General features: G+C 58.9%; 54 protein-coding genes and 3 tRNA genes (1 of these 57 only partly in view). 44 read left to right on the top strand and 13 right to left on the bottom strand.

The window, feature by feature from the left end:
* From pgeF to G5229_RS10565, 3 genes are all read left to right on the top strand, one after another.
* A protein-coding gene (gene pgeF, locus G5229_RS10575; RefSeq protein ID WP_421209079.1) for a peptidoglycan editing factor PgeF crosses the window boundary here: on the top strand, positions 1–291 show its final stretch. 447 nt of this gene lie to the left of the window's left edge; 291 of the gene's 738 nt are visible here — the last part of the coding sequence; its start codon lies off the left edge, out of view; it ends in the stop codon at positions 289–291.
* A 202-nt stretch (positions 292–493) separates the two neighbouring features.
* Positions 494–3,067 (top strand): ATP-dependent chaperone ClpB, encoded by a 2,574-nt coding sequence (clpB, locus tag G5229_RS10570; RefSeq protein ID WP_421209078.1) that lies wholly within the window; start codon positions 494–496, stop codon positions 3,065–3,067.
* Positions 3,068–3,127: 60 nt separating this feature from the next.
* Entirely contained in the window at positions 3,128–3,952 is an 825-nt protein-coding gene (locus G5229_RS10565) for an MBL fold metallo-hydrolase (RefSeq protein WP_421209077.1), read from the top strand.
* Positions 3,953–4,160: 208 nt separating this feature from the next.
* On the opposite strand, the gene asnA is transcribed toward G5229_RS10565, so the two are convergent.
* Positions 4,161–5,153 carry an aspartate--ammonia ligase gene (gene asnA / locus G5229_RS10560; protein WP_194494708.1) on the bottom strand — a complete coding sequence of 331 codons (993 nt, stop codon included), beginning with the start codon at positions 5,151–5,153 and terminating at the stop codon, positions 4,161–4,163.
* Positions 5,154–5,307: 154 nt separating this feature from the next.
* Between asnA and asnC the strand changes: the two genes are divergently transcribed.
* A complete protein-coding gene (asnC, locus tag G5229_RS10555; protein ID WP_005339783.1) occupies positions 5,308–5,769 on the top strand; it encodes a transcriptional regulator AsnC in 462 nt (153 codons plus the stop codon).
* A 63-nt stretch (positions 5,770–5,832) separates the two neighbouring features.
* Here asnC and G5229_RS10550 read toward each other — a convergent pair whose 3' ends face one another.
* Complete coding sequence (locus G5229_RS10550) at positions 5,833–6,597, bottom strand: substrate-binding periplasmic protein (RefSeq protein WP_421209076.1); 765 nt, start codon at positions 6,595–6,597, stop codon at positions 5,833–5,835.
* 87 nt (positions 6,598–6,684) lie between these two features.
* Here G5229_RS10550 and G5229_RS10545 point away from each other — a divergent pair, with 87 nt between their 5' ends.
* Entirely contained in the window at positions 6,685–7,221 is a 537-nt protein-coding gene (locus tag G5229_RS10545; RefSeq protein WP_064338940.1) for a DUF2301 domain-containing membrane protein, read from the top strand.
* Here the strand turns inward: G5229_RS10545 and G5229_RS10540 are convergent.
* Complete coding sequence (locus tag G5229_RS10540; RefSeq protein ID WP_216979929.1) at positions 7,218–7,622, bottom strand: CBS domain-containing protein; 405 nt, start codon at positions 7,620–7,622, stop codon at positions 7,218–7,220. The two genes, G5229_RS10545 and G5229_RS10540, sit on opposite strands and share 4 nt — an antisense overlap.
* A 162-nt stretch (positions 7,623–7,784) precedes the next feature.
* Here G5229_RS10540 and G5229_RS10535 point away from each other — a divergent pair, with 162 nt between their 5' ends.
* Entirely contained in the window at positions 7,785–8,489 is a 705-nt protein-coding gene (locus tag G5229_RS10535) for an SDR family oxidoreductase (RefSeq protein ID WP_216952245.1), read from the top strand.
* On the opposite strand, the gene G5229_RS10530 is transcribed toward G5229_RS10535, so the two are convergent.
* Positions 8,415–8,990, bottom strand: a complete 576-nt coding sequence (locus G5229_RS10530) for a 2-amino-4-hydroxy-6-hydroxymethyldihydropteridine diphosphokinase (RefSeq protein WP_216952244.1) — start codon at positions 8,988–8,990, stop codon at positions 8,415–8,417. The two genes, G5229_RS10535 and G5229_RS10530, sit on opposite strands and share 75 nt — an antisense overlap.
* Before the next feature lie 124 nt (positions 8,991–9,114).
* On the opposite strand from G5229_RS10530, the gene G5229_RS10525 reads away from it, so the two are divergent.
* The 4 genes from G5229_RS10525 to G5229_RS10510 all read left to right on the top strand — a co-directional run bounded on the left by G5229_RS10525 (position 9,115) and on the right by G5229_RS10510 (position 12,512).
* Positions 9,115–9,207, top strand: a complete 93-nt coding sequence (locus G5229_RS10525; RefSeq protein WP_216952243.1) for a YnhF family membrane protein — start codon at positions 9,115–9,117, stop codon at positions 9,205–9,207.
* Between the two features lie 103 nt (positions 9,208–9,310).
* A complete protein-coding gene (locus tag G5229_RS10520; protein ID WP_421209119.1) occupies positions 9,311–10,720 on the top strand; it encodes a sensor histidine kinase in 1,410 nt (469 codons plus the stop codon).
* Positions 10,717–11,235, top strand: a complete 519-nt coding sequence (locus tag G5229_RS10515; protein ID WP_337073300.1) for a hypothetical protein — start codon at positions 10,717–10,719, stop codon at positions 11,233–11,235. Before G5229_RS10520 ends, G5229_RS10515 begins: the two co-directional genes overlap by 4 nt.
* Positions 11,232–12,512 (top strand): sigma 54-interacting transcriptional regulator, encoded by a 1,281-nt coding sequence (locus G5229_RS10510; protein WP_421206366.1) that lies wholly within the window; start codon positions 11,232–11,234, stop codon positions 12,510–12,512. Before G5229_RS10515 ends, G5229_RS10510 begins: the two co-directional genes overlap by 4 nt.
* 1 nt (position 12,513) lies before the next feature.
* On the opposite strand, the gene G5229_RS10505 is transcribed toward G5229_RS10510, so the two are convergent.
* Positions 12,514–12,996, bottom strand: coding sequence for a DUF1097 domain-containing protein (locus tag G5229_RS10505; RefSeq protein ID WP_005339809.1), 483 nt, complete (start codon positions 12,994–12,996; stop codon positions 12,514–12,516).
* Between the two features lie 369 nt (positions 12,997–13,365).
* Between G5229_RS10505 and msrP the strand changes: the two genes are divergently transcribed.
* On the top strand, positions 13,366–14,367 hold the full coding sequence (gene msrP / locus G5229_RS10500) for a protein-methionine-sulfoxide reductase catalytic subunit MsrP (RefSeq protein ID WP_184236585.1): 1,002 nt from the start codon (positions 13,366–13,368) through the stop codon (positions 14,365–14,367).
* The gene (gene msrQ, locus G5229_RS10495; RefSeq protein WP_421209075.1) at positions 14,358–14,984 is read left to right on the top strand and encodes a protein-methionine-sulfoxide reductase heme-binding subunit MsrQ; all 627 of its coding nucleotides are present in this window, start codon (positions 14,358–14,360) and stop codon (positions 14,982–14,984) included. Before msrP ends, msrQ begins: the two co-directional genes overlap by 10 nt.
* On the opposite strand, the gene G5229_RS10490 is transcribed toward msrQ, so the two are convergent.
* On the bottom strand, positions 14,981–15,229 hold the full coding sequence (locus tag G5229_RS10490) for a PepSY domain-containing protein (RefSeq protein ID WP_013724184.1): 249 nt from the start codon (positions 15,227–15,229) through the stop codon (positions 14,981–14,983). The two genes, msrQ and G5229_RS10490, sit on opposite strands and share 4 nt — an antisense overlap.
* Before the next feature lie 63 nt (positions 15,230–15,292).
* Between G5229_RS10490 and G5229_RS10485 the strand changes: the two genes are divergently transcribed.
* The 4 genes from G5229_RS10485 to G5229_RS10470 are packed head-to-tail and all read left to right on the top strand — an operon-like array spanning position 15,293 to position 18,158.
* A complete protein-coding gene (locus G5229_RS10485; RefSeq protein ID WP_005339825.1) occupies positions 15,293–15,631 on the top strand; it encodes a PepSY domain-containing protein in 339 nt (112 codons plus the stop codon).
* A gap of 21 nt (positions 15,632–15,652) precedes the next feature.
* Positions 15,653–16,309 carry a response regulator transcription factor gene (locus G5229_RS10480; protein WP_005341873.1) on the top strand — a complete coding sequence of 219 codons (657 nt, stop codon included), beginning with the start codon at positions 15,653–15,655 and terminating at the stop codon, positions 16,307–16,309.
* Positions 16,306–17,655, top strand: a complete 1,350-nt coding sequence (locus G5229_RS10475) for a sensor histidine kinase (RefSeq protein ID WP_216952239.1) — start codon at positions 16,306–16,308, stop codon at positions 17,653–17,655. Before G5229_RS10480 ends, G5229_RS10475 begins: the two co-directional genes overlap by 4 nt.
* Positions 17,656–17,696: 41 nt before the next feature.
* Complete coding sequence (locus tag G5229_RS10470; protein WP_108542312.1) at positions 17,697–18,158, top strand: hypothetical protein; 462 nt, start codon at positions 17,697–17,699, stop codon at positions 18,156–18,158.
* Positions 18,159–18,243: 85 nt separating this feature from the next.
* Here the strand turns inward: G5229_RS10470 and torA are convergent, their stop codons facing one another.
* Both torA and G5229_RS10460 read right to left on the bottom strand, forming a co-directional pair.
* Positions 18,244–20,724, bottom strand: coding sequence for a trimethylamine-N-oxide reductase TorA (gene torA / locus G5229_RS10465; protein ID WP_421209074.1), 2,481 nt, complete (start codon positions 20,722–20,724; stop codon positions 18,244–18,246).
* A gap of 23 nt (positions 20,725–20,747) precedes the next feature.
* Positions 20,748–21,878, bottom strand: a complete 1,131-nt coding sequence (locus G5229_RS10460) for a NapC/NirT family cytochrome c (RefSeq protein ID WP_005339847.1) — start codon at positions 21,876–21,878, stop codon at positions 20,748–20,750.
* 276 nt (positions 21,879–22,154) lie between these two features.
* Between G5229_RS10460 and G5229_RS10455 the strand changes: the two genes are divergently transcribed.
* The 3 genes from G5229_RS10455 (at position 22,155) to G5229_RS10445 (ending at position 26,716) form a co-directional block, all read left to right on the top strand.
* Complete coding sequence (locus tag G5229_RS10455) at positions 22,155–24,122, top strand: ATP-binding protein (protein WP_421209073.1); 1,968 nt, start codon at positions 22,155–22,157, stop codon at positions 24,120–24,122.
* A gap of 55 nt (positions 24,123–24,177) precedes the next feature.
* Positions 24,178–24,675 carry a response regulator gene (locus G5229_RS10450; RefSeq protein ID WP_042054822.1) on the top strand — a complete coding sequence of 166 codons (498 nt, stop codon included), beginning with the start codon at positions 24,178–24,180 and terminating at the stop codon, positions 24,673–24,675.
* 67 nt (positions 24,676–24,742) lie between these two features.
* Positions 24,743–26,716 (top strand): DNA topoisomerase III, encoded by a 1,974-nt coding sequence (locus G5229_RS10445; protein ID WP_421209072.1) that lies wholly within the window; start codon positions 24,743–24,745, stop codon positions 26,714–26,716.
* A 40-nt stretch (positions 26,717–26,756) separates the two neighbouring features.
* Here the strand turns inward: G5229_RS10445 and G5229_RS10440 are convergent, their stop codons facing one another.
* Together G5229_RS10440 and G5229_RS10435 are read right to left on the bottom strand one after the other, a co-directional pair.
* The gene (locus G5229_RS10440; RefSeq protein ID WP_245132318.1) at positions 26,757–27,197 is read right to left on the bottom strand and encodes a DUF417 family protein; all 441 of its coding nucleotides are present in this window, start codon (positions 27,195–27,197) and stop codon (positions 26,757–26,759) included.
* A gap of 15 nt (positions 27,198–27,212) precedes the next feature.
* Positions 27,213–27,746 carry a carboxymuconolactone decarboxylase family protein gene (locus G5229_RS10435; protein ID WP_064338932.1) on the bottom strand — a complete coding sequence of 178 codons (534 nt, stop codon included), beginning with the start codon at positions 27,744–27,746 and terminating at the stop codon, positions 27,213–27,215.
* 101 nt (positions 27,747–27,847) lie between these two features.
* On the opposite strand from G5229_RS10435, the gene G5229_RS10430 reads away from it, so the two are divergent.
* Positions 27,848–28,678, top strand: coding sequence for a cupin domain-containing protein (locus tag G5229_RS10430; protein WP_421209071.1), 831 nt, complete (start codon positions 27,848–27,850; stop codon positions 28,676–28,678).
* 41 nt (positions 28,679–28,719) lie between these two features.
* On the opposite strand, the gene G5229_RS10425 is transcribed toward G5229_RS10430, so the two are convergent.
* Both G5229_RS10425 and G5229_RS10420 read right to left on the bottom strand, forming a co-directional pair.
* On the bottom strand, positions 28,720–30,075 hold the full coding sequence (locus G5229_RS10425) for a TrkH family potassium uptake protein (protein ID WP_042082855.1): 1,356 nt from the start codon (positions 30,073–30,075) through the stop codon (positions 28,720–28,722).
* A complete protein-coding gene (locus G5229_RS10420; protein ID WP_005339863.1) occupies positions 30,072–30,725 on the bottom strand; it encodes a potassium channel family protein in 654 nt (217 codons plus the stop codon). Before G5229_RS10420 ends, G5229_RS10425 begins: the two co-directional genes overlap by 4 nt.
* 127 nt (positions 30,726–30,852) lie before the next feature.
* On the opposite strand from G5229_RS10420, the gene murB reads away from it, so the two are divergent.
* Both murB and birA read left to right on the top strand, forming a co-directional pair.
* On the top strand, positions 30,853–31,890 hold the full coding sequence (murB, locus tag G5229_RS10415) for a UDP-N-acetylmuramate dehydrogenase (RefSeq protein WP_158110830.1): 1,038 nt from the start codon (positions 30,853–30,855) through the stop codon (positions 31,888–31,890).
* The gene (gene birA / locus G5229_RS10410) at positions 31,887–32,852 is read left to right on the top strand and encodes a bifunctional biotin--[acetyl-CoA-carboxylase] ligase/biotin operon repressor BirA (protein ID WP_421209070.1); all 966 of its coding nucleotides are present in this window, start codon (positions 31,887–31,889) and stop codon (positions 32,850–32,852) included. The genes murB and birA overlap by 4 nt, the downstream gene beginning before the upstream one ends.
* 81 nt (positions 32,853–32,933) lie before the next feature.
* Here birA and coaA read toward each other — a convergent pair whose 3' ends face one another.
* Complete coding sequence (gene coaA / locus G5229_RS10405; RefSeq protein WP_005339877.1) at positions 32,934–33,872, bottom strand: type I pantothenate kinase; 939 nt, start codon at positions 33,870–33,872, stop codon at positions 32,934–32,936.
* 263 nt (positions 33,873–34,135) lie between these two features.
* Here coaA and G5229_RS10400 point away from each other — a divergent pair.
* The 22 genes from G5229_RS10400 (at position 34,136) to gmhB (ending at position 55,540) form a co-directional block, all read left to right on the top strand.
* Positions 34,136–34,220, top strand: a tRNA-Tyr gene (locus tag G5229_RS10400).
* Between the two features lie 38 nt (positions 34,221–34,258).
* A tRNA-Gly gene (locus G5229_RS10395) sits at positions 34,259–34,333 on the top strand.
* A gap of 168 nt (positions 34,334–34,501) precedes the next feature.
* Positions 34,502–35,686, top strand: a complete 1,185-nt coding sequence (gene tuf / locus G5229_RS10390; protein ID WP_074042664.1) for an elongation factor Tu — start codon at positions 34,502–34,504, stop codon at positions 35,684–35,686.
* Between the two features lie 53 nt (positions 35,687–35,739).
* Positions 35,740–35,816: transfer RNA gene (locus G5229_RS10385), tRNA-Trp, on the top strand.
* Positions 35,817–35,876: 60 nt separating this feature from the next.
* Positions 35,877–36,248, top strand: coding sequence for a preprotein translocase subunit SecE (secE, locus tag G5229_RS10380; protein ID WP_005341843.1), 372 nt, complete (start codon positions 35,877–35,879; stop codon positions 36,246–36,248).
* Between the two features lie 33 nt (positions 36,249–36,281).
* Positions 36,282–36,809: a transcription termination/antitermination protein NusG gene (gene nusG, locus G5229_RS10375; RefSeq protein ID WP_019840195.1), complete on the top strand. Its 528-nt coding sequence runs from the start codon at positions 36,282–36,284 to the stop codon at positions 36,807–36,809.
* Positions 36,810–36,943: 134 nt separating this feature from the next.
* Positions 36,944–37,372 (top strand): 50S ribosomal protein L11, encoded by a 429-nt coding sequence (rplK, locus tag G5229_RS10370; protein ID WP_026456244.1) that lies wholly within the window; start codon positions 36,944–36,946, stop codon positions 37,370–37,372.
* A 4-nt stretch (positions 37,373–37,376) separates the two neighbouring features.
* Positions 37,377–38,078: a 50S ribosomal protein L1 gene (rplA, locus tag G5229_RS10365; RefSeq protein ID WP_005339888.1), complete on the top strand. Its 702-nt coding sequence runs from the start codon at positions 37,377–37,379 to the stop codon at positions 38,076–38,078.
* A 256-nt stretch (positions 38,079–38,334) separates the two neighbouring features.
* Positions 38,335–38,835, top strand: coding sequence for a 50S ribosomal protein L10 (gene rplJ / locus G5229_RS10360; RefSeq protein ID WP_216952230.1), 501 nt, complete (start codon positions 38,335–38,337; stop codon positions 38,833–38,835).
* Positions 38,836–38,886: 51 nt separating this feature from the next.
* Positions 38,887–39,249 carry a 50S ribosomal protein L7/L12 gene (gene rplL / locus G5229_RS10355; RefSeq protein WP_005341840.1) on the top strand — a complete coding sequence of 121 codons (363 nt, stop codon included), beginning with the start codon at positions 38,887–38,889 and terminating at the stop codon, positions 39,247–39,249.
* Between the two features lie 224 nt (positions 39,250–39,473).
* Positions 39,474–43,502: a DNA-directed RNA polymerase subunit beta gene (gene rpoB, locus G5229_RS10350; protein ID WP_421173225.1), complete on the top strand. Its 4,029-nt coding sequence runs from the start codon at positions 39,474–39,476 to the stop codon at positions 43,500–43,502.
* A 91-nt stretch (positions 43,503–43,593) separates the two neighbouring features.
* Positions 43,594–47,898 carry a DNA-directed RNA polymerase subunit beta' gene (rpoC, locus tag G5229_RS10345; RefSeq protein WP_005339899.1) on the top strand — a complete coding sequence of 1,435 codons (4,305 nt, stop codon included), beginning with the start codon at positions 43,594–43,596 and terminating at the stop codon, positions 47,896–47,898.
* Positions 47,899–48,092: 194 nt separating this feature from the next.
* Positions 48,093–48,809 carry a helix-turn-helix transcriptional regulator gene (locus tag G5229_RS10340; protein WP_005339902.1) on the top strand — a complete coding sequence of 239 codons (717 nt, stop codon included), beginning with the start codon at positions 48,093–48,095 and terminating at the stop codon, positions 48,807–48,809.
* Positions 48,810–48,833: 24 nt separating this feature from the next.
* Complete coding sequence (locus G5229_RS10335; RefSeq protein WP_421209069.1) at positions 48,834–49,214, top strand: RidA family protein; 381 nt, start codon at positions 48,834–48,836, stop codon at positions 49,212–49,214.
* A gap of 84 nt (positions 49,215–49,298) precedes the next feature.
* On the top strand, positions 49,299–49,691 hold the full coding sequence (gene tusD / locus G5229_RS10330; protein ID WP_159158030.1) for a sulfurtransferase complex subunit TusD: 393 nt from the start codon (positions 49,299–49,301) through the stop codon (positions 49,689–49,691).
* An 8-nt stretch (positions 49,692–49,699) separates the two neighbouring features.
* Positions 49,700–50,059, top strand: a complete 360-nt coding sequence (gene tusC, locus G5229_RS10325) for a sulfurtransferase complex subunit TusC (protein ID WP_421209068.1) — start codon at positions 49,700–49,702, stop codon at positions 50,057–50,059.
* Positions 50,060–50,066: 7 nt separating this feature from the next.
* Positions 50,067–50,345 (top strand): sulfurtransferase complex subunit TusB, encoded by a 279-nt coding sequence (gene tusB, locus G5229_RS10320; RefSeq protein WP_005339909.1) that lies wholly within the window; start codon positions 50,067–50,069, stop codon positions 50,343–50,345.
* Positions 50,346–50,527: 182 nt separating this feature from the next.
* A complete protein-coding gene (gene rpsL / locus G5229_RS10315) occupies positions 50,528–50,902 on the top strand; it encodes a 30S ribosomal protein S12 (RefSeq protein WP_005306278.1) in 375 nt (124 codons plus the stop codon).
* 93 nt (positions 50,903–50,995) lie between these two features.
* Positions 50,996–51,466, top strand: a complete 471-nt coding sequence (gene rpsG, locus G5229_RS10310) for a 30S ribosomal protein S7 (protein WP_005339911.1) — start codon at positions 50,996–50,998, stop codon at positions 51,464–51,466.
* Positions 51,467–51,541: 75 nt separating this feature from the next.
* Positions 51,542–53,647: an elongation factor G gene (fusA, locus tag G5229_RS10305; RefSeq protein WP_021229318.1), complete on the top strand. Its 2,106-nt coding sequence runs from the start codon at positions 51,542–51,544 to the stop codon at positions 53,645–53,647.
* Positions 53,648–53,701: 54 nt separating this feature from the next.
* The gene (tuf, locus tag G5229_RS10300) at positions 53,702–54,886 is read left to right on the top strand and encodes an elongation factor Tu (protein ID WP_074042664.1); all 1,185 of its coding nucleotides are present in this window, start codon (positions 53,702–53,704) and stop codon (positions 54,884–54,886) included.
* A gap of 111 nt (positions 54,887–54,997) precedes the next feature.
* On the top strand, positions 54,998–55,540 hold the full coding sequence (gmhB, locus tag G5229_RS10295) for a D-glycero-beta-D-manno-heptose 1,7-bisphosphate 7-phosphatase (protein ID WP_421209067.1): 543 nt from the start codon (positions 54,998–55,000) through the stop codon (positions 55,538–55,540).
* Positions 55,541–55,977 lie beyond the last annotated feature (437 nt).

Genomic DNA, 55,977 nt, shown 5'->3' with positions numbered 1-55,977 from the left:
GCCTGGATGGGCCCGGCCATTGGCCCCACTGCATTTGAAGTGGGGGGAGAGGTGCGCGAGGCTTTTATGGCGGAGCAGGTTGAAGCAGAAACAGCGTTCGTCCCTTCGTCCAATGAGGGGAAATGGCTGGCAGATATCTACCAGCTGGCTCGGCTGCGCCTCGCCCGCGCTGGCGTTACCGCCGTCTATGGCGGCGAGCACTGCACCTTCAGCGACAGCGAGCAGTTTTACTCCTATCGTCGCGACGGCCAGACCGGCCGCATGGCCTCCCTCATCTGGTTGGCCCGCTAAGCAATCACCCGCCAAGTAATAGCCCGTCTCTCTCAAGACCAGAGCCGTATGAGAGAGGCGGGGATCCTGTTCTTGTCCCGTCTTGCAGAAAAAATAACCAGTCACAGCCCTTGAAATAGCCCGTGCGGGCCTCATCTTTCATCTCAGAAAGTTATGTTGTTTGCCGCGCAAGCGGCGTCTGCCTGTTTGAAGGGGGAGTGCAATGCGCCTCGATCGCCTTACCAGCAAATTCCAGATTGCTATTTCCGATGCCCAGTCTCTTGCGCTGGGTCGTGACCACCAATTCATCGAACCCGTTCACCTGATGACCGCACTGGTCAATCAGGATGGCGGCTCTATCCGTCCGTTGCTCACCCTGACCGGGATGGATATCAACGCCCTGCGCTCCCGTCTCGGTGAGGAGCTGGATCGCCTGCCGCGCGTGAGCGGTGTGGAAGGGGACGTGCAGCTCTCCAACGGCCTCGGTCGCCTGCTCAACGTCTGCGACAAACTGGCCCAGCAGCGCAAGGATCAGTTCATCTCCTCCGAACTGTTCGTGCTGGCGGCCCTCGACGACAAGGGTACGCTGGGCGAGCTGCTGCGCGCTCAGGGTCTGACCAAAGAGAAACTCGAAGCGGCCATCGACAAGGTGCGTGGTGGCAAGAAGGTGGAGGATGCCAACGCCGAGGAGAACCGCCAGGCGCTGGAGAAGTACACCATCGATCTGACCGAGCGGGCCGAACTCGGCAAGCTCGACCCGGTGATCGGCCGGGATGACGAGATCCGCCGCACCATTCAGGTGCTGCAACGCCGTACCAAGAACAACCCCGTGCTGATCGGGGCACCCGGTGTCGGTAAAACCGCCATCGTCGAAGGTCTGGCCCAGCGCATCATCAACGGCGAGGTGCCGGAGGGGCTCAAGAACAAGCGGGTGCTGTCGCTGGACATGGGGGCGCTGGTGGCCGGTGCCAAATATCGCGGCGAGTTCGAGGAGCGGCTCAAGGCCGTGCTGAGCGATCTCGCCAAGGAGGAGGGCAACGTCATCCTCTTCATCGACGAGCTGCACACCATGGTCGGCGCCGGCAAGGGCGAAGGGGCCATGGATGCGGGCAACATGCTCAAGCCTGCGCTGGCACGGGGCGAGCTGCACTGCGTCGGTGCCACCACCCTGGACGAGTATCGCCAGTTTATCGAGAAGGATGCCGCGCTGGAGCGCCGTTTCCAGAAGGTGCTGGTGGAAGAGCCGACAGTCGAAGATACCATCGCCATCCTGCGCGGCCTGAAAGAGCGTTACGAGCTGCACCACCATGTGCAGATCACCGACCCCGCCATCGTGGCGGCGGCCCAGTTGTCGCACCGCTACATTGCGGATCGTCAGTTGCCGGACAAGGCCATCGACCTTATCGACGAGGCGGCAGCCAGCATCCGGTTGCAGATCGACTCCAAGCCGGAGGCGCTCGATCGCCTCGAGCGGCGCATCATCCAGCTCAAGCTGGAGCAGCAGGCGCTGATGAAGGAGGACGACGACGCCAGCCGCAAGCGTCTGGAGCTGATCAATCAGGAGATTGGCGAAAAAGATCGGGAATACAACGAGCTGGACGAAGTGTGGAAGGCCGAGAAAGCCGCCCTCGCCGGTACCCAGCATATCAAGGCTGCGCTGGAGCAGGCCCGTCAGGATCTCGACGTGGCGCGCCGCGCAGGCGACCTGGGCCGGATGTCCGAGCTGCAGTACGGCCGCATTCCGGAGCTGGAGAAACAGCTGGATCTCGCCACTCAGGCCGAGATGCAGGAGACCAGTTTGCTGCGCAACCGGGTCACCGATGTGGAGATCGCAGACGTCCTGGCCCGCTGGACCGGTATTCCGGTCGCCCGCATGCTGGAAGGGGAGCGCGACAAGCTGCTGCGGATGGAAGATCAGCTGCACAGCCGGGTGATTGGTCAGGAGGAGGCGGTCGATGCGGTCTCCAACGCCATTCGTCGCTCCCGTGCCGGTCTCTCCGACCCTAACCGCCCCATCGGCTCCTTCCTGTTCCTGGGGCCCACCGGGGTGGGCAAGACCGAGCTGTGCAAGGCGCTGGCCGAGTTCCTGTTCGATACCCAGGATGCCATGGTGCGGATCGACATGTCGGAGTTCATGGAGAAACACAGCGTGGCCCGTCTGGTGGGGGCGCCTCCCGGATACGTGGGTTATGAAGAGGGTGGTTATCTGACCGAGGCGGTGCGCCGTCGTCCCTACTCGGTGATCCTGCTGGACGAGGTGGAGAAGGCGCATCTGGATGTGTTCAACATCCTGTTGCAGGTGCTGGACGATGGCCGCCTGACCGATGGTCAGGGTCGGACCGTCGATTTCCGCAACTCGGTGGTGATCATGACCTCCAACCTCGGGTCGGATCTCATTCAGGAGCACCACTCCGAGAAGGATTACGACGAGATGAAGGCCATGCTGATGGATGTGCTGACCCGCAGTTTCCGGCCGGAGTTTATCAACCGGATCGACGAGACGGTGGTGTTCCATCCCCTCGGCGAGGAGCACATCAAGTCCATCGCTCGGATCCAGCTCAAGAGCCTGATGGGCCGTCTTGAGGCTCAGGGTTACGAGGTGGAGGTGAGCGAAGCGCTGCTCGAGAAGCTGGTGCATGCCGGGTTCGACCCCGTCTACGGGGCGCGTCCCCTCAAGCGGGCGATCCAGCAGAAGGTGGAGAACCCGCTGGCGCAGGCGCTGCTCTCCGGCCGCATCGTGCCGGGCAAAAAACTGGTGCTGGGGGCCGACAGCAACGGCCTCACCATGACCCAGTAATGGGATTGTCGATGAAAAACGCAGGCCTCGTGCCTGCGTTTTGTTTTCAGGGGGAGCGAGATGCTGAAGTTTTCCGTGCTGGTGGATGATGACGTTCATCTGCCTGGCTGTCTGCCCGAGCGAGGGTTGGCGTTGCTGCTGGAGTGTGACGGCCTCAGGGTGCTGTTTGACAGCGGCCGTGGCCGGGTGCTGCGCCACAACGCCGCCGTGATGGGGATCGATCTCGCCTCGCTCACCCATGTGGTGCTCTCCCACGGTCATTACGACCACGTGGGCGGGGTCGGCTCGCTGCCTGCCTATCCAAGACCCATCCCGCTCATCGCCTGTCCGGATGTGTTTTGCGAGCGGGGCTACTTCCTGTCGCTGCCCTTCTGGCGGCGCAACCTCTATCGCCTGTCGGGGGAGCTGGCTCGGGAGTCGCTGCCGGCCAAGGGCTTGCTTCCCCACTGCTCGGCCGAGCCGGTGTGGCTCTCGGATCATCTGGTGTTCCTCGGCAGCATTGTGCGGCGCGACCGGGCTGCGCCTTCGCTGCTCGGCTACATAGTGCGGGGTGGGCGGGTGGAGAAGGATCTTATCAGTGACGACTCGGCGCTGGCCTACAAGAGCGAGCAGGGGCTCATCGTCTTTATCGGCTGCGGTCACGCCGGGGTCGAGAACATCATCGCGCGGGCCAAGGAGGTGTGTGGCGACGAGCGGAACCACGCCGTCATCGGCGGCCTGCACCTGAAGTTTTCCAGCCCAGAGCGGGTGGTGGCGCTCGGCACCTATCTGCAGGAAGAGGCGGTGGATCAGTTGTTTGCCTGCCACTGCACCGGCAGCAGAAAGGCGAGGTTGCCGCGCCAGCGCCAGATCGGGGCCGGGTTCGATCACAGTTTTTCGGCCTAAAAAAACGGCAATCCGAAGATTGCCGGGAGGAATGTAGTGAAGCGACCTGACGTGGGTTGAGCGGGTCGCAGGGGCAAGCCCCGATTTCGAAACAAAACCGCTAACGGCCTTGCGTCTTACAGCCTGCCGGGGATGCGCTCGCTCAACCCCGACGGCCACCTGCCTGTTGCCATGCCGGCTGAGATGTCGCCGGCATGGCCTTCATTCGTTACAGCATGCCTTGCACGGCAGCTTTCATCTCGGCTGGCCAGACGCCAACCTGTACCTGACCGATATGCTCTTTTTGCAGCAACAGCATGGCCAGACGAGATTGGCCGATGCCGCCGCCGATGGTTTGCGGCATCCGTGCGGCCAGCAGATCCTGATGCCAGTCGTACTGCAGGCGATCTTCATCGCCGGTGATGGCCAGCTGGCGGCGCAACGCCTCGGCGTCGACCCGGATCCCCATGGAGGAGATCTCGAAGCTGTCTTGCAGCACCGGGTTCCACACCAGAATGTCGCCGTTCAGACCTGCCAGACCCAGCTCGTTGTGGCTGCTCCAGTCGTCATAGTCCGGGGCGCGCACATCGTGACGCTCACCGTGGGAGAGGGCACCGCCGATGCCGATCAGGAACACGGCCCCCAGCTCTTTGGCGATGGCACGCTCGCGCCCCTTGGCATCGAGGTCCGGGTAACGGGCCAGCAGCTCTTCGCTGTGCAGGAACTGGATCTCGGCTGGCAGGAAGGGGGTCAGCTCATGTTCGGCGCAGACTGCGCGCTCGGTGGCCTTGATGGCGGCCCAGATGCCGCGCACGGTTTCTTGCAGATAGGCGAGATCGCGGCGCTCGCTCGGCATCACCTTCTCCCAGTCCCACTGATCCACGTAGACGGAGTGGATGGGGGTGAGGCGATCCTCGTCCGGACGCAGCGCCTTCATGTGGGTGTAGATCCCTTCGCCCGGGCCGAAGCCGAAGCGACCCAGGGTCTGGCGCTTCCATTTGGCGAGTGAATGGACCACTTCGTAGCTGTGCTCCGGCAGGGTCTTCACTTTGACCTGCACTGCATTCTCGTGGCCAGAGAGGTTGTCCTGAGTGCCATCACCGACTCGGCTCAGAATGGGGGCTTGCACCTCCATCAAACCCAGTTGTTGGGCGAGTTGGCGGGAGAACATCTCTTTGACGAAGCTGATCTGCTGTTGGCTGCGAATGTAGTGCTGTTTCATGCTGAATTCCTGTTTCAAACCCCGTTGGATGAGGTGATTCTTCAACGGAATGCCAACTAAATTCAATATTCGATAATAGAAATAGGCTTTGTGTATTTTTTTATTCAAAATAAGCCGTCATTTAATGAGGTATCGTCAACGGAGGTGCAAAAAAATGCCGGAAAATTACCGAATCGATAATCTCGATCAGGCCATCCTCACCGCTCTGATGGAGAATGCGCGGATCCCTTACGCAGAACTTGCGAAACAACTGGCGGTCAGCCCGGGCACCATCCATGTGCGGGTGGAGAAGATGAAACAGGCGGGGATCATCGAGGGGACACGGGTGCAGGTTAACCCCAAGAAGCTGGGTTACGACGTCTGCTGCTTTATCGGGATCAATCTGAAGAGCGCCAAGGATTACCCCTCGGCACTGGCCAAGCTGCAGGCGCTGGACGAGGTGGTGGAGGCCTACTACACCACCGGCCACTACAGCATCTTCATGAAGGTGATGACCCGCTCCATCGACGAGCTGCAGATAGTGCTGATCAACAAGATCCAGACCATCGACGAGATCCAATCCACTGAAACCCTGATTTCGCTGCAGAATCCGATCCTGCGGGACGTGAAACCTTGAGTCGGTGTGCATAAGGGGGAGGGCGTAGAGATCCAGCTCCCGTGCGAAACCCTGACCCCTTGATCAGGGTTCGAGATAGGGGATGGCGTACTTGTCGTAGAGGGTCTTGAGGCTGCCGTTGCGCTTCATGCGCAGCAGTTCGGCATCGTAGGCCGCCATCAGGGCGGGGGTCTGTGCATCCGCTCGTGCGCGGGCCCAGGTGTTGAAGTAGGGGCTGCTCTTGAGCGGTTTTGGCAGGTAATCGACCTTGCCCGTCAGCCCCTCCTCCTTGATCTGGGTGAAGGCGGTGACCAGCGGCATGGGCACGGTATCGATCCGTCCGGCCAGCAGTTTGCGCAGTTGCAGCTGGTTCATGGTGATCTCCTGGAACTGATAGGCAGGGTCGGTCATGGCCGCTGCCAGTTCAGGGGTGTAGGAGAAATCCTTGGTCACGCCGATGCGCCAGGGTTTGAGATCGGCCAGCGTTTCGTAGCGGATCTTCATCAGGTCCGCCTTGCGCACGAAGAAGTGCCAGCTGTGGCGAAGATGGGCCTGTTGGGGATAGATGAGATAACTCTCCCGCTCTGCCTTGTAGGAGTGGGTCATCACCAGATCGCAGGCGCCGGTTTCGGCATTGCGGGTGAGGCGGGCACCGGAATCGGCCAGCTCGATCCGAAAGGGCGTCTCCAGCTTGTCGAAGATGGTGGTGACTATGTCTATATCGAGTCCGCGGGGTTTCTGATCGGCATCGAGATACTTGAGCGGGGGCTCCATGGTGCCGCAGATCACCAGCTCTTTGGCGGGCAATCCGAGTGGAAACAGCAACCAAAACAGGGGGATCACACGCAAACTACGTCTCCTGAGCCCGTTTGAAGATATTCCAAGACCTGATTCCAGTATATTGGATGGCACCTGATCCGTTAGAAGCGACTGTTTATGGCAAATCCTGAAATCGAGAGCCCGCTAGACGGGATCGACAAGTTGACCGTCTCGCTCTACCGCCTTGGCTTGAGTGCGGCAGCCCTGTTGCTGCTTTGCCGCGGTGCGGCGCTGCTGAGCGGGATGGCACTGCTCCCGTCGGCACAATGGTTGATGTCGCTGGCAGTGGCAAGCGCAATCTGCGGCTTCTCGCTGCATATCTACGACAAGCGGATTCGCCTGATTCTGCAGGGATTTGGTTGGGGTGCACTGGCCCTGGCAGCGGTGGGGGCTCCGGATGCGTTGGTGCTGGGGGCGGCGTTGGCGACCCTCTCCGGGCTGGCGTTCAAGGAGCAGTTTTGCTTCGCCATTCCCGGCATCAAGCTGGTGCCCGTATTGCTGCCGGCGTTATGGCTGCTGGAGTGGTTGCGGGTGGAGTGGGCCGCCGCACTGGTGGCGCTGGCCTGCGGGGCCCTGTTGACCTTGCTGGCGCTGGCCAAGTGGCGGATGCCCCTGCACTTCGATATCGGTGACAAGGGGCGTTACCAGATCTAGGTCTGCTGGCACACCTTCATCTGCTGGTTGAGGGCCTGCATCACCTGACGGCGGCTGATGATGCCGACCACCTTGCCCTGTTGCTGCACCGGGTAGATCTTGGGCTTGGCGTCAGCCATCTGGCGGGCCAGCTCCAGAATACTGTCATCCGGCCCGACCGAGAGGGGCGAACGGTTCATCAGATCCTCCACCCGGGTGCGGGTATCGCAGTGGTAGCTGCCGGTGAGCAGGCTGGGAATGCAATCTTGTTCGGAAAGAAAGCCGATCAGCCGTTTCTGCTCATCCAGCACCGGCAGGCCGCCAAGACCCGATTGATGCAGGCGATCCAGCGCCTCGGCCAGGCCGAGTCCGGCAGTCAGGGAGTGGGTCAGGCGACCCATGTGGTGGTGTACTTTCAGCATGGTGGTAACTCCGCAAGAGGGGGATGCCGCCACTATGACGCGGGCGGGTAGCTCGCGACCAATGGCTTGTGCCGCAGGGATTGATAGGCACAAGCCATCGGCGGTGATCCGCTGGCAGGCGGGCTTCGTTCATGCAAGACCATGAAAGGGAAAGGAGATCGTATGCGTGCATTGGTTACGGGCTGCGGCCGTCGACTCGGATTTTATCTCTGTGAACAGCTGGTGGCAGCGGGTTGGCAGGTGACGGGCAGCTATCGCAGCGAGCGGCCGGAGCTGGCCACGCTGGCAGCACTGGGGGTCGAACTGGTGCTGGCGGATTTTGGTCGGGAAGAGGACGTTGGCAAGCTGATCGATGTGCTGGCTGCCCATCAGGATCTGGCGCTGGTGATCCACAACGCCTCGGCCTTCGAGCCGCAGGCAACTGATCCGGCGGCGCAACTGGCCCAATTCGAGCAGTTTTACCGGGTACACATGGCGGCCCCCTTCCAGCTAAACCGGGCGTTGGCCCCCCAGCTGGCCAGCAATCCCAACGCCAGCATCATTCACATCACCGATATCTATATCCATGCCCCGGCCCCCCGTTTTGCCAGCTATGTGGCGACCAAGGCGGGAGCCCATTCGCTGGCCATGAGCTTTGCCCGCGAGCTGGCGCCTGCGGTGCGGGTCAACACCATAGAGCCGGGGCCGATCCTGTTTCTCGACGAGCATGACGAGGCATGGCGCCAGCAGGTGTTGGCGAAAACACCGCTGGCGCGGGAGGGGGGACTTGAGCCCATCTGGCAGGCGGTGCAGTTACTGATGGGGAACAGTTATATGACGGGTGCCAGCATCAAGGTAGATGGCGGACGCGCGCTGGCCAACCTCTGAGGGGTTGCCGAGCACCAGCGGCCCCAGCCCGACCTGCCGGGTCAGCAAGCCCTTGCCGGGTTTGAGCTTGCCCGACTGGGCGGGGAGCGTCACTTGCAGCGCCACCTTGGGGTCATGCACCTCGCCATGGCCGTAGAGCTCTGCCAGCAGCTCCGCCAGATAGGAATCGACCTCTGCCGAGGCAAAGTCACCGCTCCTGTTGCTGGCCAGAATATCGATGTCGAGTGGCCGGTCGTGCACCTTGCAGAGCGGATCGCTGCGATCACGGCCGTGAGCCACCTCGAGGGCGACAAAGTGCTGCTTGAGGCGGGCGGCATCGAGCGGGCTCTCCACCACCAGCAGGCAGTTGAGAAAGTCGTGGCTGGAGTGCATTCCCACCGGCTTGGTGCGGATCACCGAACTCAGCCGAAGGGGACCGACGTTCTCAAACAGCTCGGCCAGCGCGCGGCTGACATGGATATGCGGGTCAATATTGGAACCAATGCTACACAGATAGAACATGCTGACCTTCCCGGGGTTGGGCTCATCTGAAATGTATACGCAGCTCACGGTTATCGGATTAACTATGGCTTAACATTGTCTTATCTATTGTGATCCGGCACTGATTGGCAGAAAGGAGGTTTGCATGAGTGTGGAGCTGAAATGGGCGCTGTTGACCGCTTCGGGTGCGCTGGCGCTGATCATGATTATCTGTCTGGCCTCTGTCGCGTTGGCGTGAATCACCACAATCCAGATAATCCAAACCGGCCTGTTGGCCGGTTTTGTTTTTCTGGGCGGTGCAGCTATGCTGGCGCACCGGTGAGAACGCAAGAGAAGAGATGATGACCAAGGTTCGCCCACGCTCCCTGCTGCAGGTGGTATTGATGGGATTCGTGCTGGTATTGATGCCGCTGGGCGGCATGATCTGGCACAACAGCACCTCCCTTGCCCACCTCAGCCAACTCACCAGCGACGAGATGGAGCGGGCGGTCAAGGATACCCGCCGCGCCACCCTGCTGACGGCGCAAGCCATCGATATCGAACGCACCTTGCGCCGCTTCGCGGTGCTGGGGGATCGCCGCAGCCTCACCAGCTACCAGCAGCAACTCGACGGGTATCGGGTGTTGCTGGCAGAACATCGCAGCTCTATCTCCGACGGTCAGCTCTACAGGGGGCTCGATCAGGGGCTGGCTTGGCTCGACAGCTTGCAGGATGCCGCGCTGGCCCAGGCTGCGGTGGCGGGGGACAAGCTAGAGCTGTTTAACGATGCCAACAAGCAGCTTGAGATGGTCACCCGCAGCCGGGTTGACGAACACATGGAGCGGGTGCGACTCACCATCGCCGGACTGACCAGGGAGCTCTGGTGGGTGAGCGGCGCTGTAGCGGCGCTCAGCCTGCTGATGGTCTTTATCTTCACCTACCTGATCATCCACCCGGTACGACAGATTGAGTCGCGCATCTTGAGCCTAGGGGCGGGGGTCGAGCCGGATCCAAGGCCGGTAGATGGCCCCGCCGAGCTGGTGTTGCTGGGGGAGCGGATCCTCTGGCTTTACGACAAGCTCAAGGAGCTGGAGCAGCAAAAGTACCAGTTTCTGCGTCATGTTTCCCACGAGCTCAAGACCCCGCTAGCGGTGCTGCGGGAGGGGTCGGATCTGCTCTGCGAGCAGCTGGTCGGGCCGTTGACGCCGGATCAGCTGGAGATCTGCCAGATGCTGGACGAGAGCAGTCGGCGTTTGCAGACCCTGATCGAGCGGCTGCTCGACTTCAACCGGCTCAGTCAGCAGGAGGCCTTCGAACTGGAGCCCGTCCCCCTGCTGCCCATGCTGTCAGAACTCACCATCGAGTACCGGTTGGCATTGGAGTCCAAGCAGATCCGTGTACACTTGCCGACCGGGCCGGTTACCCTGTGGGCGGAGCCCTACCGGTTGAGACTGATCCTCGATAACCTCTTCTCCAACGCAGTCAGTTACGGCGCCAGCGGGGGCAATATCTGGATCAGGGCAGGGCAGGATGAACAGACAAGCTGGCTGGAGGTAGCCAACGAGGGGCCAGAGATCCCCGCTGCCGATCAGCAACGTATTTTTGAACCCTTCGAACAGGGCAGTACAGTGCGGCAAGGTGTATTGAAAGGCTCTGGTATGGGTCTCTCTATCGCCCGTGAGTCTGCCCATAGCCTCGGAGGTGAGTTGGTTCTGGTAAGAGATGAACAGGCAGATGTCTGCTTCAGGTTGACGTTGAAAAGAGAACTATGAAGATACAGCGCGTATTTCCAGCCCTGATGATGGGGTTGCTCGCGGGTTGCGGCCTGCTGCCACAGCACGAGCAGCAGAACTCCTCCGATATCGCTTTTGCCAAGCGGATGGAGTTTGCCAACAAGGAGATGCAGGTACGTCTGCAATACTCCGACTGGTTGCTGGCCAGCCATCCCCAGCAGCGTGTGCAGGAGCGTCAACGCCTGAAAGGGGCGGGAGATCTTGAGAGCCGGGTCAGTCTGGCGATGGTGGATTCCCACCCGGCCGAATCGGTGGCCAATCGTACTGCCGGGCTGGTGCGCCTGAAGCAGATGCTGCCCGAGCTGGGTCTTGATGCACAGGCTTTTTTGCGCAGCTGGATCGCTCTCGGAGAGCAGTTGCTGGCTCGCGACAGCCGGCGTGATGATCAGAGTCAGGAGATCCAGCGGCTGCGTCGTCAGATCGAGCAGCTGACTGCCATCGATGACCAGCTCAACCAGCGCAAGCTGAACGAGAATCGTGAGGCTATACCATGAGCCGGATCCTGTTGGTGGATGACGACGTCAGCCTGCTCAAACTGATGAGCATGCGGCTGCGCAGTCAGGGTTATGAGGTGGATACCGCCGACAGTGCGGAGGGAGCCCTTGATCGGCTGCGCCAGCAGCGGGCCGATCTGGTGTTGAGCGATTTGCGGATGGGGGGGATGGATGGCCTTGCTCTATTCGAGCGGATCCAGGCCCAGTGGTTGGGGCTGCCGGTCATCATCATGACTGCCCACGGCACCATACCGGACGCTATTCAGGCCACCCGCTCCGGCGTCTTCAGCTTTTTGACCAAGCCCATTGACAAGGATGAGCTGCTGGCCACCATAGAGCATGCTCTCAGCCTGACCCGGCCGAAACAGCAGCAGGAGTGGCAGTCACTGATCCTGACCCGCAATCCCCAGTTGGAACAGTTACTGATCCAGGCTCACAGCATCGCCACCATGGAGGTGCCGGTACTGATCATGGGGCCGTCAGGCTCCGGCAAGGGGGCGATGGCGCAGGCGCTGCACCAGGCCAGCCAGCGCCGCGACAAGCCGCTCCATACCATCAACTGCGCCGCCATTCCGTGGGCGTCACTCGACTTGCAGCTGTTTGGTGAAGATGGCCAATCCGGTCTGTTCGAGCAGGCCAAGGGGGCGACCCTGTTTCTCGACGAAATTGGCAGCCTGTCGGAATCCTTGCAGGCCAAGCTGCTGCAGGTGATGGAGGAGTATGGCCAGGGCACGCCGGAGGTGCGTGTGCTCAGCTCCAGCCATCAGGATCTGGTCAAGGCGATGGAGGAGGGACGCTTTCGGGAAGATCTCTTCTATCGTCTCAACGTCGCCAATATCACCTTGCCGTCTCTCAGTGCCCGCAGTGAAGACATTCCGCTGCTGGCCAGACAGGCGCTGGATGATTATCGCTGCCGCCACAGCGACTGCGCCGCCATGGGCTTCTCGCCGGAGGCGCTGGCGATGCTGGCCGCCGCTGCCTGGCCCGGTAACGTGCGTCAGCTCTGCAATCTGGTGGAGCAACTCGCCAGCCTCTGTTGCAGCCCGGTGATCGGGGTCTCCATGGTGGAGTCCGCCCTGAGCGGTGGTGGCGGCGGCATCCCCTCGTTCAACGAGGCGCGGGCCGAATTCGAGAAGGAGTATCTGATCCGTTTGCTGCGCACCACCGAGGGCAACGTGACCCTGGCGGCCAACATGGCGGGCAGAAACCGTACCGATTTTTACAAGTTATTGAATCGGCACGGTATCGAAGCTGCAAACTTCAAATCGAAGGGATAAATCAGGCGGGATCAACTACCGCCGGAGCGGCATCGGCTTTTTGGGTTTTATGGGAGAGCCAGAGGCCGCTCGCCTTCATCAGGTAACCGAACAAGGCGCCAATGATGAGGGAGGGCAGGATCAGCCGCCACTCGCCAGCCGCCCCGAAGGTGGCACAGCAACCGGCAAAGGTGCCGGGAATGTAGCCGAGCCACTGCTGCTTGGCCTGTACGCACATCAGGGTTGCGACCACCCCCGTCATCACGTAACCCGCCACACCCGCTCCCCACAGACTGTCGCCATGGATCAGCAGCAGTGCCCACAGCATGCCGCTGGTGTTGCAGAAGATGGTCTGCAGCAGCGCCTTGTAGCCGCCGCTTGACGCGAAATAGCTGGTGCAGCCGAGAAAGCCGACCCAGGAGATAAGGCCGAACGCGACGGCAATCCAGCCCCAGACGGCGGAGAGAATTCCAGTAGTGATGGCGATGGCGATCAGTGGGCTCATGGGGGCGACTCTTCAGTTGGCTTCGCAAAATGGGCAGCCTACCCCCGGCAATTGGGGCGGCAAGCGGGGGCCGAATTGTGTGTGATCTTCATCACCCTTTTCAACTCAGGAATACGCTTGCGCTCGCGAAAAAAATTCATTGGTGACCGGCCTGACAGTCGGCCATAGTTAGAGGCCCTGTCCTGCTCATGGAGTGAGTCTGATGGCGCCAAATGTGATCGTTCCCCTGCTGGTGTTCGTAGTCCTGTTTCTGGTCGGCACCATGGCCAAGGCACTGCCCCTGCACCACATGATGTAAATTTGTGTGAAATAAAAATCTGCCGGGGCGGGTCTTATCCATACTGCCTCACTCAGCCCCGGGAGTTTTTAATGTTGATCAAGCGTCGTACCGCCCACCCCCTCACCGAACAGGATGTTACCCCGGAAGCCGTCTATCAGGACCGCCGCCTTATTCTCAAGGGGCTGGGTCTGGGCGCAGCCACCCTGGCGTTCCCCACTCAGGCCGGAGTGCTCGACCTGCTGCGCGGTAAAGAGGATGCCCCCCAATTAGCTACCAAACCGCTCAACAGCAAGCCTGCGGAGCGCCCGGCCAATCTGGTGCTGACACCGGAAGAGAAGGCCACCAGTTACAACAACTTCTATGAGCTCGGCACCGACAAGTCCGACCCGGCTCGCAACGCACATTACCTCAAGCCCGAACCCTGGACCCTCAAGGTGGAGGGGGAGGTGGCCAAGCCCTTTACCCTCGATGTGTGGGACCTCATCAACAAAAGCGAGCTGGAGGAGCGGATCTACCGGCTGCGCTGCGTTGAAGCCTGGTCCATGGTACTGCCCTGGAACGGCATCTCGCTGGCGGAGATTATCCGCCGTGCCGAGCCCACCAGTCGCGCCAAGTTTGTCGCCTTCGAAACCCTGTTTGATCCGAAACAGCTGCCGGGGCAGGCCTCCAGTTTGGGGGGCGGCATCGAGTATCCCTATGTGGAGGGGCTGCGTATCGACGAGGCGATGCACCCTCTCTCATTCCTTGCGATGGGGCTCTACGGCAAGACCCTGCCCGCCCAGAATGGCGCGCCGATCCGGCTGGTAGTGCCGTGGAAGTATGGCTTCAAGAGCATCAAGAGCATCGTCTCGATCCGGCTGGTAGAGGAGATGCCGCCCACCACCTGGAACCTGCTGGCTCCCAACGAATATGGCTTCTACGCCAACGTCAACCCGCAGGTGGATCACCCGCGCTGGAGCCAGGCAAGCGAGCGTTTCATCGGCGAGGGAGGAGTGTTTGGCGCCAAGCGTCAGCCGACCCTGATGTTCAACGGCTATGGTGACGAAGTCGCCTCGCTCTATCAGGGGATGGATCTGCGCCAATGGTACTGAGATTGAAACCGGCCCATATCAGCGGCTTGCGGGCGCTGGTGCATCTGTGCTCCCTCGGCTTCCTGCTCTGGCTGGTTTTTGCCATCCCGGCAGGCCTGCTGGGGGGCGATCCGGTGCCCGAGCTCATCCACTACCTCGGCAAGGGAGCGCTCAATCTGCTGCTGCTCACCCTGTTGGTCTCGCCGCTGGCCAAGCGCTGGCGGCAGGGGCAGCTCATCAAGCTGCGCCGCCCCCTCGGGCTCTGGTGTTTTGCCTGGGCGCTGCTCCACTTCATGGCGTGGCTGGGGCTGGATCTGCAGTTTGACTGGGGGCTGATTGGCGGCGAGCTGGTCAAGCGCAGCTACATAGTGGTGGGGATGGTGGCCCTGCTGCTGCTGGCCGCCCTCAGCATCACTTCGCTGCCCGCATTGCAGCGCAGCATGGGCGCTGCATGGCAGAAGCTGCACAACTGGGTCTATGCCATCGCCCTGCTGGTGCCGGTGCACTACTGGTGGTCGCTCAAGAGCGGTTGGGGGGAGCCCCTCATCTACCTGCTGCTGGCCTGCGCCCTGCTCTGGCCGAGGCGGGAGAAGCTGCTGCGCCCCATGCGGGGACGCTGGAATGCAAAAGAGGCCTAATCGGCCTCTTGTTGTTTGATCTCGCCAGTGTAGGCATCGACGATGAGATGCACCTTCTGATCCTGGCGATTGAGGGTTTTGACCTCGAATTTGTCCCCTTCCAGCTCCACTTCCCGAATGTCGTGATACCCTTGCGCCAGCAGGAGTTTGACCAGCCCGGCCATGTCGAGACGGCTCTGGGCCGCCCAGCTTGTGGCACTCAACAGGCAAAGGATCAGCAGGAAACTGCGCGGGATCATATTCATTCCGGATTCATGGCTGGCAGACTATAAACGCCATTATGTTAGGTTTTTGGAGATGAATCATCCATGAATAGAGCGCTCCCTCTGCTTGGGTTATTGCTGCCGTTGCTGGCACAGGCGGTCACGCCTGATGAAGCCATGCTGCAGCAAGCTGTCCATGAGGGACGGGTTCGGCCCTTCCATGAAATGATGGAGGTGGCGGCCAGATTGCCGGTGCGGGTGTTGCGGGTGGATCTGGGAGAAGAGGATGGTATCTGGCTCTATGAACTGCGAGTCATCGATCGGGAAAACAGCGTGATCAAGGTAGCCTATCGGGCCGACAACCTTGAGCTGGTGTGGGCCAAGGGCCACCATCTGGAGCGGTTGTTCGAACCACCAAAGCCCCCGGTCGAGGATGATGAATAACCCCTGTGTGGAAGCCTGTTCATGCGAATTCTGATTGTTGAAGACGAAAAAATTCTGGCTGGTCAGCTGGCCGAACAGCTGCGCCTCTCCGGCTTTGTCACCGACCTCTGCCACGACGGCAACGAGGCCGGTTTCCTCGGTGAGACCGAACCCTATGACGCCATCATTCTCGACCTCGGCCTGCCTGGGCGCGATGGCCTGAGCGTGTTGAAGGAGTGGCGCAGCAAGGGAATCGATACCCCGGTGCTGGTACTGACCGCCCGTGGCCAACTGCACGAGAAGATCGAGGGGCTCAATGCCGGTGCCGATGACTACCTCACCAAGCCGTTCCAGGTGGCCGAGCTGGTGGCGCGGGTGCATGCGCTGGTGCGCCGGGCGGCAGGCAACGCCAGCTCCGTTCTGGAGATTGGCGGGGTACGGCTCGATATGGCGGCTTCCCAGGTGTGGTACGAAGGGACCCCCATCAAGCTGACCGCCCACGAGTTCCGGGTGCTGGGTTACCTGATGCAGCATCGGGGCAAGGTGGTGTCGCGCAGCGAGCTGATCGATCACATCTACGCTCAGGATTTCGACCGTGACTCCAACACAGTAGAGGTGTTCATCGGCCGGATCCGCAAGAAGACCCATCCCGACTTGATTGAGACAGTGCGTGGTCTCGGATACCGGATCAACGAATGAGGCTGGTCCGAACCCTGCGGGGGCGGCTGCTTGCCATTGCGCTGGTGTGGTGCGGGCTGTTTCTGTTCGCCACCGGCTTCAGCCTGCAGACCATGATGCGCAACTACTGGCAGGAGGCGGAGGCCGACGGCCTTCGCCTGCAGCTCTATGATCTGCTCTCCCGGCTGGAGGTGGAGAAGAGTGGTCTACCTGTGGTGATCGAACCGATGGCCGATCCCCGTTTCAGCCAACCTTACTCCGGCTACTACTGGCAGTTGGAACTGGGGGAAAATGTGGTGGGCCGCTCCCGATCCCTGTGGGACACCCATCTGGTGAGCCGTGGCCTCAAGTCTGCCTTTGGCGATCCTGACCTCTTTTTTGGCAAGGGCCCCAACAAGGAGCCGCTGCTGATCATGACCCGCACCGTGCTGTTGCCCGGTTCGGATCGGGTCTTTACCCTGGTGATGGCCAAGGACAGCAGCACCCTGATCCAGACCCTGAAGAAAACTCGCATCAGCCTGTTCCTCGGTCTCGGCTTTGCCGCCGCCGGTCTGGTGCTCGGCTTCATGTTCCAGATCGTCTATGGTTTGCGGCCGCTGCATCTGCTGCGCCGTGAACTGGGGCGGGTTCACGAGGGTCATCAGGAGGGATTCCGGCTGCGCTATCCGCTGGAGATCCAGCCGCTGGTTGAGGATATCAACCGGCTGCTGCACCACTACGGCGAGCTGCTGCAGCGTGCCCGTGCCCACACCGGCAATCTGGCTCACGCCCTCAAGACGCCGCTCAGCATCATGCGCAATCAGGTTGCCCAGTTGCCGCCGGAGGATCAGGCCGCCATCGGCGAGCAGCTCGACCAGATCCAGCGCCATATCGACTATCACCTCGGTAAGGCGCGGGTGACCGGCGCCGCCAAGATCCTCGGGGTGTCGACCCCGGTGCGGGCGCGGGTGGAGTATATCTGCCGCGCCTTCTCCCGCCTCTATCCGGGCAAGACGGTGGATCTGCAAGTGCCCGCCAATCTGGCGGTCGGGGTGGAGGAGCAGGACTTCGACGAGATGGTGGGCAATTTGCTGGAGAACGCCTTCAAATGGTCCGCCAGCGAGCTGCGTATCTCCAGCGCCGAGCTGGGGGGCTGGATCACCCTGCGTATCGAGGATGACGGCCCCGGCATGAGCGAGGATCAGATCGCCAAGGCGGTGCTGCGCGGGGTGCGGCTCGACGAGAAGGTGCCGGGCTCGGGCTTGGGTCTCAACATCGTCTCCGATCTGGCGGAAGCCTATCGCGGCAGCTTTATTATGGGCCGCGCCGAACTGGGCGGGCTGGCCGCCTCCCTCTCGTTGCCCAAGGTGGCAAGGGTCGAGAGCTAGGCATAAGATATGGCATTTGTTTTAGCCTGAGGAAGAGAACCATGACCGACGATCCGTGGGCCCTGTGCCATCTTGACGATTCATTCGATGCCTCTGTACTGGGGGTCAAGGGCGCCCAGATCCAGTGGTTTGAAGACAGGGATGGCCTGATCGCGTTCCTGCTGGAAGATTTTGTCGACTTGCTGGCCGATGTGGGCGAGCTGGACGAGGAGCAGACCGAGCAGGCGCGCGAGCGCTTCACCCTGCTGGTGGAGCAGAGCTTCGACGATCGCACCCTGATGGATGCCATCAACGATCTCGCCTCCGGCCTGCGCCGCATCGCCTGGTTGGGGCCGCTCTCGGAGCTGGCCGAGATCAGCGACGAGTTTGCCTCCGGCCTGCGCCGCTATTTCTGGAGCCAGTACGACGGGGATGAAGATGACCCGGACGCCTGGGTGCCGGAAGAGCTGTGGCCGCAGCTGGTGGAGTGCGCGCAGGAGTATATGGAAGAGGGGGATTTTTAAATCCGTCCGGACTATGTGTGCTCTTTGGCAGACAGATAAAGAAACGGCGCCTTGATGGCGCCGTTTTTATTGGGTGGCAATCGCCTTAGCCGTTGGCCGGTACCGCGTGGGCGGTGTTGGCCAGCACCGGGCCTGTGTACTTCTCGATCTGCAGCTGGGCCATGTGGCCGCAGTTGCCTTGCGCCAGACTGGACGAGCCTTCGTCGAAGGTGAGGCAGTTGACGTTGCCGTTCTTGCAGATGCTGCCCGCTTCGCCCGGCTTGGCCGGGTCATACCAGGCCCCTTCGCAGATCCGCACCACGCCTTGGCGCACATCCTCGGATAGCAGGGCGCCCACCAGGATCTGGCCGCGCTCGTTGAAGGCACGCACCAGATCCCCCTGGGCGATGCCACGAGCCTTGGCATCCAGCGGATGGATCATGATCGCCTCGCGGTCGGCGATGGCGAACTTGTCTCGCAGCGGGGTGTTGTCGAGTTGGGAGTGCAGCCGCTGGGTCGGGTGGGAGGTGTTGAGCGACAGCGGATAGCGCGCCGCCACTTCACTCTTCACCCACTCCCTGGGCTCATACCACTTGGGATGGCCGGCGCAGTCGGCGTAACCCATCCCCGCCACCGTGTTGGAGAAGATCTCGATCTTGCCGGACGGGGTACCGAGCGGGTTGAGCAGCGGGTTCTCGCGAAAATCAGCGTGACGGATCCACTGGCGGTTGGCCTCCGGGATCGGGAAGCGGATGTAGTTGTTGGATTCCCAGAACATATTGAACGGCGGCAGCGCCACGCGGGCACCACGGGCCTGCGCCGCCATGCCGTCGTACATCTGCTTGAGCCACAGCATCTCATCCTTCCCTTCGGTGTACTGCTCCTGCACGCCCAGTTTGGCGGCGATGGCGCTGAAGATATCTAAGTCGTTGCGGGCTTCAAACTGGGGCGGCACGCACTGGTGCATCGGGAACACATAGCGCTGGGAGTAGTCGCCACCCATCTCCAGATCATTGCGCTCGTAGCTGGTGGTGACCGGCAGCACGATATCGGCGTGCTTGGCGGTGGCAGTCCAGTAAGGCTCGTGGACGATCACGGTCTGCGGCTTGCGCCACGCCTGCAGCAGGTTGTTGGTGTCCTGATGGTGGTGGAAGGGGTTGCCGCCCGCCACGTAGACCAGCTTGATGTCCGGATAGGTCACCTTGCGGCCGTTGAAGTCGATGGTCTTGCCCGGGTTGGCGAGACAGTCGGCAATGCGGGCCACCGGGATCGGGGCCGGGCTGTTCTTCGGTGCGTTGCCGGCGGAGATGCCCGCCAGAATGCCGCCTTTGGCGGTGGGGCTGCCACCGGAGGAGTAGTGGTAGCTGAAGCCGTAGCCGCCGCCCGGCAGGCCGATCTGGCCCAGCATGGAGGCCAGAGTGACCAGCATCCAGTTGGGCTGTTCGCCGTGCTGCTGACGCTGCATGCCCCAACCGGCCATGATCATGGTGCGCTTGGCGGCCATGTCGAGAGCCAGCTGGCGGATCACCTTGGCATCGACGCCGCATACAGTGCTCGCCCACTCGGCGCTCTTCGGCTGACCGTCATCCTTGCCGAGCAGATAGGCGAGGAACTTGTCGAAGCCGACGGTGTAGCGATCGAGGAAGGCCTGATCGTGCTTCTTCTCGCTGTAGAGGGTGTGGGCCACACCCAGCATCATGGCCACGTCGGTGTAGGCGTTCGGGGCAATCCACTCGGCGCCGACCAGCTTGGCGGTCTCGTTGTAGACCGGATCGATGCTGATGACGCGGGTGCCTTTTTCTTTTAGCGCCTTGAAGCCAGCCTGACCTTCGTGATCCGGCATGTTCCAGCTGTTCTTCAGGGTGACCTGAGCATTGACCCCCCACAGCACCACCAGTTCGGCGTTTTCCACCACGTTGGGCCAGGCGGTCTGCTGCTCGTACACCTCGATGGAGCCCATCACGTGGGACATGATCACCTGAGCCGCACCGGTGGAGTAGTCACCGGCATAACCGGTGAAGCCGCCGGAGAGGTTCATCAGGCGGTGCAGCAGGGTGCGGCTGTTGTGGAACATGCCGACACTCTTCCAGCCGTAGGAACCGGCGTGGATCGCCTGCGGGCCGAAGTCAGACTGGACGCGCTGGATTTCACCGGCCACCAGTTCGATGGCTTTCTCCCAGCTCACCCGCACCCACTCGTCGGCGCCGCGCAGCTCCGGCTTGGCGCCCGGGCCGTGCTCCAGCCAACTCTTGCGTACCATGGGGTATTTGATGCGGTTCTTGGCGTGGACTTGGAACGGCGCCATGTCGATGAGATCGTTTGGCGCCGGATCATCGGCCACCGGCTGGACGCGCACCATGCGGCCATCTTCGACGATCGCCTCGAAAGCACCCCAGTGGGCGCCAGTCAGAATGCCCTTCTGGGCGGGCACCAGGGTCGGGAACTGACTCAATGCGGTGCTGATGGCTTGCGCCAGCGCACTCTTGGGAAAAATGCCGCCGAGCAGGGGCAGGGCTGCGCAGGCGCCGAGCCCCTTGAGCAGGTTGCGGCGGGACAGATTGGTCTTCTTGTCATTGAAAAAAGTCATAACGGTTTTCCTCTGTGCCAGCCTTAGTGGGCCGCGCTCATGTCACTGGCGTGTTTCTGGACATACTGGGTCAACATGCGAGCCTGTTCCGGGGTCAGGGAGGTACGAGATTCCATCCCCTTGATGACGCCGATCCACTGGTTGGCATTGAAGTGATCCAGCGCGGTGAGGCCGTGGCAGCCGGTACAGTTGTTGGACATCAGGGTGGAGGCGTATTGCCACAGCTTGCCCTGATCGCCGATGAGCTGGCTTTGGTCGACCCAGGCGGTCAGCTTGACCTGATGCCAGGTGAGGTTGGTGGCGCTGTCGGTTTCGCTCTGGCCGGTGACCAGTGCTTTCTTGGCGGCATCGCCGACCAGTACGCTGAGGATCCGTTTGCCCGGTGCGGCGTAGAACACTTCGCTCACACCATCCTGTTGCCAGCCTTCGATCTGCACCTTGGCGCGGCCGTTTTCGTTGGCCAGCACTTCCACCTTGGTGGAGGGCATCAGGGTGCCTTCGTCGGTCTTGGCGGCAGCATCGAGGAACAGCGGGGTGGTGGCGATGGCGTAACGGGTGGTGACGTTGGCCGGGGTCTGGGCCGCAGCCTGCGCCAGCTCGCTGGCACCGGCGGCAGCCAGGCCGCTCATGTCAGGCATGATGTGGGCGACACCGCGGTGGCAGTCGATACAGGTCTGACCCTCCTTGATGGCGACCGGGTGCTCGGCGCGGGCATTGGGGCGCTGGGCCAGAATGTCCATCGCCTCATAGCTGTGGCAGCTGCGGCAGGTGGCGGAGTCGTTGGCTTTCAGCTCGTCCCAGACGGATTGGGCCATCCGCAGCTTGTGGGCTTCATACTTTTCCGGGGTGTCGAGCGTGCCGATCGCCTCGTGATAGATATCCTTCACTGCGCGGATCTTGGTCCACAGGTAGGAGGTGGGGTCGCCCGGGATGTGGCAGTCGGCGCACTCGGCGCGGATCCCCTTGGTGTTCTGGAAGTGGACACTGCCCTGATACTCGGCGAGCGGAGTCTGCATGGAGTGGCAGGAGACGCAGAATTCGGTGGAGCTGGTCTTGTGCAGCACGGTCACGGTGACACCCAGTGCCGCGACACCCAGCAGGGCCCCGAGCAGCAGGAGCCAGAACCAGGTTTTTCTTATCAGTTTTCCAATCATGGCGGCGTTTTCCTACGGTCAATAATTACCTACATAGTACTAGTCCAATAGTAGTAGTAATGACAGGGATAAGGCGTTGACCTCCATCATGGTTTATATTTTTGATTGTTGTCACATTCTGTCTTTTGTTTTGTTATTGATTTAATTGTCGAATTAAATTCAGTTGTTTTCTGTTTAATCTATTTGTGCACTTTCCGCGACAGCTGTTAGCCCCCTCGCAAAACCCCACAAGATTCGTTGATATAGTGAGCAGTGAGCCTCAACGGAGTGTCGCTGATGAGCCCTTTCTCACTGCTGTGTGTCGCCGCCAACGTGCAACTGCTGGCCGAATTCGAACAGGAGTTGGCTCCGCTGCTCGGCCATTTCGCGTTGGTGGTGGTGGTCGGTCAGGGGTCGGCGGAGCTGGCCTTGGACGAGCTGGATCGCAAGGAGCAGCCACCCGCCGTGGTGGTGTGTGACAGCGAGCTGGGGGATGGGCGAGGGGCCGATTTTCTGATCCGTCTCGGCAGCCGTCACGAGGCGTGCCGCAAGATCCTGCTGGGCAGCCAGCCGGAGATGAAATCGATCATCGAGGCGGTAAACCTCGGTCGTCTCGACTACTACCTGCAACGCCCCTGGCGCGATGGCAGCCTGCGTCGGGCGGTGATCGAGCAGGCCAGCCACTTTGTATTGCAGCGTCCCGAGGCGGACCTGCTGAGCTATGCCGCCGTGCTCGACAACCAGAAGCTGCTGCGAGCCCACGTCGATCGTCAGTTGGCTGCCTATCGGCAGGGCTTTATGGATTACACCCACTGCAGCGATGAAGAACTCTCCCGGGTGGTGATCGACGGCCTCTACCAGTTTTTCGAGGGCAATGACGAGGAGCGGGTCTGCCGCCACTACAGTCCGGGCCATGTGCTGACTCGCGAGGGGGAGCCCAACAGCTTCCTCTGGTTTATCGCCAAGGGGGAGGTGGTGCTGCGCAAGCGGGACGAGCAGGGGATCGATCAGGAGGTGGTGCACTACCGCACCGGCTCGCTGGTGGGGGGGATGTCCTTCGTGACCGGCGAACCCGCCTTCACCACCGGCGTGACTCTGACCGGTGCCGAGGTGATCAAGCTCGACAAGCTGCAATTCTCTCGGGTGATGCAGGCGCGCAGCGAACTGCTCCCCTCCTTTACCAACCTGCTGCTGCGCCACTTCAACCGCCGTCTGCAAAACAGCATCCGCACCGAGATGCGGCTGCAACAGACCCTCAACTCACTCGATGCCGCTCACGCCCAGCTGGTGGAGAGCGAAAAAATGGCGATGCTGGGTCAACTGGTGGCCGGTGTCGCCCACGAGCTGAACAACCCGGTGGCGGCCATTATCCGTGGCAGCGAGACCCTGCGGGCCGCCATCCCCGATCTGGTCAATCTCGAGCTGCCAGCAACCATCAAGGGGCTGGGCAACCAGACCCTCTGTCAGGCGCTCTCCTCACAGCCGGTCTCGACCAGCGAGATCCGTGACAAGACCCGGCAGGCTGAGGGGCGCTTTGGTGATCGCCAGCAGGCGCGGCTGGCGGTGCAGATGAATCTGGATGACGAGCTGAACTGGCAGCGCTGGTTTGCCAGCCGCACTGCCGACGAGCGGGAGGCGCTGCTCTCCCGGCTGGAGCTGTTCCAGCAGACCGGCAGCTTCCTGCGCAATATCGAGGTGTGTGCCCGTCGCATCGGCGATCTGGTCAAGAGCCTCAAGCAGTATGCCCGTCAGGATCGGCTCGAACCCTCGCTGGTGGACCTGCACGAGGGGCTGGAAGATACCCTGATGATTTTCGAAAACCGCCTCAAGCATCATGAGCTCTGCAAGGAGTACCAGCCGTTGCCGCTGGTGCGCTGTCACCCCATCGCCCTGCAACAGGTGTGGACCAACCTGATCGCCAACAGTCTGGATGCTATGAGCGGCCCGGGGCGACTCACCATCCGTACCGGATTGCTGGATCCCGAGTGGGTCATGGTGGAGATAGAGGATAGCGGTTGCGGCATCGAGCCCGAGCTGTGGCAGCGGATCTTCGATCTCAACTTCACCACCAAGCGGGAGGGACATTTCGGCCTCGGGATTGGTCTGAGCGTTTCGCTGCAGATAGTTCAGCAGCACCACGGCCGGATCGAGGTGGCCTCCGAACCGGGCCGTTACACCCGGATGCGGGTCTGTCTGCCGCTGGACGGCATGGGGCAGGCCGGTTACGGGGGCGAACCTCATCACAACAAGGAGCATGCGGCCTGAGCCGTCGCCAGCATCAATCGCGCGGCGTGCCAAACCATGTCGCCAAGGAGGAGCAATGAACAAACACTATCTGATCCTGTGTGTGGACGATGAGCGTGAGGTGCTGGATGCGGTGATCCATGATCTCGCCCCGTTCCGTTCCCACTTCGAACTGGAAGCCGCCGAGAGTGTCGATGAGGCGCGTGCGGTGGTGGAGGAGTGGGAGCGCGACGGCAACAAGCTGGCGCTGATCCTCTGTGACCACATCATGCCGGGAACCCTGGGGGTCGATTTTCTGGTGGAGCTGAACCGGCGTGCCACCACCCGCGCCAGCCGCAAATTGCTGCTGACCGGACAAGCGGGGCTGGAGGCCACCGTCGAAGCGGTCAATCGCGGCGGGTTGCACTACTACCTCGCCAAGCCGTGGAAGCTGGAGACCCTGCAAGAGGCGGTGCGCGAACAGCTGACCGACTACCTGCTGGCAGAAGATGGCGAAAATGCCTTCCACTATGCGCCGCTGCTCAATCAGGCGCGGCTGTTTGCCGCCATCCACGATCACCCGTTCGACGAGTAGGGGCAGTTGGGCTTTCGCGGTGGCAGTTGTATACTGTCTGCATATACAGTATTGCAGGTAGCCACCGATGCGACTCTTTATCGCCGAGAAGCCCACGCTGGGCCGCGCCATTGCCGATGCCCTGCCCAAGCCCCACAAGAAGGGCGACGGTTTTATCGAAACAGCCCAAGGGGATGTGGTCACCTGGTGTATCGGCCATCTGCTGGAGCAGGCCGAGCCCGATGCCTATGACGCCGCCTTCAAGCAGTGGCGGATGGAGCATCTCCCCATCATCCCCGCCCAGTGGCAGCTGGTGGCCAAACCCAAGACCAAAACCCAGCTCACCGTCATCAAGCGGCTGATCAAGCAGGCGGACTGCGTGGTCAACGCCGGTGACCCGGACCGGGAAGGGCAGTTGCTGGTGGACGAGGTGATCGACTTTCTCGGCTACCCGAAAACCAAGCCGGTGCAGCGCTGCCTCATCAGCGATCTCAACCCGCCTGCGGTGCGCCGTGCCCTCGAGAAGCTGCGGGACAACAAGGAGTTCGTGCCGCTGGCGGTCTCGGCGCTGGCCCGCAGTCGGGCCGACTGGCTCTACGGCATCAACATGACCCGCGCCTATACCTTGCTCGGGCGCAAGGCAGGTTGCAGCGAGCTGCTCTCGGTTGGTCGGGTGCAGACCCCGCTGCTGGGGCTGGTGGTGCGGCGGGATCTCGAGATCGAGGCCTTCGTGCCCAAACCCTTCTACGAGGTGCTGGCCCATCTGTTGACCGATAGCAACGAGCGTTTCACCGCCAAGTGGCTGCCATCGGAAGCCTGTCTGCCGTGGCAGGATGAGGAGGGGCGGGTGCTCAACCGGGCGCTGGCCGACAAGGTGGTGAGCCGGATCAACGGCCAGCCTGCACAGGTCGAATCGGTGGAGGAGCAGGCCCGCAAGCAGGCGGCGCCGCTGCCCTACAACCTCTCCAGCCTGCAGATCGATGCCGCCAAGCGCTTCGGCATGGATGCCAAGCGGGTGCTCGACATCTGCCAGAGCCTCTACGAGCGCCACAAGCTCATCACCTACCCGCGCTCCGATAGCCGCTATCTGCCGACCGACCACTTCAAGCGGGCCGAACAGGTGCGCGGTGCCATCGCCGCCACAGCGCCTGCGCTGGCCAAGGCGGTGAGCGAGGCAGACGGCAAGATCCGCAGCAAGGCGTGGAACGACAGCAAGGTGGATGCCCACCACGCCATCATCCCCACCGAGAAGCAGGGCAACCCCGCCACGCTGGGGGCCGACGAGGCGAAGCTCTATGGCCTGATTGCCCGCCAGTATCTGCTGCAGTTCTATCCCCCGTTCGAATACAACGACAGCAAGGTGCTGCTGCGCATCGCCGGTGGTCTGTTTCAGGCCAAGGCGCGGCGCATTCTTAAGGCAGGCTGGAAGGCACTGCTCGGGGTGGAAGAGGATGACGACGAAGAGAAAGCGGGCACGTTGCCTGCCCTGAAAGAGGGAGAGCAACTGCTCTGCGAGCGGGGCGAACTGCAGGAGAAAATGACCCAGCCGCCCAAGTCGTTCACCGATGCCACCCTGCTGGCGGCCATGACCGGCATCGCCCGCTATGTGCAGGATCCCGAGATCCGCAAGACCCTGCGCGACACCGATGGTCTCGGCACAGAAGCGACCCGGGCGGGCATTATCGACCTGCTGTTCAAGCGTCGCTTTCTGGTGCGTCAGGGCAAGAGCATCAAGGCGACCCCGACCGGGCGGGCGCTGGTGCAGGCGCTGCCTGCTACTGCCACCACGCCGGATATGACGGCGCTGTGGGAGCAGAGCCTCGGCCAGATCGCCGAGCGCCACGGCAGCTACCAGCAGTTCATGGGGCCGCTCACCGAGCAGCTCAACGGCCTGATTGAAGGGGCGCGGCAGGACTCCGGCGCCAGCTTCAGCGCCCTACCCAAGGAGGCGCCGGGTGCCGGCAAGCGGCGTTTTACCAGGCGCAAGAGTCCGGCGGCCAGCACGACTGGCGGGCCCCGACCGCGCAAGACGGCCAGCAAGCGCCAGACCGGGGCTGCATAACGAAAAAAGGCGCCCATCCTGGGCGCCAAAGGCATTGTTGTCAGGCTGCCTGAGTGGGCAAGCTGGCACGGATCCTGTGCTGGTAGTGCAGAACCACACCGAGAAACACCAGATCCTTGAACAGGAAGAACTCGGTGACTGGCACGCCGTCAACCATCTTCCAGACACCTGTCAGAGTCAGCAGGAAGCTCAGCGTCGCCAGGAAGGTGACGATAGCCCCCATGCTGCACCAGTAACCGATGCGAGGTTGCCACAGACCCACGACCAGCCCGATGGCGATCACTATCTCGACCACCCCGATCAGGTTCGATACGTTTTGTTCCGACAGGGGGCCATAGAGCCAGCTCATCAAGGGGTGGCTGGCTACCAGTGGTTTGATGGCGGCTGCCTCTGTCGGGGTAAACTTGAAGACGCCGATCCAGAGCAGGGTCATTACCACGCCCGCCAGGGCGACCAGAAAGCCTTTGTCATGTTGTTGCATGGGGGGGCTCCTTGTTTAAGGGGTCAGAGTGACGGGCGGGAAGTCGATCTCGGTCGCTGCCAGGTGGTTGCCATAGTTGGTCAGGGTATTGACGACCACCTGGCCGAGCACCTCCAGCAGCAGCTCGTCATCTACGCCTGCGGCACGGGCGCTAGCAAGCTGCTCGTCACTGATCACTCCGCGCTGACTGACCAGCGCCGTTGCCAGTTGCAGCAGGGCGTGATCAAGGGGAGCCGAGGCCTGGCCGAGCCGGGCAGCCCGGATCTCCTGGGCCGAGAATCCGGCCTTGCCCGCCAGTAGTGTGTGGGCAGACAAACAGTATTGGCAGGCGTTGGCTTGACCTATGGCCAGTGCCAGCAACTCCCGTTGTGGGGCAGTGAGGCGCCCCTTGCCAAGCGCCTCGGCAAAGGCCAGAAAGCCATTGAGCAGGGCTGGCGAGTGGGCCAGGGTGGCGTAGAGGTTGGGCACCATGCCCAGATTGCGGCGCAGGGTGGTCAGGGTCTGGGCGGCTGCGGGTTGCGGTTGGGATACTGGTTGGATACGGCTCATGATCTTCTCCTGTGGTAGTGAAGGTACGGGAGACAGTGTGCCGTCATTCGTGATACGGTTTATCACTCATCGTCTGCAAATAAATACCATTCGTCTCAAATATGGATCCGCTCTCTGCCCTGTTGGTTCATGCCTCCCCCGAAGCCAAGATCTTCTTCGCCGGCAACCTGTGCCAGAACTCCTCCAGTGATGATTATCCGAGTGGCGGACATCTTCATCTGCTGCGCAGCGGTGCCGTCATGCTGCGTGAAGAGGGGGGAGCCAGCTTGCTGCTCGAGGAGCCGACCCTGATCCTGTTCCCTCGGGGACGTCCTCACAAGCTTGAACCCAGAACGTTGGGGGGTTGCGATCTGGTATGTGCCAATGTCGCATTCGGCAAGGGGGGCGCATCGCCGTTGCAACTGGCATTACCGGGCTCGCTGGTGCTGCCGCTACGTGAGTTGCCTGTCCTGACACCGGTGCTGAGTCAGCTGTTTGACGAAGCGTTTCACCCCCGCTACGGGCAGGATCCGCTGATCTCCCGCTTGCTGGAGATACTGTTGATCCTGCTGCTGCGTCATCTGGTCGAGCAAGGGGTGTGTCAGCAGGGGATGTTGGCAGGCATTTCCGATCCCCAGTTGGCCAAGGCGATCTCGGTGATGCATCAGCGTGGGGATGAACCCTGGACGGTGGCCACGCTGGCGCGGGAGGCCGGCATGTCGCGGGCCCGCTTTGCCGCGAGGTTTCAGGAGCGGGTCGGTCAAGCGCCGCTTGGTTATCTGACCCGCTGGCGCATGGCGCGCGCCTGCCAGCAACTGCTGGCGGGGGAGCCCATGGTGCAGGTGGCGTTGGGGGCGGGGTATAGCAGCAGTGTTGCCTTTGGTCGGGCATTCGAGCGGGAGCTGGGGGTGAGCCCGGGGCGCTGGCTCAAGGCGCAGCAACAAGCCGAATAAAAAAACGGGGCAGCCAGTGGCTGCCCCGTGTTCATGGCTGGTCAGCCGGTATAGACGTTCTCTTCCGGATAGCGGATGCGGGTCTCGACCGGGCGGGCCAGCATAAAGGCCAGGGTCAGGGGGCCGAGACGGCCGCAGATCATCACCAGCACCAGGATCAGCTTGCCCGGCTCGCTCAGGGAGGCGGTGATGCCGGTGGAGAGGCCGACGGTGGCAAATGCCGAGATGGTCTCGAACATGATTTTGTCGAACGGCAGATCCTCGGTCACCATCAGCAGGAACATCGCCAGCATCAGCACCATGGTGCTGACGATGATGATGGCCAGCGATCGGGTCACGATCTGGGGCGACAGGGTGCGGCCAAAAGCGGTGACATGGGGCCGTTTGGTCAGAAATGCCTTGGTCGCCAGCAGCACGACTGCGAAGGTGGTGACTTTGATACCACCACCGGTTGAGGTGGCACCGGCACCGATAAACATCAGCATCATCAGGAACAGCAACGCCGCCGGGGTCATCAGCCCGATATCTATGGTATTGAAACCGGCGGTACGGGCGCTGGCAGACTGGAAGAAGGCCGCCAGCAGCTGGCCACCGACACCGGCCTTACCGAGGGTGCCGGGGTTGTTGTGTTCCAGTAGCCAGAACATCAGGGTACCGGCCAGCAGCAGCGCCGGGGTCATCAGCAGCATCAGCTTGCTGTGCAGCTTCAGCTTGCGCCAGCGGCGGTTGCGCACCAGATCGACGATGACGGTAAAGCCGATCCCCCCGAGGATCAGCAGGCCGGCGATGGTCAGGCTGATGATGGGGTCGTCCCTGTAGTCCATGAGGTTGTTGGCAAACAGCGAAAACCCGGCGTTGTTGAAGGCTGATACCGCGTGGAAGAAGCTGACATAGAGGCCGTGCACCCAACCCATCTCGGGCACCCAGCGGATCGCCATGATGCCGGTACCGATCAATTGGGCGATAAAGGCGAACAGCACGATCCGTTTGACCAGCTGAATGATGTTGACCGAGCCCTCCTGTCCCAGCGCCTCCTTGGCCAGTACCTGTTGGCGCAGACCGACCCGCTTGCTGAAGATGGCGATCAGCAGCAGGGTCATGGTCATCTGGCCCAGACCGCCGATCTCCATCAGCATCAGCAGGAAAATCTGCCCCTGCAGGGTGAAGGCGGTGCCGGTATCCACCACGCCAAGACCTGTCACGCTGATGGCCGAAGTGGCGGTAAACAGGGCGTTGACGAAGGTGACCTCGCCATTGTGGCTGGAGGGTTGCACCAGAAAGATGGTGCCAATCAGCAGAATGATCAGAAAGCTACCGAGGATCAGCCGGGCTTCGCTCCAGCGAGAGTCCTGCTCCCGATGGAGGGCGAAGGCGTAGCTGCTGCGCCAGTTGATCATAGGGTTTCGAGCCAGTGGTCGATGGCGTGCTTGTTGCCCGCCAGGATCAGGATGTCGCCCAGTTGCAGCTCCATTTTGCCGGTTAGTACGTTGTGCAGCACATCACCACGCTTGATGGCGAGCAGCTGGAAATCGCTCTGTTGCAGCAGGTGGAAGTCGCCTAGTTCCCGGCCGTTCTGTTGCAGGCCAATCACGAACTCGGTCAGCACCATGTCGTGACCCAGCTCCAGATAGTCGAACAGCCGGTTGTCCAGCATGCTCTGGGCGACCCGGCGGCCCATGTCCCACTCCGGGTTGATCACCTTGTCGGCGCCCACTTTCTGCAGGATCTTGGCGTGGAACTTGTCGCGCGCCTTGACCCACACCTTCTTCACACCTGCCTCTTTCAAGACGAGGGTGGTGAGGATGCTGGTCTCCAGGTTGTCACCGATGGCAACGAAGACGATATCGAAATTGGCCAGTCCCAGCTCGGCCACGGTGGCCTCATCGGTGGCATCCGCCACGATAACGTGATTGCAGAGGGCGGCGATTTGCCGGGTCTTGCTCTCGTCGATATCGATGGCCAGTACTTCGGCATCTTGCCGTTGCAGCTCTTCGCACAGCGCGCTGCCAAACAGGCCCAGGCCGATGACGGCAAACTGGTTGTTCATGAGTTATTCCTCAGCAGTTGAAGTCGCCTACTCTAAACCACTGCTATTCCCCCGAAAAGGGCTCGGGTTTTTCGTCATGGGGCAACTTGAGGTAGACTGCGCCCTTGCACCAAGCCGGGATAGACCGATGAAACTGAATGCCAACGCCTCCTTGTTGAAGCTCAACACCCTTGCCCTCGATGCGTATTGCCTCTGGCTGGCCGAGGTGGAGCAGGTTGCCGATCTGGCGACCCTGCGTGCTGATCCACAACTCAACCAGTTGCCTCGCCTCAATCTGGGCGGCGGCAGCAACATGCTCTTCACCACCGATTTTCTCGGTCTGGTGGTGCTCAACCGGCTCAAGGGGATTACCGCTGAAGATGGTGGCGATCACTGGTTGCTCCATGTGGCGGCCGGTGAAGATTGGCATCAGCTGGTGCGCCATACCTTGCAACAGGGCTGGTTCGGGCTAGAGAATCTGGCGCTCATTCCCGGTACGGTCGGTGCCGCGCCGGTGCAGAACATCGGTGCCTATGGCGTTGAGCTGGCCGACTTCTGCGCCTATGTCGAGGCGTTCAACTGGCAGAGTGGCGAGATTGAACGGATCGCGGCGGCAGAGTGCCGCTTCGGTTATCGCGACAGCATCTTCAAACACGAGTATCAGGATTCCCACCTGATCACCGCCGTCGGGCTCAAACTGCCCAAGGCGTGGCAACCGGTGCAGGGCTATGGCCCACTGGCTGCGCTCGGTGACGCGCCTTCGGCGCAGGCCATCTTCGATACCGTCTGTGCCACCCGCATGGCCAAGCTGCCGGATCCTGCGGTGCTCGGCAATGCGGGCAGCTTCTTCAAGAATCCGGTGGTGCCTGCCGCGCTGGCGGAGAATCTCAAGGCGCGCTATCCGCAGATGCCCTGCTATCCGGCTGGAGAAGGGCAGGCCAAGCTGGCGGCGGGCTGGCTCATCGATCAGTGCGGTTTGAAAGGTTTCGCCATTGGCCGTGCCGCTGTTCATCAGGAGCAGGCGCTGGTGCTGGTCAATCTGGGGGGCGCCAGTGCCATGGAGCTGATCGCGCTGGCGGCTCATGTCCGCGACAGCGTGGAGCAGACGTTTGGCGTGGTGCTGGAGCACGAGGTGCGCTTTATGGGTGCGCATGGTGAAACCTGGCTCGACGAGGTGCTCTCATGACGTTGACTCCCATCAGACAGACCCTGATCACCCTGCTTAGCGACGGCCAGTTTCACTCCGGCGAACAGCTGGGTGAGCAGCTCGGCATCAGCCGGGCGGCGGTGAGCAAACACATGGCGGCGCTCAAGGAGCTGGGGTTGGATCTCTTTAGCCTGACCGGCAAGGGCTACCGGTTGGCGGTGCCGATGGCGCTCTATGATCAGGCTACCTTGCAGGCACTGGCCCCGATGGCACCGGTGCACTGTTTTCCGGTCATTGGCTCGACCAATCAACACCTGCTGGATCGGGTCAATGAGCTGCGCTCTGGCGAGAGCTGTCTGGCCGAGTGTCAGACAGCCGGGCGCGGTCGTCGTGGCAAACCCTGGATTTCGCCGTTTGGTTGCCAGCTGATCCTCAGCATGTACTGGCGACTCGAACAAGGCATGGCGGCGGCCATGGGGCTGAGTCTGGCGGTCGGCGTGGCAGTGGTTGAAGCGCTGGAGAGCCTTGGTTATCAAGGTGTTGAGCTCAAGTGGCCGAACGACCTCTACTATCAGGGCCGCAAGTTGGCGGGAATACTGGTGGAGATGAGTGGCAGTGCCGGGGCCAGCTGTCATCTGGTGATCGGCATCGGTCTCAATCTGGCGATGCCTGCCCGCGAAGGTGAGAAGATTGATCAGGCCTGGGCCGAGCTGCGCCACATCAATCCCGAGCTGGTCGATCGCAATCAGTTGGCGGCCCGGATGATCGTCCATCTGCAGCGGGCGTTGCATACCTTTGAGCAGCAGGGGCTGGCAAGCTTTGTCGATGAGTGGAACCGGCTCGATCACTTTGCCAGTCGCCCGGTGCGCCTGCTGATGGGAGATCAGGAGATCCGCGGCATCGCTCGTGGCATCGACGATCGCGGCGCCCTGCGACTGGATACGGAGGAGGGCACCAAGTTCTATCTGGGTGGTGAACTCTCCCTGCGCCGGGGCGACTGAGGGTCAGCAAGGCCGCTCATGATACCAAACAAGAAGAGGGGGCCCGCGGGCCCCCTCTTCGTTATCCGGCAACTGTAGTCATCATTTGCGCAGCTTGATCTGTTCGATGGCGTGCTCATGGCCCTTGGTCATGATCAGGTTGGCTCGCTCACGAGTTGGCAGGATATTTTCTTGCAAATTCAGATAGTTGATATCTTGCCAGATGTTGCTGGCGATCTGGGTCGCCTCACTCTCCGCCAGCTTGGCGTAGTTATGGAAGTAGGAGTCGGGATCCGAGAAGGCGCCGCTGCGGAATTTCAGGAAGCGTTCGATATACCAGGTGCGCAGCAGTTCGGCATCGGCATCCACATAGATGGAGAAGTCGACGAAGTCCGACACGAAGACCCGATGGGGCTCCTGAGGATAATCCATGCCGCTTTGCAGCACATTGAGCCCTTCCAGGATCAGAATGTCCGGCTGCTCCACCACCTTCTTCTCATCGGGAATGATGTCGTAGATAAGGTGGGAGTAAACCGGCGCTTCGACCTTCTCGTGACCAGCGCGGATGTTGGCGACAAATTCCACCAGATGGCGGATGTCGTAGGATTCCGGGAACCCCTTGCGGCGCATCAGGCCGCGCTCTTCCAGTACCTTGTTGGGATAGAGGAAGCCGTCGGTGGTGACCAGCTCCACCCGCGGATGTTCCGGCCAGCGCTCCAACAGGGCCTGCAGAATACGGGCCGTGGTGCTTTTGCCCCCCGCCACGCTGCCGGCAATGCTGATAATATAGGTGCCCTTGCCGCGGGACTGGCCGAGAAACTGCTCCAGCACCCGGCTGCGACGCTGTTTGGCTTTGACATAGAGATTGAGCAGGCGGGAGAGAGGCAGATAGATCTCTTCCACTTCCCGCAATGACACCTTCTCGTTGATCCCGCGCAGGGTCTGCAGATCGTGTTCGGTCAGGGTCAGGGGGACCGAATCGCGCAATAACGCCCATTGTTCGCGGGTGAATTGCAGATAGGGGTTATGCTCTGTCGTCATGGTGTCATCACTGTTTCTTGGGCACGGCGACCATACACCAAGGGTGGGGGAGCGACAAGGGACGCAGCAGGATTGGCTTGTTTGCCCCCGCTTTTTTGCAAACTTCCCAGCAATAAAGCATATTTTGCCGGGTTCAATGGTTGCATCCCCCAAAACCTTACAATAAAATGCGCGACGCTTGACTGTCTGTCGTCTATTTGCCGTGCAAAAGCGATAAACACAACGGGTGCAAGCAGAATTACCGTTGTGACAATCTGGCGTCTGGAGGGGTTCCCGAGCGGCCAAAGGGATCAGACTGTAAATCTGACGGCTCTGCCTTCGAAGGTTCGAATCCTTCTCCCTCCACCATATTTCTCTGCGGTTTGAGTTCTTTGGGTTAGAGAAATGCGGGCATCGTATAATGGCTATTACCTCAGCCTTCCAAGCTGATGATGCGGGTTCGATTCCCGCTGCCCGCTCCAAGATGCTGATATGGCTCAGGCGTTAGCAGAGCCGCACCCTAGGGTGAGTTCGGCAAGCGAACCAGCCATCAGTACCTCTCTCTTTCCCACCAGATTCAAATCCATCATATAAACTGTTCTGTGGTTAGCTTGCCACCGCGTACTCAGCGTTAGTTTAGAGGGACGATCATGTCTAAAGAAAAATTTGAGCGTAATAAACCGCACGTTAACGTGGGTACCATCGGCCACGTTGACCACGGTAAAACCACCCTGACTGCAGCTATCACCAACGTGCTGGCCAAGCACTTCGGTGGTAAAGCTTTCGCCTTCGACCAGATCGACAAGGCACCGGAAGAGCGTGAGCGTGGTATCACCATCAACACCTCCCACGTAGAATACGACACCGCTACCCGTCACTACGCACACGTAGACTGCCCGGGTCACGCCGACTACGTTAAAAACATGATCACCGGTGCAGCCCAGATGGACGGCGCGATCCTGGTAGTAGCAGCGACTGACGGCCCGATGCCGCAGACTCGTGAGCACATCCTGCTGGGTCGTCAGGTAGGCGTTCCGTACATCATCGTGTTCATGAACAAGTGTGACATGGTAGATGACGAAGAGCTGCTGGAACTGGTCGAGATGGAAGTTCGCGAACTGCTGTCCGAGTACGACTTCCCGGGTGATGACCTGCCGGTAGTCCGTGGTTCCGCACTGAAAGCGCTGGAAGGCGAAGCTCAGTGGGAAGAGAAGATCCTGGAACTGGCTGGCCACCTGGACAGCTACATTCCGGAGCCGGAGCGTGCGATTGACCAGCCGTTCCTGATGCCGATCGAAGACGTATTCTCTATCGCTGGCCGTGGTACTGTAGTTACCGGTCGTGTAGAGCGCGGTATCGTTAAAGTTGGTGAAGAAGTGGAAATCGTTGGTATCAAAGATACCACCAAGACCACCTGTACCGGCGTTGAAATGTTCCGTAAGCTGCTGGACGAAGGTCGTGCAGGCGAGAACATCGGTGCACTGCTGCGTGGCGTGAAGCGTGAAGACGTAGAGCGTGGTCAGGTACTGGCCAAGCCGGGCACCATCAAGCCGCACACCAAGTTTGAATCTGAAGTGTACGTGCTGTCCAAAGAAGAAGGTGGTCGTCATACCCCGTTCTTCAAAGGCTACCGTCCGCAGTTCTACTTCCGTACTACCGACGTGACCGGTACCATCGAACTGCCGGAAGGCGTAGAGATGGTAATGCCGGGCGACAACATCAAGATGGTTGTTACCCTGATTGCACCGATCGCAATGGACGACGGCCTGCGTTTCGCTATCCGTGAAGGTGGCCGTACCGTAGGTGCTGGTGTTGTAGCTAAAGTTATCGCTTAATCTTTGGCTTACATAAATAAAGCAAAGCCCCTATAATAGGGGCTTTCTTATGCAGGGGCGTAGTTCGAATTGGTAGAACAGCGGTCTCCAAAACCGATGGTTGCGGGTTCGAGTCCTGCCGCCCCTGCCATATACCTCGTCTCGTACGGGGCTTTTGTGTCTTTGGTTACGTCAGATACAGGTGGGTTGTATGAGTGTTAGTTCTGAGAACCAGGGCGGAAGCAAGGATACCCTGCTTTGGGGCCTGGTTTTCATTATCCTGGTGGCCGCTGTAGTAGGTAATTATCTACTGAGCGATGTTATTGCTGCCGTCCGCGCCTTGGGTGTGGTCATTGTCATCGCTGCTGCCGGTGCAGTAGCCCTGCAAACCACCAAAGGGAAGGCAACACTGGCATTCGCCCGTGAGTCTCGCCTGGAAGTCCGCAAGGTCGTATGGCCAACCCGTCAGGAAGCCATTCAGACAACCCTGATTGTGCTGGCGGTGACCGCCGTGATGGGGCTGCTGCTGTTCGTTCTGGACGGCGCCTTGGTCTGGTTGGTCAACCTGATTACCGGTGTGTAAGGATAAGCCATGACTGAACAACGTGAACAGCGTATGAGATGGTATGTCGTGCAGGCCTTTTCCGGCTATGAAGGCCGTGTCGCCAAATCCCTGCGCGAGCATATCAAGATGCATGGCATGGAAGACATGTTCGGTGAAGTACTGGTCCCGACCGAAGAAGTGGTCGAGATGCGTGCAGGCCAGAAGCGCAAGAGTGAGCGCAAGTTTTTCCCGGGCTATGTCCTGGTTCAGATGATCATGGATGAAACCACATGGCACCTGGTGCGTAACGTACCGCGCGTCATGGGCTTCATCGGCGGTACTTCCGACCGTCCAGCACCGATCTCCGACAAAGAGGCCGATGCCATCCTGAACCGTCTGCAGGATGCCCACGACAAGCCGCGTCCGAAAACCCTGTTTGAACCGGGTGAAATGGTGCGGGTTGCCGATGGTCCGTTTGCCGACTTCAATGGAACCGTTGAAGAGGTGGACTACGAGAAGAGCCGCGTGAAGGTTTCTGTACTGATCTTCGGTCGTTCTACTCCCGTTGAGTTGGATTTCGGTCAGGTCGAAAAGGGCTGATTGATTTCTGTTCACTCAACAGTTGTCAGGGGCGGCGAATATCTCTATAATTCGCTGCCCCTTTATTAGTTGGGGAGCCGTTTGCAGGAGCATGTCTCCGAGGCGCTAGAACCCATTTTTGAGGTAATTTCCTAATGGCTAAGAAAGTCACAGCTTATATCAAGCTGCAGGTTGCTGCTGGTGCAGCCAACCCGTCTCCTCCCGTTGGTCCTGCACTGGGTCAACACGGTGTTAACATCATGGAATTCTGTAAGGCGTTCAACGCTCGTACAGAAAAGCTGGAAAAAGGTTCACCGACCCCGGTCGTGATCACCGTTTACAGCGACCGTTCCTTCACCTTCGAAACCAAGACTCCGCCTGCTTCCTTCCTGCTGAAGAAAGCTGCTGGCATCAAGTCTGGTTCTGCCAAGCCGAACAAAGACAAGGTTGGTAAGGTGACCGTAGCCCAGCTGCAAGAAATCGCCAAGACCAAAGAACCGGATATGACCGGTGCCGATCTGGATGCAAAAGTACGTTGCATCGCAGGCTCCGCTCGTTCCATGGGTCTGGTAGTGGAGGATTAAGACAATGGCTAAACTTTCCAAGCGTATGCGCGTTATTCGCGAAAAAGTTGACGGTACCAAAGAGTACTCCATCAACGAAGCCATTGCCCTGCTGAAAGAACTGGCTACCGCCAAGTTCGTTGAAAGCGTTGACGTTGCTGTCAACCTGGGTATCGACGCTCGTAAATCTGACCAGAACGTACGTGGTGCTACTGTACTGCCGCACGGTACCGGTCGTGATGTTCGCGTTGCCGTATTTACCCAAGGTGCCAATGCCGAAGCAGCTAAAGCTGCCGGTGCTGACCTGGTAGGTATGGATGACCTGGCCGATCTGGTTAAGAAAGGCGAGATGAACTTCGACGTAGTTATCGCATCCCCGGATGCCATGCGCGTTGTTGGTCAACTGGGTCAAATCCTGGGCCCGCGCGGCCTGATGCCGAACCCGAAAGTTGGTACTGTAACTCCTAACGTTGCCGAAGCTGTCAAGAACGCCAAGGCTGGTCAGGTTCGTTACCGTAACGACAAGAATGGTATCATCCATACCACTCTGGGTAAGGTTTCTTTCAACGAAGTTCAGCTGAAAGAAAACTTGGAAGCTCTGCTGGTTGCCCTGAAAAAAGGCAAGCCCTCTTCCGCCAAAGGTCAATTCATCAAGAAAGTCAGCATCTCCACCACCATGGGTGCCGGTGTTGCCGTAGACCAAGCTTCTCTGGAAGCTCAGGCCTAATTGATGGGTTTTACAAGGCGCAAAATTTAATCTATAATTTTGCGCCTTGATTGGTTGGGGGTTTCGACCTCCGTCCAAGACCGCAGGAGGCTGCAAAGCCTTAATGTTTCCTGCGTAGACGGTGCCGGAAACCCAGCGAGAAAGATTCTTTCTCTTCTGGAATCCTGCTACCGCATCGTTCCCCTCTGTTGTAAAGGTAGGGGGGATGTGTCAGTACTGGGTCATTTGACCCGGATTCAATCCAGGAGTTAAGCCAATGGCATTGGGACTCGAAGACAAAAAGGCAATTGTTGCTGAAGTCAACGAAGCTGCCAAAGGCGCTCTTTCTGCAGTTGTTGCCGATTCTCGCGGTGTCACTGTAGACAAGATGACCGTCCTGCGTAAAACCGCTCGTGAAGCCGGTGTGTACATGCGCGTTGTGCGTAACACCCTGCTGCGTCGCGCGGTAGAAGGTACCGAATACGAGTGCCTGAACGACGCATTTACCGGTCCTACCTTGATTGCTTTCTCTAACGAACACCCGGGCGCTGCTGCTCGTCTGTTCAAAGAGTTTGCCAAAGCGAACCAAAAGTTCGAAATCAAGGCTGGCGCTTTTAACGGTGAGTTTATCGCCGCAGCACAAATTGATCGTCTGGCCACGCTGCCGACTTACGACGAAGCAATTGCGAAGTTGATGGCGACTATGAAAGAAGCCTCTGCTGGCAAGCTGGTTCGTACCATCGCTGCTGTGCGTGATCAGAAGCAAGCTGCTGCTTGATTCTCGCCTATTTAGGCTGTTTGAGTTTATTCAACATCAGGAATTTTTGTCATGTCTATCACTAAAGACCAAATCATCGAAGCCGTTGCTTCCATGTCCGTAATGGAAGTTGTTGAGCTGATCGAAGCTATGGAAGAGAAATTCGGTGTTTCTGCCGCTGTTGCTGTTGCTGCCGGTCCGGCCGCTGAAGCAGTAGAAGAGAAGACCGAGTTCGACGTAGTTCTGACTGCTGCCGGTGCCAACAAAGTTGCCGTCATCAAAGCCGTTCGTGGCGCTACCGGTCTGGGCCTGAAAGAAGCCAAAGATCTGGTAGAAGCTGCTCCGGCTAACCTGAAAGAAGCCGTCTCCAAAGACGAAGCTGAAGCTCTGAAGAAAGAGCTGGAAGCTGCCGGTGCTTCTGTTGAGATCAAATAATCTGCATTTATGTAGATTAGCCTGATAAAACAGGCTAGGGCTGGTGAATTTTTGTTCACCAGCCTTTTTGCGCTGTAGACTGAGAGCATTTCACACCGTTTACGACTCTCGGTGCACCAGCAATCCGGACTGTCTTCTTTCGTCCGGGCCAACACAAAACGGTGTTGAGACAGAGCTGTCCCGCGGGACAGAGTGGGTCACTTATCAGCGAGCTGAGGAACCCTATGGTTTACTCTTATACCGAAAAAAAACGCATTCGTAAGGACTTCGGTAAGCGAGACCAGGTACTGGACACGCCTTATCTGTTGTCCATTCAGCTGGACTCCTTCAAGCAGTTCATCGAGGCTGACCCGGAAGGTGAATATGGCCTAGAGGCCGCTTTCCGTAGCGTTTTCCCGATCACCAGTTACTCCGGTAGTGCTGAGCTTCAGTATGTCAGCTATCGCCTGGGTGAGCCGGTATTTGACGTAAAAGAATGCCAGATCCGTGGAGTGACCTACTCCGCGCCGCTGCGTGTCAAGCTTCGTATGGTTCTGTACGACCGTGAAGCAGCTGCCGGCACCGTCAAAGACATCAAGGAACAAGAAGTATACATGGGCGAAATTCCGCTCATGACCGAGAACGGCACCTTTGTTATCAATGGTACCGAGCGGGTTATCGTTTCCCAGCTGCACCGCAGCCCGGGCGTCTTCTTCGACCACGATAAAGGCAAAACACATTCATCCGGTAAGGTGCTGTATAACGCTCGCGTTATCCCCTACCGTGGCTCCTGGCTGGACTTCGAGTTCGATGCGAAAGACAACCTGTTTGTCCGTATCGACCGTCGTCGCAAACTGCCGGCATCCATTATTCTGCGCGCCCTGGACTTCACTTCCGAACAAATCCTGGCCACCTTCTTCGAAACCATCGGTTTCGAGGTCAAAGATGGCAAGTTGATGATGGATCTGGTGCCGGAGCGCCTGCGTGGCGAAACTGCGACCTTCGACATCGTGGCCAATGGTGCCGTGGTTGTTGAAACCGGTCGTCGTGTGACTGCCCGTCACATCCGTCAGTTGGAAAAAGACGCCGTTACCCAGATTGAGGTACCGGTTGAGTACGTTGTTGGCAAAGTTGCAGCCAAGGACTACGCACATCCGCAAACTGGCGAACTGGTAGTGGCAGCCAACCAGGCGCTGAGTCTGGAAGCGATTGCCAACCTGTCCCAGGCCGGCTTCAAGCATTTCGAGGTTCTGTTCACCAACGAACTGGATCACGGTGCCTACATGTCCGAGACCCTGCGCGTCGATTCCAGCACCAACCGTCTGGAAGCGCTGGTAGAAATCTACCGCATGATGCGTCCGGGCGAGCCGCCGACACGTGAAGCAGCAGAGCAGCTGTTCGAAAACCTGTTCTTCTCTGCCGAGCGTTACGACCTGTCTACCGTAGGTCGGATGAAGTTCAACCGCCGTCTGGGTCGTGAAGACGAGACTGGCGCTGGCGTACTGACCAAAGACGATATCGTCGATGTAATGAAGCGCCTGATCGACATCCGTAACGGTAACGACGAAGTGGACGATATCGACCACCTGGGTAACCGTCGTATCCGTTCTGTCGGTGAAATGGCTGAAAACCAGTTCCGCGTCGGTCTGGTGCGTGTCGAGCGTGCGGTCAAGGAGCGTCTCTCCCTGGGCGACCTGGACACCCTGATGCCGCAGGATCTGATCAACGCCAAGCCGATCTCCGCCGCAGTCAAAGAGTTCTTTGGTTCCAGCCAGCTGTCCCAGTTTATGGACCAGAACAACCCGCTCTCCGAAGTGACCCACAAGCGCCGTATCTCTGCGCTGGGCCCGGGCGGTTTGACTCGTGAGCGTGCCGGCTTTGAAGTCCGAGACGTACACCCGACCCACTACGGTCGTCTGTGCCCTATCGAGACTCCTGAAGGTCCGAACATCGGTCTGATCAACTCTCTGTCCGTGTACTCTCGTACCAACGAGTACGGTTTCCTCGAGACCCCGTACCGTAAGGTCATTGACGGTGTGATCACCGACGAAGTGGACTACCTGTCTGCTATTGAAGAAGGCAAGTACGTGATCGCACAGGCTAACGCCGCGACCACCGAAGATGGCCGACTGAAAGATGAATTGATCCCGTGCCGTCACAAAGGTGAATCCACCTTTATGAACGCCGACCAGATCCAGTATATGGACGTGAGCCCGCAGCAGATCGTATCTGTGGCTGCGGCTCTGATCCCGTTCCTGGAACACGATGACGCGAACCGCGCATTGATGGGTTCAAACATGCAACGTCAGGCTGTACCGACTCTGCGTGCTGACAAGCCGCTGGTAGGTACCGGTATGGAACGCGCTGTGGCCGTTGACTCCGGTGTAACCGTAGTGGCCAAGCGTGGCGGCGTAATCGACTATGTCGATGCCTCCCGTATCGTCCTGAAGGTCAATGAAGATGAGCTGATGCCAGGCGAAGCCGGTATCGACATCTACAACCTGACCAAATACACCCGTTCCAACCAGAACACCTGTATCAACCAGCGTCCTTGCGTGATGTTGGGTGAGCCGGTCATGGCTGGCGACGTACTGGCTGACGGCCCGTCCACCGATCTGGGTGAGCTGGCGCTGGGTCAGAACATGCGCGTCGCGTTCATGCCGTGGAACGGTTACAACTTCGAAGACTCGATCCTGGTGAACGAGCGTGTTGTTCAGGAAGATCGCCTGACCACCATCCATATCCAGGAACTGGCCTGTATCTCCCGTGACACCAAGCTGGGTCCGGAAGAGATCACTGCTGACATCCCGAACGTGGGTGAAGCCGCTCTGTCCAAGCTGGACGAGTCCGGTATCGTCTACGTGGGTGCCGAAGTGAAGGGCGGCGACATTCTGGTCGGTAAGGTAACCCCGAAAGGTGAAACCCAGCTGACGCCGGAAGAGAAGCTGCTGCGCGCCATCTTCGGTGAGAAGGCGTCCGATGTGAAGGACTCCTCCCTGCGTGTACCGAACGGTGTGTACGGTACCGTGGTTGACGTGCAAGTCTTTACCCGCGATGGCGTGGAAAAAGACAAGCGCGCCAAAGAAATCGAAGAGATGCAGCTGAAGGAAGCGAAGAAGGACTTGACCGAAGAGTTCAAGATCCTGGAAGACGGCATTTTCGGCCGCTCCCGCAACCTGCTGCTGGCCGCCGGTTACAGCGAAGATCGTCTGAACAAGCTCGATCGCTCCAAGTGGTTTGAACTGGCCATCGAAGACGAAGGCAAGCAGACCGAACTGGAACAGATCGCTGAACAGCACGTTGAGCTGAAAGCCGAGTTCGACAAGAAATTCGAGAACAAGCGTCGCAAGATTATCCAGGGTGATGATCTGGCACCGGGCGTACTGAAAATCGTCAAGGTTTATCTGGCAGTCAAGCGTCGCATCCAGCCGGGTGACAAGATGGCGGGCCGTCACGGTAACAAGGGTGTTATCTCCAAGATCTGTCCGGTCGAGGATATGCCTCATGACGAGTTCGGCCGTCCGGTCGACATCGTACTGAACCCGTTGGGCGTACCATCCCGTATGAACATCGGTCAGATCCTCGAAGTGCACTTGGGCCTTGCGGCCAAGGGTATCGGCGAGAAGATCGATCGCATGGTCAAAGAGCAGCGCGAGCTGCACGAGATGCGCAACTTCCTGCAACAGGTCTATGACCTGGGCGAGAAGGACACCCAGCAAGTGAACATCGCCGAACTGTCTGATGACGACGTACGTACCCTGGTGGGTAACCTGCGTAAGGGTCTGCCTGTTGCTACTCCGGTCTTTGATGGTGCCAAAGAGCGCGAAATCAAAGCCCTGCTGAAGCTGGCCGATCTGCCGGAATCCGGTCAGATTGATCTGTTCGATGGCCGTACCGGTAACCGCTTCGAGCGTAAAGTAACCGTTGGTTACATGTATATGCTCAAGCTGAACCACTTGGTCGACGACAAGATGCACGCGCGTTCTACCGGTTCTTACAGCCTGGTTACCCAGCAGCCGCTGGGTGGTAAGGCTCAGTTCGGTGGTCAGCGTTTCGGTGAGATGGAAGTGTGGGCCCTGGAGGCTTACGGTGCGGCATATACCCTGCAGGAAATGCTGACCGTCAAGTCTGACGATGTGAATGGCCGTACCAAGATGTATAAGAACATCGTGGATGGCGACCACCGTATGGAGCCGGGCATGCCCGAATCCTTCAACGTATTGCTGAAGGAAATCCGCTCTCTGGGTATCAACATCGAGCTGGACGAAGAGTAAGAGCTCGCTCTTATTGTTCGAGAATTGACGTGGGCGCCCCGCTGTTTTGGCAGCCGGGGCGCCGAGGTTAGACTCCTGACAGGGGAAACACGTGAAAGACTTACTCAAGTTTTTGAAGGCTCAGACCAAGACCGAAGAGTTTGACAGTATCAAGATCGGTCTGGCCTCTCCTGACATGATCCGCTCCTGGTCATTCGGTGAGGTCAAAAAGCCTGAGACCATCAACTACCGGACTTTCAAGCCGGAGCGTGATGGTCTGTTCTGCGCCCGTATCTTCGGACCGGTGAAGGACTACGAGTGTCTGTGCGGCAAGTACAAGCGCCTGAAACACCGTGGTGTGATCTGTGAGAAGTGCGGCGTTGAAGTGACCCAGACCAAGGTCCGTCGTGAGCGTATGGGCCACATCGAGCTGGCCAGCCCGACTGCCCACATCTGGTTCCTGAAGTCCCTGCCGTCCCGTATCGGTCTGCTGCTGGACATGACCCTGCGCGACATCGAGCGCGTGCTCTACTTCGAATCTTTCGTCGTAATTGAGCCGGGCATGACCAACCTCGAACGCAGCCAGATGCTCTCTGAAGAGCAGTACCTGGATGCGCTGGAAGAGTGGGGCGACGAATTTGACGCCAAGATGGGTGCCGAAGCAATCCTGGCATTGCTGCGCGCTATCGATCTGGAAGGTGAAGTCAAAACCATGCGTGAGGAGCTGGATCAAACCAACTCCGAGACCAAGCGCAAGAAGACCACCAAGCGTCTGAAGCTGATGGAAGCTTTCCTGCAGTCCGGCAACAAGCCGGAGTGGATGATCATGACAGTGCTGCCTGTGCTGCCGCCGGACCTGCGTCCGCTGGTACCGCTGGACGGCGGCCGTTTCGCGACTTCCGATCTGAATGATTTGTACCGTCGCGTGATCAACCGTAACAACCGCTTGAAGCGTCTGCTGGATCTGGCTGCTCCGGACATCATCGTGCGCAACGAAAAGCGTATGCTGCAAGAGTCCGTCGATGCCCTGCTGGATAACGGCCGTCGCGGTCGTGCCATCACCGGTTCCAACAAGCGCCCGCTGAAATCCCTGGCCGACATGATCAAGGGTAAGCAGGGTCGTTTCCGTCAGAACCTGCTCGGTAAGCGTGTCGACTACTCCGGTCGTTCCGTTATCACCGTAGGCCCGACTCTGCGTCTGCATCAGTGCGGTCTGCCGAAGAAGATGGCGCTGGAACTGTTCAAGCCGTTCATCTATGGCAAGCTGGAAACCCGCGGTCTGGCGACCACTATCAAGGCCGCCAAGAAGATGGTGGAGCGCGAGGAAGCTGTCGTTTGGGATATCCTGGACGAAGTGATCCGCGAACACCCGGTTCTGCTGAACCGTGCACCGACTCTGCACCGTCTGGGTATCCAGGCATTCGAACCGACTCTGGTCGAAGGCAAGGCAATCCAGCTGCACCCGCTGGTTTGTGCTGCGTATAACGCGGACTTCGATGGTGACCAGATGGCGGTCCACGTACCGCTGACCCTGGAAGCCCAGCTGGAAGCGCGTGCGCTGATGATGTCTACCAACAACATCCTGTCGCCTGCCTCCGGTGAGCCGATCATCGTTCCTTCTCAGGACGTGGTCTTGGGTCTGTACTACATGACCCGTGCCCGTATCAACGCCAAAGGCGAAGGTATGGTGTTGGCCGGCCCGAAAGAAGCCGAGAAAGTATATCGCGCCGGTCTGGCCGATCTGCATGCTCGTGTGAAAGTACGTATTACCGAATACCTGCGTCAGGAAGACGGTTCTCTGCGTGAACACACCGAGATGAAGAACACCACCGTTGGTCGTGCGATCCTGAGCCTGATCCTGCCGAAAGGTATGGAATACGCCCTGATCGACGAGCCGAAGGTGCTGACTGCTGCAGAACAGGCTGATCTGGATGCCAATCCGCAGAACTGGATCAAGTGCGTATCCAACAAGGCGCTGGGCAAAAAGCTCATCTCCCGTCTGCTGAACACCTGCTATCGCAAGCAGGGCCTGAAGGACACCGTTATCTTCGCTGACCAGCTGATGTATACCGGTTTCCACTACGCGGCCCTGTCCGGTGCTTCCGTTGGTATCGATGACATGGTCATCCCGGATGCCAAGAAAGACATCATCGCAGCAGCCGAAGCCGAAGTTGCCGAGATCCAGGACCAGTTCCTGTCAGGTCTGGTAACTGCGGGCGAGCGTTACAACAAGGTTATCGATATCTGGGCCAGCGCCAACGAGCGCGTCTCCAAGGCCATGATGGAGAACTTGTCCAAAGAGCGTAACGTCAACTCGCTGGGTGAAGAAGAAGAGCAGGCCTCGTTCAACAGCATCTTTATGATGGCCGACTCTGGTGCGCGTGGTTCCGCCGCCCAGATCCGTCAGCTGGCCGGTATGCGTGGCCTGATGGCCAAGCCGGATGGTTCCATCATCGAGACCCCGATCATCGCGAACTTCCGCGAAGGTCTGAACGTACTGCAGTACTTTATCTCTACCCACGGTGCTCGTAAGGGTCTGGCGGATACTGCACTGAAGACTGCGAACTCCGGTTACCTGACTCGTCGTCTGGTAGACGTGGCGCAGGACATGGTGATCACCGAGGACGATTGCGGCACTACCGACGGTCTGTGGATGACTCCGCTGATCGAGGGTGGCGACGTGGTCGAGCCGCTGCGTGAGCGCGTGCTGGGTCGTGTGGTGGCAGAAGATGTCATCAAGCCGGGTACCGAGGACGAGATCCTGGTTGCTCGCAACACCCTGCTCGATGAGCAGCTGTGTGACCTGCTGGAGCGTAACTCCGTTGACCGTGTGAAGGTACGTTCTGCCATCACCTGTGAAACCGACTTCGGTAACTGTGCTCACTGCTACGGCCGTGATCTGGCCCGTGGTCACCTGGTTAACAAGGGTGAGGCTGTCGGTGTTATCGCCGCCCAGTCCATCGGTGAACCGGGTACCCAGCTGACGATGCGTACTTTCCACATCGGTGGTGCTGCATCTCGTGCCGCTGCTGAAAGCAGCATCCAGGTCAAGAACACAGGTACCATCAAGCTGCAGAACGCCAAGTTCGTTCACAACAGCGATGACAAACTGGTTATCACCTCACGTTCTACCGAACTGACCATCATGGACGACATGGGCCGTACCAAGGAAAGCCACAAGCTGCCTTACGGTTCCGTGCTGGAAGTGAAGGACGGCCAGGCCGTGAGTGCTGGCGAGACCGTTGCCAACTGGGATCCGCACACCCACCCGATCATCACCGAAGTGGCAGGTCGCCTGCAGTTCGAACACATGATCGATGGCGTGACCATCACTCGTCAGACCGACGAGCTGACCGGTCTCTCTTCTATCGTCGTACTGGACGTCAACGAGCGTCCGAGCGCCGGTAAAGAGATGCGTCCGACCGTTAAACTGGTCGACCTGAACGGCAAAGACGTGATGATCCCGGGTACCGATGTAGCCGCCCAGTACTTCCTGCCGGGCAAGGCGATCGTGAACCTGGAAGATGGTGCCAACGTGGGCGTGGGTGACGCGGTAGCGCGTATCCCGCAAGAGTCCGGCGGTACCAAGGACATCACCGGTGGTCTGCCGCGCGTTGCGGATCTGTTCGAAGCACGTCAACCGAAGGAACCGGCAATTCTGGCCGAGATCTCCGGTACCATCTCCTTCGGGAAAGAGACCAAGGGCAAACGCCGTCTGGTCATCACCCCGACCGATGGTGGCAACGTCTACGAAGAGATGATTCCGAAGTGGCGTAACCTGAACGTGTTCGAAGGTGAAAAAGTTGAGAAGGGTGAAGTGCTGGCGGACGGTCCTGAGTCTGCTCACGACATCCTGCGTCTGCGCGGTATCAGCCCGGTCGCCAACTACATCGCCAACGAAGTGCAGGACGTTTACCGTCTGCAAGGCGTTAAGATCAACGACAAGCACATCGAAGTCATCGTTCGTCAGATGCTGCGCAAGTGCGAGATCCTGAGCGCTGGCGATACCGATCTGATCGAAGGCGAACAGGTTGAAGTTGCTCGTGTGAAGATTGCCAACCGTAAGCTGGTTGCCGAGGGCAAGACCCCTGCGACCTACCGTCATGTACTGATGGGTATTACCAAGGCATCTCTGAGCACCGAGTCCTTCATCTCCGCGGCTTCCTTCCAGGAAACCACTCGAGTTCTGACCGAAGCCGCCGTTGGTGGCAAGCGTGACGAACTGCGTGGCCTGAAAGAGAACGTCATCGTGGGTCGTCTGATCCCGGCTGGTACCGGCTTTGCCTACCACCATAGCCGGATCAACCAGCGTGCTGCCGCAGCTCGTGCTGTTGGTACCCCGCAGGTGACCGCTGATGAAGCAGAGCAGAACCTGGCGGATCTGCTGAACGCAGCCGGTAGCTTCGACGAAGAGTAACTCGTCATCCGTGATTGAAAAGGGCTCCTTCAAGGAGCCCTTTTTGTTGGCCAATTCCTCGGCAAAGGTAGACGCAGCGCGGGTTTCAGGATGATCCAGAGCAAAGTTGTAGAGTAAAAAATCAAAAAAAGTTGACTTTACTCCCCTGCAATTTAAAACTCGGGAAAGTTGAATGGTTATTACAGGGGTAGAACATGACTGTCGGTATCGAGGAAGCTATGCTTCCCGAAGAACAGCTGATCAGCCGCACTTTTACAGATGAAGACAGGGAATTGTTGCGCTCATACGATGGGCTCATCGATGGCTTGGCCGAGCTGTTCGGCAAGCATTGTGAAGTGGTCCTCCACTCCCTGGAAAATCTGCACGAGTCGGTGATCAAGATCGCCAACGGCTTCAATACCGGACGTACCCTCGGGGCGCCTATCACCGATCTCGCCCTGCGCATGCTCAAGGACATCGAGAGCACCGGCCAGGATTACACCCAGAGCTATTTCGCTCGCAGCCGTACCGGCGCGCTGATGAAGTCGAGCACCATCGCCATTCGCAACAGCGAGCGGCAAGTAGTGGGGCTTATTTGCATCAACCTGCACATCAATGCGCCTTTCCACGAGTTCGTGGCCGAATTTTTCCCGACGCCCCAGCAGGCGGCGCGTCAGTCACCAGAGACCTTCGCCAACAGCGTGGAAGAGCTGGTTGCCCAGACGGTGGATAACACCATCGACGAGATCAATCGCGATCCCACCGTGGCCAACAATGCCAAGAATCGCTTCATCGTGACCCAGCTGTTCGAGAAGGGCATTTTCGACATCAAGGATTCGATCAATCTGGTGGCGGACAAACTCAATATTTCAAAACATACCGTTTATCTTTACATCCGACAGCGCAAGCAGGGTGAAGACGAGAACGAGTAACTCATTCCAGAAGGGGATAGATGAATGGCTAAAGAAGTGATTGCAACCGACAAGGCGCCTGCCGCGATTGGTCCGTATGTTCAGGCTACCAAGGTTGGCGAGATGATCTTCACCTCCGGGCAGATCCCGCTCGATCCTACCACCATGGAAATCGTGGCTGGCGGCATCGAAGAGCAGGCCGAACGGGTGATGAAGAATCTGGTTGCCGTGTTGCACGCTGCGGGTGCTGATGCCAGCAAAGTGGTCAAAACCACCTGCTTCCTGAGTGACATGAACAACTTCGTTGCCTTCAATCAGGTCTATGCCCGCTACTTTGGCGATGCAGCACCAGCCCGCTCCTGCGTGGAGGTGGCTCGTCTGCCGAAAGATGTGCTGGTCGAGGTCGAGGCGATTGCCCATCTCTGATCAACAGATCGAATCAAGCCCCTCCTGGCAGGGGCTTTTTTGTTTTTGGCGTAAAATGGACCGGGTCAGCACAGGAGTCCTGCTATGAGTCTGAGTTTTGCCATTCTGGTCACGGGGCCTGCCTATGGCACCCAGTCGGCCAGCACAGCCTATCGCTTTGCCCGCACCCTGTTGGCACAGGGGCATACCTTGTCCCACCTGTTCTTCTATCAGGACGGGGTCTGCAACGGCAACGGTTTGCATCTGCCTGCATCCGATGAGACTGACCTGGTGCGTCTGTGGCGAGAGCTGGCAGAAGAGCAGGGGATCCGTATCGATGTCTGTGTCGCCGCCGCCATGCGGCGCGGTGTGCTCGATGAGCAGGAGGCCAAGGGGGCAGGGCAGACACACTTCAATCTGCAAGCGCCATTTTGCCTGAGCGGTCTGGGCCAGTTGGCCGAGGCGGCGCTCACCGCCGATCGGCTGGTTCAGTTCTAGGGGGAGTCATGAGCAAGAAAATCGCCTTTATCTGCAGTCGTGGCCCCCATGGCCATGCCGCCGGTCGGGAAGGGTTGGATGCCCTGCTGGCCACCTCGGCCATGACCGATGAGCTGGCCCTCTTCCTAATTGGGGACGGCGTGCTGCAACTGCTCAAGGAGCAGCAACCTGCCGCCATTTTGCAGCGCCACTACGCGCCCACCTTCAAAATGCTGGAACTCTACGATATCGAAGAGGTCTACGTTTGTGCTGACTCGCTGGCAGAGCGTGGCGTGACAGTGGATGATCTGCTGATCCCCGTCGAGAGTCTGCCGCGCCAGGAACTGGCTCGGCGCTGGGCACAATATTCGACTCACATCAGCTTTTGAGGTCTCCATGTTGCATCTGATATTGAACTCCCCCTTTCAGAGTCAGGCTCTGGCAGAGGCGCTCTCATACCTTCAGCCCGAGGATGAGCTGGTACTGATGCAGGATGCCGTGATTGCGGCATCGGCTCCCCAGTGGAGCGCGCGGCTGGCGGGTATCCCGCTTTATGTGATGCAGGAAGATCTGCAAGCTCGCGGTTTGCAGCATCGGGTGGGCAATGTGCTCGATATGGCGGGTCTGGTGGCACTGATTGCGCAAAAAGGTTCCCCGCGCACCTGGGGTGGCTGAGAAGCATATTTTCAAGAAAATTCAAGGTGATGTCATGGAATCAAACGGATCCGAATTGCCCTTTTGTGACGCAAATTGTATAAATCTTGACTCCCCAGACAACAGGGCATAAAATTTCGCGTCCCCGTATCTGCGGGGAGGATTTTCCACACGTTTATGAAGTCATTATCAGGAGCCTTTTGATGGCAACTATTAACCAGTTGGTTCGCAAGCCACGCATCAAGCTCGTTGTGAAAAGCAACGTGCCGGCGCTGGAAGCGTGCCCTCAGAAGCGTGGCGTATGCACTCGTGTATATACCACCACCCCGAAGAAGCCTAACTCTGCACTGCGTAAAGTGTGCCGTGTACGTCTGACCAACGGCTTCGAAGTCACCTCCTACATCGGTGGTGAAGGTCACAACCTGCAAGAGCACTCTGTTGTTCTGATCCGTGGCGGTCGTGTAAAAGACTTGCCAGGTGTTCGTTATCACACCGTTCGTGGTGCGTTGGACTGTGCCGGTGTTAAAGACCGTAAGCAGGCTCGCTCCAAGTATGGCGTGAAGCGTCCTAAAGCTTAATGGTTCTCCGTTAAGTAAGGCCAAACGTTAATTCGTTTCTAGTTAGATAGCTTTCTAGTTTTGGGTAATCCCTGAAGTTACGGAGAATTTGAAATGCCAAGACGTCGTGTTGTTGGTCAGCGTAAAATCCTGCCAGATCCCAAGTTCGGATCAGAGCTGCTGGCTAAATTTGTCAACGTAGTAATGGTTGACGGTAAGAAATCTGTTGCAGAAGCCATTGTTTATGGCGCCCTGGACATCATTGCCACCAAATCTGGCAAAGAGCACCTGGCCGTATTCGAAGAAGCTCTGGATAACATTCGTCCGGCGGTCGAGGTTAAATCTCGTCGCGTCGGTGGTGCAACCTATCAGGTGCCGGTAGAAGTTCGTCCGGTACGTCGCAATGCCCTGGCAATGCGCTGGTTGGTTGATGCCGCTCGTAAACGTGGTGAAAAATCAATGGCTCAGCGTCTGGCTGGCGAGCTGCTGGATGCCGCTGACAATAAGGGTTCGTCTGTCAAGAAACGTGAAGACGTTCACCGTATGGCTGAAGCGAACAAAGCCTTCGCTCACTTCCGCTGGTAATCCGCTTGCGCAGGGTCTTTTGACTCTGCGCACCTTTAATTATCTAGGGACAAGCGCCTTAGTAAGAGGATGACAATGGCTCGTACAACCCCCATTGAGCGTTATCGTAACATCGGTATCTCCGCTCACATTGACGCCGGTAAGACTACTACTACCGAGCGCGTACTGTTTTACACCGGTGTAAGTCACAAGATCGGTGAAGTTCACGATGGCGCTGCCACCATGGACTGGATGGAACAGGAACAAGAGCGTGGTATCACCATCACCTCCGCCGCGACCACCGCTTTCTGGTCCGGTATGGGTAAACAGTTCCAACCGCACCGTATCAACATCATCGATACCCCGGGCCACGTTGACTTTACTATCGAAGTAGAGCGTTCAATGCGTGTTCTGGACGGTGCCGTGATGGTGTACTGTGCTGTAGGTGGCGTACAGCCACAGTCTGAAACCGTATGGCGTCAGGCTAACAAGTACAAGGTTCCCCGTATTGCGTTCGTCAACAAGATGGACCGTACCGGTGCCAACTTCCTGCGTTGTGTTGAGCACATCAAGACCCGTCTGAAAGGTACTCCGGTTCCCCTTCAGCTGAACATCGGCTCTGAAGAGAACTTCAAGGGCGTTGTTGACCTGGTCAAGATGAAGGCCATCAACTGGAACGAAGCTGACCAGGGCGTATCCTTCGATTACGAAGACGTCCCGGCCGAGTTGCTGGAACAGGCGCAAGAAATGCGCATGAATCTGGTTGAAGCCGCTGCTGAAGCGTCTGAAGACCTGATGGAAAAATACCTGGGCGGCGAAGAGCTGACCGAGGAAGAGATCAAAGGTGCTCTGCGTCAGCGCGTGCTGAACAACGAAATCATCCTGGTAACCTGTGGCTCCGCGTTCAAGAACAAGGGCGTACAGGCCATGCTGGATGCCGTGATCGAGTACCTGCCGGCTCCGACCGACGTTGCTGCTATCGACGGCCTGAAAATGGACGGCGAGACCAAAGACGAGCGTCACGCTTCCGATGACGAGCCGTTCTCTGCTCTGGCGTTCAAGATCGCTACCGACCCGTTCGTTGGTAACCTGACCTTCTTCCGTGTCTACTCTGGCGTGATCAACTCCGGTGACACCGTGCTGAACTCCGTCAAGGACAAGCGCGAGCGTTTTGGCCGTATCGTTCAGATGCATGCCAACAAGCGTGAAGAGATCAAAGAAGTACGCGCTGGTGACATCGCTGCTGCCATCGGTCTGAAAGACGTGACCACTGGTGACACCCTGTGTGACCCGAACGCACCGATCATCCTCGAGCGTATGGAATTCCCGGAGCCGGTAATTTCTATCGCGGTTGAGCCGAAAACCAAGGCTGACCAGGAGAAGATGGGTCTGGCTCTGGGCCGTCTGGCTCAGGAAGATCCGTCCTTCCGCGTATGGACTGACGAAGAGTCAGGTCAAACCATCATCGCTGGTATGGGTGAGCTGCACCTGGACATCATCGTTGACCGTATGCGTCGCGAGTTCAAGGTTGAAGCCAACGTAGGTAAGCCGCAGGTTGCCTACCGTGAAACCATCCGTACCACAGTTAAAGACATCGAAGGCAAGCATGCCAAGCAGTCTGGTGGTCGCGGTCAGTACGGTCATGTTGTTATCGACATGTACCCGCTGGAAGAAGGCAAAGCATACGAATTCGTCAACGACATCAAAGGTGGTGTCATTCCTGGTGAATTCATCCCGGGTGTTGATAAAGGTATCCGTGAGCAGCTCAAATCTGGTCCGCTGGCTGGTTACCCGGTTATGGATCTGGGTGTGCGTCTGCACTTCGGTTCTTACCACGATGTCGACTCTTCCGAACTGGCGTTCAAGATCGCTGCTTCCATGGCCTTTAAGGCTGGCTTCATGAAGGCCAACCCGGTTCTGCTCGAACCGATCATGAAAGTAGAAGTTGAAACTCCGGAAGATTACATGGGCGACGTTATCGGTGACCTGAACCGTCGTCGTGGCCTGATCGAAGGTATGGAAGATGGCCCGTCCGGCAAGATCGTACGTGCTCTGGTGCCGCTGGCCGAAATGTTCGGTTATGCAACTGCACTGCGTTCCGCTACCCAGGGTCGCGCTTCCTACGCCATGGAATTCGCCAAGTATCACGATGCACCGACCAACGTTGCACAAGCCGTGATCGAAGAGCGCAAATCCAAGTAATTTAAGATTCCCCGCCTACGACGGTAGGCGGGTTTAACCTAGAAGGACTACGTCGTGTCTAAAGAAAAATTTGAGCGTAATAAACCGCACGTAAACGTCGGCACCATCGGCCACGTTGACCACGGTAAAACCACCCTGACTGCAGCTATCACCAACGTGCTGGCCAAGCACTTCGGTGGTAAAGCTTTCGCCTTCGACCAGATCGACAAGGCACCGGAAGAGCGTGAGCGTGGTATCACCATCAACACCTCCCACGTAGAATACGACACCGCTACCCGTCACTACGCCCACGTAGATTGCCCGGGTCACGCCGACTACGTTAAAAACATGATCACCGGTGCTGCCCAGATGGACGGCGCGATCCTGGTAGTAGCAGCGACTGACGGCCCGATGCCGCAGACTCGTGAGCACATCCTGCTGGGTCGTCAGGTAGGCGTTCCGTACATCATCGTGTTCATGAACAAGTGTGACATGGTAGATGACGAAGAGCTGCTGGAACTGGTCGAGATGGAAGTTCGCGAACTGCTGTCCGAGTACGACTTCCCGGGTGATGACCTGCCGGTAGTCCGTGGTTCCGCACTGAAAGCGCTGGAAGGCGAAGCTCAGTGGGAAGAGAAGATCCTGGAACTGGCTGGCCACCTGGACAGCTACATTCCGGAGCCGGAGCGTGCGATTGACCAGCCGTTCCTGATGCCGATCGAAGACGTATTCTCTATCGCTGGCCGTGGTACCGTAGTAACCGGTCGTGTAGAGCGCGGTATCGTTAAAGTTGGTGAAGAAGTGGAAATCGTGGGTATCAAAGATACCACCAAGACCACCTGTACCGGCGTTGAAATGTTCCGTAAGCTGCTGGACGAAGGTCGTGCAGGCGAGAACATCGGTGCACTGCTGCGTGGCGTGAAGCGTGAAGACGTAGAGCGTGGTCAGGTACTGGCCAAGCCGGGCACCATCAAGCCGCACACCAAGTTCGAATCTGAAGTGTACGTACTGTCCAAAGAAGAAGGTGGTCGTCATACCCCGTTCTTCAAAGGCTACCGTCCGCAGTTCTACTTCCGTACTACCGACGTGACCGGTACCATCGAACTGCCGGAAGGCGTAGAGATGGTAATGCCGGGCGACAACATCAAGATGGTTGTTACCCTGATTGCGCCGATCGCGATGGATGACGGCCTGCGTTTCGCTATCCGTGAAGGTGGCCGTACCGTAGGTGCTGGTGTTGTAGCTAAAGTTATCGCTTAATCGATACTTTAAATGCACACATGAAAGGGGTGGCTTCGGCTGCCCCTTTTGTTTTTGGGCTTTATCTGCCCTGTGAGATACTGGGCAAAACCATTGATTGAGGTAGTTTCCGTGAGCAAACCCGCCATTTTTCTGGATCGTGACGGTGTCATCAATGAAGACACTGGCTATGTCAGCCAGGTTGATGACTTCCATTTTCTGCCCGGAGTCATAGACGCCCTGCTGCTCCTCAAAAAGAAAGGCTATCTGCTGGTTGTAGTGACCAACCAGTCAGGGATTGCCCGCGGTTATTTCACCGAAGATGATTTCATGAACCTGACCGAGTGGATGGATTGGTCGCTGGCCGATCGCGATGTGGACCTCGATGGTATCTACTTCTGCCCACACCATCCGGATCACGGTGCTCCCTGTGACTGCCGCAAGCCGGAACCGGGAATGCTGTTGCTCGCCAAGCAGGAACTGAACATCGACATGAGCCGTTCCTATATGGTGGGTGACAAGCCTTCCGATCTGAAAGCAGCGAGCAATGCCGGGGTCGGTCACAAGATCATGGTCAGAACCGGTAAGCCGGTTACCGAAACGGGTAGCGCACTGGCAGATGCCATCTATGACAACCTGCATGATTTTGCCATCGCGGTGCCTGCAGCAAGCTGATTTCGCCGGTTTAATATGCCAATTGGTGGCTTTGTGAGCGAACGAACAACGAAAGCCATCTTTTTGCAATTATCCGCTTGCCAGAACGAATTCACTCCCTATAATGCGCCTCCATCGACAGGGCAAGCGGCAACGCAAACAACCTCGTCGGTAACCTCGAAAAGCCTTTGAAAATAAGGCTTGACTCGAGAAGGCGGTTGAGTAGAATTCCACTCCCGCAGCAGCACATTGTTGCGTCGCTCTTTAACAATTTGAATCAAGCAATCTGTGTGGGCACTCACAGCATCGAGCATCAAAAACAATTTTTGATTTTCAATGTCTGATGAAGTGACCAAAGCAACTTTATGTTGCAGCAGTTAATTCAGCAATTCATTGAGCCGCTTTTCGAAGCAACCAAACTTAAATTGAAGAGTTTGATCATGGCTCAGATTGAACGC

The organism is Aeromonas sp. 602396, assembly GCF_049173735.1.
GTDB classification, from domain to species: domain Bacteria; phylum Pseudomonadota; class Gammaproteobacteria; order Enterobacterales; family Aeromonadaceae; genus Aeromonas; species Aeromonas veronii_A.
Note: the sequence above shows the minus strand (reverse complement) of the source record. Positions and strands in the feature narration are given on the sequence as shown.

What these genes read in the sequence shown, in the direction of transcription:
- rplL (WP_005341840.1), top strand. Translation starts at nt 38,887, where the DNA reads ATGTCTATCACTAAAGACCAAATCATCGAAGCCGTTGCTTCCATGTCC.
- G5229_RS10540 (WP_216979929.1), bottom strand. Translation starts at nt 7,622, where the DNA reads ATGCTGAAAGTACACCACCACATGGGTCGCCTGACCCACTCCCTGACT.
- tusD (WP_159158030.1), top strand. Translation starts at nt 49,299, where the DNA reads ATGAGTCTGAGTTTTGCCATTCTGGTCACGGGGCCTGCCTATGGCACC.
- birA (WP_421209070.1), top strand. Translation starts at nt 31,887, where the DNA reads ATGACGTTGACTCCCATCAGACAGACCCTGATCACCCTGCTTAGCGAC.
- rpsG (WP_005339911.1), top strand. Translation starts at nt 50,996, where the DNA reads ATGCCAAGACGTCGTGTTGTTGGTCAGCGTAAAATCCTGCCAGATCCC.
- G5229_RS10470 (WP_108542312.1), top strand. Translation starts at nt 17,697, where the DNA reads ATGACCGACGATCCGTGGGCCCTGTGCCATCTTGACGATTCATTCGAT.
- G5229_RS10430 (WP_421209071.1), top strand. Translation starts at nt 27,848, where the DNA reads ATGGATCCGCTCTCTGCCCTGTTGGTTCATGCCTCCCCCGAAGCCAAG.
- rplA (WP_005339888.1), top strand. Translation starts at nt 37,377, where the DNA reads ATGGCTAAACTTTCCAAGCGTATGCGCGTTATTCGCGAAAAAGTTGAC.
- G5229_RS10490 (WP_013724184.1), bottom strand. Translation starts at nt 15,229, where the DNA reads ATGAATATGATCCCGCGCAGTTTCCTGCTGATCCTTTGCCTGTTGAGT.
- G5229_RS10460 (WP_005339847.1), bottom strand. Translation starts at nt 21,878, where the DNA reads ATGATTGGAAAACTGATAAGAAAAACCTGGTTCTGGCTCCTGCTGCTC.
- rplJ (WP_216952230.1), top strand. Translation starts at nt 38,335, where the DNA reads ATGGCATTGGGACTCGAAGACAAAAAGGCAATTGTTGCTGAAGTCAAC.
- G5229_RS10435 (WP_064338932.1), bottom strand. Translation starts at nt 27,746, where the DNA reads ATGAGCCGTATCCAACCAGTATCCCAACCGCAACCCGCAGCCGCCCAG.
- tusB (WP_005339909.1), top strand. Translation starts at nt 50,067, where the DNA reads ATGTTGCATCTGATATTGAACTCCCCCTTTCAGAGTCAGGCTCTGGCA.
- G5229_RS10340 (WP_005339902.1), top strand. Translation starts at nt 48,093, where the DNA reads ATGACTGTCGGTATCGAGGAAGCTATGCTTCCCGAAGAACAGCTGATC.
- asnA (WP_194494708.1), bottom strand. Translation starts at nt 5,153, where the DNA reads ATGAAACAGCACTACATTCGCAGCCAACAGCAGATCAGCTTCGTCAAA.
- G5229_RS10335 (WP_421209069.1), top strand. Translation starts at nt 48,834, where the DNA reads ATGGCTAAAGAAGTGATTGCAACCGACAAGGCGCCTGCCGCGATTGGT.
- G5229_RS10515 (WP_337073300.1), top strand. Translation starts at nt 10,717, where the DNA reads ATGAAGATACAGCGCGTATTTCCAGCCCTGATGATGGGGTTGCTCGCG.
- clpB (WP_421209078.1), top strand. Translation starts at nt 494, where the DNA reads ATGCGCCTCGATCGCCTTACCAGCAAATTCCAGATTGCTATTTCCGAT.
- G5229_RS10545 (WP_064338940.1), top strand. Translation starts at nt 6,685, where the DNA reads ATGGCAAATCCTGAAATCGAGAGCCCGCTAGACGGGATCGACAAGTTG.
- msrQ (WP_421209075.1), top strand. Translation starts at nt 14,358, where the DNA reads ATGGTACTGAGATTGAAACCGGCCCATATCAGCGGCTTGCGGGCGCTG.
- G5229_RS10505 (WP_005339809.1), bottom strand. Translation starts at nt 12,996, where the DNA reads ATGAGCCCACTGATCGCCATCGCCATCACTACTGGAATTCTCTCCGCC.
- nusG (WP_019840195.1), top strand. Translation starts at nt 36,282, where the DNA reads ATGAGATGGTATGTCGTGCAGGCCTTTTCCGGCTATGAAGGCCGTGTC.
- G5229_RS10525 (WP_216952243.1), top strand. Translation starts at nt 9,115, where the DNA reads ATGAGTGTGGAGCTGAAATGGGCGCTGTTGACCGCTTCGGGTGCGCTG.
- G5229_RS10535 (WP_216952245.1), top strand. Translation starts at nt 7,785, where the DNA reads ATGCGTGCATTGGTTACGGGCTGCGGCCGTCGACTCGGATTTTATCTC.
- torA (WP_421209074.1), bottom strand. Translation starts at nt 20,724, where the DNA reads ATGACTTTTTTCAATGACAAGAAGACCAATCTGTCCCGCCGCAACCTG.
- G5229_RS10440 (WP_245132318.1), bottom strand. Translation starts at nt 27,197, where the DNA reads ATGCAACAACATGACAAAGGCTTTCTGGTCGCCCTGGCGGGCGTGGTA.
- msrP (WP_184236585.1), top strand. Translation starts at nt 13,366, where the DNA reads ATGTTGATCAAGCGTCGTACCGCCCACCCCCTCACCGAACAGGATGTT.
- G5229_RS10530 (WP_216952244.1), bottom strand. Translation starts at nt 8,990, where the DNA reads ATGTTCTATCTGTGTAGCATTGGTTCCAATATTGACCCGCATATCCAT.
- coaA (WP_005339877.1), bottom strand. Translation starts at nt 33,872, where the DNA reads ATGACGACAGAGCATAACCCCTATCTGCAATTCACCCGCGAACAATGG.
- G5229_RS10520 (WP_421209119.1), top strand. Translation starts at nt 9,311, where the DNA reads ATGACCAAGGTTCGCCCACGCTCCCTGCTGCAGGTGGTATTGATGGGA.
- secE (WP_005341843.1), top strand. Translation starts at nt 35,877, where the DNA reads ATGAGTGTTAGTTCTGAGAACCAGGGCGGAAGCAAGGATACCCTGCTT.
- rpsL (WP_005306278.1), top strand. Translation starts at nt 50,528, where the DNA reads ATGGCAACTATTAACCAGTTGGTTCGCAAGCCACGCATCAAGCTCGTT.
- G5229_RS10485 (WP_005339825.1), top strand. Translation starts at nt 15,293, where the DNA reads ATGAATAGAGCGCTCCCTCTGCTTGGGTTATTGCTGCCGTTGCTGGCA.
- murB (WP_158110830.1), top strand. Translation starts at nt 30,853, where the DNA reads ATGAAACTGAATGCCAACGCCTCCTTGTTGAAGCTCAACACCCTTGCC.
- G5229_RS10455 (WP_421209073.1), top strand. Translation starts at nt 22,155, where the DNA reads ATGAGCCCTTTCTCACTGCTGTGTGTCGCCGCCAACGTGCAACTGCTG.
- rpoB (WP_421173225.1), top strand. Translation starts at nt 39,474, where the DNA reads ATGGTTTACTCTTATACCGAAAAAAAACGCATTCGTAAGGACTTCGGT.
- G5229_RS10510 (WP_421206366.1), top strand. Translation starts at nt 11,232, where the DNA reads ATGAGCCGGATCCTGTTGGTGGATGACGACGTCAGCCTGCTCAAACTG.
- G5229_RS10475 (WP_216952239.1), top strand. Translation starts at nt 16,306, where the DNA reads ATGAGGCTGGTCCGAACCCTGCGGGGGCGGCTGCTTGCCATTGCGCTG.
- G5229_RS10450 (WP_042054822.1), top strand. Translation starts at nt 24,178, where the DNA reads ATGAACAAACACTATCTGATCCTGTGTGTGGACGATGAGCGTGAGGTG.
- G5229_RS10420 (WP_005339863.1), bottom strand. Translation starts at nt 30,725, where the DNA reads ATGAACAACCAGTTTGCCGTCATCGGCCTGGGCCTGTTTGGCAGCGCG.
- tuf (WP_074042664.1), top strand. Translation starts at nt 34,502, where the DNA reads ATGTCTAAAGAAAAATTTGAGCGTAATAAACCGCACGTTAACGTGGGT.
- tusC (WP_421209068.1), top strand. Translation starts at nt 49,700, where the DNA reads ATGAGCAAGAAAATCGCCTTTATCTGCAGTCGTGGCCCCCATGGCCAT.
- asnC (WP_005339783.1), top strand. Translation starts at nt 5,308, where the DNA reads ATGCCGGAAAATTACCGAATCGATAATCTCGATCAGGCCATCCTCACC.
- fusA (WP_021229318.1), top strand. Translation starts at nt 51,542, where the DNA reads ATGGCTCGTACAACCCCCATTGAGCGTTATCGTAACATCGGTATCTCC.
- G5229_RS10445 (WP_421209072.1), top strand. Translation starts at nt 24,743, where the DNA reads ATGCGACTCTTTATCGCCGAGAAGCCCACGCTGGGCCGCGCCATTGCC.
- G5229_RS10480 (WP_005341873.1), top strand. Translation starts at nt 15,653, where the DNA reads ATGCGAATTCTGATTGTTGAAGACGAAAAAATTCTGGCTGGTCAGCTG.
- rplK (WP_026456244.1), top strand. Translation starts at nt 36,944, where the DNA reads ATGGCTAAGAAAGTCACAGCTTATATCAAGCTGCAGGTTGCTGCTGGT.
- G5229_RS10565 (WP_421209077.1), top strand. Translation starts at nt 3,128, where the DNA reads ATGCTGAAGTTTTCCGTGCTGGTGGATGATGACGTTCATCTGCCTGGC.
- G5229_RS10425 (WP_042082855.1), bottom strand. Translation starts at nt 30,075, where the DNA reads ATGATCAACTGGCGCAGCAGCTACGCCTTCGCCCTCCATCGGGAGCAG.